This is a genomic window from Herbiconiux sp. A18JL235 (assembly GCF_040939305.1).
Lineage (GTDB): Bacteria > Actinomycetota > Actinomycetes > Actinomycetales > Microbacteriaceae > Herbiconiux.
In genome coordinates this window covers 2,991,225-3,047,161 of record NZ_CP162511.1, presented here as the reverse complement: position 1 = coordinate 3,047,161, position 55,937 = coordinate 2,991,225, and the positions used below count along the sequence as shown (strand labels likewise).

Sequence of the window (55,937 nt, the reverse complement as noted above, 5' to 3'; positions counted from 1 at the left end):
GCGCCGAGGAAGCCCTCATTCATTTGCTCTCCGACTGGGTAAACGATCCCGAACCAAAGTCTGAGTGGAAGGATCTGGCCAAGTCTCTCTACGAGTCCGAGCAATACCTCGCCAGCAGGGGCAATGCTGACTGCCACGTTCTGCTGATTGATCGGGGGTACACCGCAGGCCAACTTCGTCGATGCCGAAACTGTGGGATTCGCGTGCCGAAGGCACTTCGGATCATGCCGTGGAAGGCTTGCTCAGACGACTGCGCTGATGCGCTTTGGATTAGAGCAAACGGCTCTAATGTCGAAGACGCTTAGGGTGCAGTTGTGGTGTCATAGTCCTAGTTGCACGACGTTCTAGACGAGACCGATCTCGAAGTATTGACACCGATTCCTCACAGGCGGTCGCAACAAGACGTTTCAGTGGTGAAGCTCGCAAGTAGGACTGAAGGAAACGAGCTCACTCGGGCGAATTAGATGTTCACAGTCCGGGATCTGGCTGTCACTTTGTTGTGAGCTTCCCGATCAACGATTCGATCTCCGATACTCTCCGAGGCGACCATGACTTTGGCGCCTCACGTTCGGCTGCAACGCTGGCACCCCCCTTGGTCCGTAGTCGCGCTGTTACTCATCCCGGAGCGCGGTGGCCTCGAAGCAATCAAGCTTCGCGTACGCAGCTGCGTATCTCAAACCTCTCTCAGCGGAAGAACCTCGTCGTAGAGCTCCGCACAGTTTATTCGGGCTACGATGCCACTGCGACCTGCTGTCCAGTTCCGTACGAGGGCCGCGGGTACGCCGATCTCGCTATGGAAGTGAATGCGCTTCTCAGGAGCCCAGGCGCCCTGCTCCTGGTTCTGCTCGACCAGGAACTCGACGTCCGGCGAGCTGATCAGGTAATCGAATGCTTCTCGCTTCTCTGCTTCGCTTAGGAACTCCACTTGCCCGTTTTTGCCGTACACCAGTTTCGTCATCGAAACCTCCCCGAGTTCATTGATGGTGATTCCAATCAATTCTATTCGACTGGCGTCGCCCGGGGCTAAACACATGACACTTGCGGGCCCACCTCGGTTGCTCTTGGCTCGCCGGAATCAGTTTGAACTTGCCGAGGGATCTGTGGCGCGTGCGGAAATTGGTTTCAGGACATGTGCCGTTCAGGTTCGGCGGCGACGACGGTGTCGAACAGGCCGATTCGTCGGCGGCCGCCGTTCACGGCTATTCCTGTGTACGAGAGTGATGCGTCTTCGTAGCGCCTGAACGCGAATACTGCCTGGTTCATGTGCCCGGCGTTGAAGACACCCAGCGACACGAGCAGGTTGAAGTCGTCAACCGTCAGACCTGTTACCGCCTTGAAAAGCTCGGGCTCGATCTTCGTTACGACATCGTACAGTGTGTTCTCGCGGTAATCCGTCAGGTACATGAACGCCGGGATACGAGTCGCGAACTTGATCAGCTTTTCTTGGATCTGCTTTCGCTTGGACTTGTATTCCTTCTCCTCAGTTGACAGCTCGGCCTTATCGCCGGGAGTTAGATCATCGCCCTTTTCTTTCTTAGTCTTGTTGACGGCTTCGCTCTTGTTGACGACAGTTTCGAAGACGTTGGAGCCGAGCGCTCGAAATCCCTCGATGTTCATCACAGCATCCAGTGCCGCCTGAGAGTCCATGATTTTCCGAAGCGTAAAGTTGTCAACGTTGACGAGGACGGCCGACTCCCACTTGCGGGCAAGAAGCGTCGCAGAGGTCCCCGCCATAGCAATGTCGAGGATACCGGCGGCGTCAACCTGCGTCATGTGTGATCCGTCGTATGCAAGGACGGGCAGGAACTTCACCAGCTCTTCGACGGCATTCTCCGGGTTGCGTTCCTCAGGTGCGAGTCCGGTTCCGTAATCGCTCATCTGACGAAGGGCACGCGTCGGCGCGAAATCGAAGACGAAGCAGACAGGCTTGAGGACATCCTCGCGCGAAGGGTTATCGCCATCTGGATTGCGGATAGTCCAAGGCGACTGAACTCGGAACGCCGCCTGAAAATATGTCTCGGGTGCCTGCAGATTGCGGAGCATGAGGATCGAGGACCATTGCGGTATGGTCACCCCGGTCGTGAGCTTACCCACGGTGAGAGTGATCGTCTTGGTGTCGAACCCGCTACCGATCGCCTGGCGAACAGGCGGGAGAGCGTCGAGTCCGACTCCGATGCCAGGGGCAGAGACATTGACGACTTTATAGTCGTGCCAGAAGACGTTGTGCGGCTCGGCAAGCAGATTCGCCATTGCGCCACAGGCTGCGGTTCGCGGCAGCATCCAGAGTGAGTGCTGAAGGTATGGCAAAAGGCGAGTGTCGGAGTAAGGAAATGGCGGACGAGTGCCGGACTTTAGATAGTCAACCTGAGTGGGCGCATAGTTGCCGCGAATAATGTCGAGCCACTTCTGCACGTCGTCTTTGTGCACGAACTCTGCGACACCGTCGACTACCTTCGCCTCGAAAAACGCGTTGAGGTCGAACTCGTCGAATTCTCCTTGGCTCGCGACCGCAAGTAGCTCTTCGGGCATCTGGTATGTCAGCAAGCGCATTTCGGGGAGGGCGGCGTAAGGGCTCGGTTGGTCGGGAAACTCCTGCGCAAACGCCTGCTTTGCGCGTTGCTCATCGGTGTATGTCCAGTTAAAGATCTGTTCTTCGATGAACCGTCCTTCTTTGAGCACTTTGAACGGTGTCCCCGAGAGATAGAGGTAGGCGAGCGCTTTGATCGGAACGAAGGCGTCCTCGTCAAGGCCTGTCTCCTCGAGATTCTCAGCGAACGTCTCAAGATCCTTGCTGAACTCGTCCTCGGTCCCTTTCTTTTGCGACTTGTCGTCTTCGCCCTCGAACAATTCGCGGGCGGCATCACGCCATGCGCCGAAGTGGTATTCGTCGAAGACGACCAGATCCCAGGTGAGCTCGGAAAGCCAGGCGTGCTTAGCCTTGAAATTGCCGGCAGCGTCTCGTCCCAGAAGGTCCTGGAATGACCCGAAATACACCAAGGGCCGGTTGCGATCGACAGTCGCAGGGTCGCCGCCCGTCTTGCGGGACAGGTATTGCCACCCGTCGAAATCGACGTGCGTCTTTAGATCGATGTCCCACGCGTCTTCAACAGCGGGCTTGAATGTCATGACAAGCACGCGTTTGGCTTCCATGCGTTTCGCGAGCTGGTATGCGGCGAAAGTCTTACCGAAGCGCATCTTTGCATTCCAAAGGAATTCCGGCACGGCGCCCGAGTCTTCTGCCCAGCGGCTATCAAAGTACTCGAGCGTGCTTTCGACCGCAGATGATTGCTCGGCGCGCATCGCAAACGTAGCGTGGTGCGTGCCTTCATACTTCTTACCGGCTCGAAGCTCAGCGATCGCGGTCTTCACATCGTCGGCGGTACAACGCATCCACTCGGTGCTCGACTCGAAGACGACGTTCTCAAAGTTCTTCTCAATGAGACGCTGGCGCACCTCGACATCACTGATCAGTGACCCGTCAGAACGCTCCGCAGGCTCGGCGACCTCGACGGTGTAGCCGACGCGTGCTTGGCCCTGTGATTCGCGGATTCGCGTATTCACATCGCGCGTGGTCTGCCCAACCTTCAGGCAGCCGCGCCAGCGCGGCGCTACCTCATCGGATGACCATGCATAGAGCTGCGGACGCGACTCGGGTTTCGTGGGAAGGAGCTCGTCGGTGAGCCTAGGCATCCTTGTCCTCAGCGTCGACCGCGATGGGTTTAATCTGCGATTCGATGAACACGATCTCACTTTCGGTAAGTCCATACTGCTCATAGAGTTCGATGTCGCTCCATGCCCTCGTAAAGTCGCGGTCCGGGACGAAGTCGTACGACGCGCGAGTCATGTTCTGAGTGAGCAGAACGGCAGAAATGAGGAATCGCGCGAATCGGGTCCGCAGATAGTTCGCGGCATTGGATGCTTCCTTCTCAGAGTCAAAGGGTCCGACCACGAGGTACGAGCCTGTGGCGACCGACCCTGGTGGCATGACTTCCACTCGTGAGAGCACTCGGCGTCGCCCCTGTTTGTCTGTCTGCCCGGCATGCTCACTCGAGGTCTTAGAGACCAGCACCTTCCAGGAGTCAATGAGAGAGTGTCCCCGTGCCACATATGAGCGGTCTACGCGGCCGTCTGCGCCGCTTGCGTACAAATAGAGTTCGCCCTCCTTATCACGTTCATGACGGGCGTCGATGGTGAAAGGATTTCTCGCAGACACGCGCCGAGAAAATGCCGCCGCGCCGGGCGCACTTACTTTCTCCACTATTTCAAGCGCTCGATTGTCCCTCACGAAGACGGGGTGCTCGTCGAGTCGCCGTGTCGCGGTGATAGTTTCACCGCCGATCCGCGTCTCCACGACACAGTCCCCGGGGTTGTCACGATCCCACAGAAAAAAACAGACGCCACCCGCAATGTCTACCCCCTCGAAAGCTTGACGCGAATCGGGGAAATCTACTAATCGACGCAGGTGGCGATCACCGAGCATGGATGCGCGGAAACCATCGAGGCCCTTTCCGCCGGTGTACCAGTTGGCTTTGACCACCATTGAAAGAAGGCGCGGCTCTAGCAGTTGTGCCTGTTGAATGAACAGCTGGTAGATCGGACGCGCACTTGATCCTGTGCCGCCGCCATCGGCAAGTTGGTACGGCGGATTTCCGATAATCACATCGAATTGCATGTCGGCTCCAAACACTTTCGCAAGTAATTTTCGCGGGTTGGTCGTGTGGACGAAGGCGTAGGCGTGAGTCTCGAACTCGTCGCCGCGCCCGTAGCCCGCTTTCGATGCGCCGCAATAGGAGCACTTCTCACCTGCCCAAGTGTGCTGCGTGCGCTCAAACCAAATATTGCCCCAGTCACGATCGAAACTCTTCGCCACGGAGTACTCGCCCGTGGCATCCTTCGAACAATAGACGCTGCGCCTTGCCAGTAACGCAGTCAGTTGTGTGATCCCGATGCCGTAGACCTGCTTGGTCAGAATGTGATCGACTCGCTCCTGCAGGTCTGGGATTTGGTGAGCGAGACCGTCGATCAAGCGTGAGACAATTTCGCGTAGGAACACGCCCGACTTCGTGAAGGGATCGAGGAATTTGACGTCAGCGTTGTTCCAAATCTGACCGCCGTCGTGGGAATCGGCCCAGGCGCGAGCCACCATGTCGAGCATCTGGTTCGCGAGTGCGGGCGGTGTGAACACTTCGTCGTTGGAGAGGTTCGCGATGCACGTCAGAACATCCGGGTTGTGAGCTCGGAGCGAAAAGCTGGCTTTGGCCTCAAGTGCGGATGTGGTCATGTTGCGATCCTCGGGCGATCTGGTCGAAGGTCATGGCTGGGTATGCGCGTAGTGGAGTGAAGATCTCGTGCTCCTCGAATGCGTCGAAGAGCGTGCCCGATGCCGCGGAGCGTTGCGTCAGGGCGTCGAACCGGAAGTCGCGGCGTTGGTATTTTCCCCGACCTATATATGCCCACTCAGGGAACACAATGGCGGTACTGTGGGCATCGGTCATCGCAAGGGCATCTCCTTGCACGATGTTCACGGCCACCACCGCTCCGGCCGCAGCTACCAAGCCGTCATCGGCGTCGAGCTTCAGAACCCGAGCGAAAGTACTCACCAAGTTGTCGCGACATTCGGCCGCGTTGTCCGGTAGTAGCTCTATCCCGTAGATGCACATCAGTCCAAACAGCGCATAGTGGCGGCGCTCAAAGTTGCTTTGTCCATACCTGGACTGAACAACCGTCAACTTGCGTTCGAGGACCGGCACCAAGAAGTTTCCAGACCCGCAAGCTGGCTCAAGAAACCGCGAGTCGATGCGCTCAGTCTCGCTCTTGACCAAGTCGAGCATGTCCTCCACCATCCACCGCGGCGTGAACACTTCACCGTGATCGGCGACGCGCTGCCGCGATTTGACGAGCGGGCGCAGTTCGTCCTGCAATATGGCCTCCTGGAAATAACTCGATCCTATCCGCCGGCCCGCATACGCCGGGCGGGCTGATAGCACCTGAACGCGCCATCGGTCAGAGATAGGCGGTGTTGACTTCCACGATCCGAGCCATCTACCCGTCCTGGCTCCATACACTGACGCGTCTGTTGCGATGTTCGTACTCGATCGCTCAGCCAGTTCTACAGCGTCAGCTCCACTGATACCCAAATCGGTGGCGTTCTGCTTGACACTGACGCCCCTCTTGCGGCTACGAGGAACCGCAAAAACGTCTTCGCGGAACTCTCTGGGATAGGGGCAGGCATGATGACATCCTTCCCGCGAGCCGCTCCCAGCACTGACGATCAGTTGTCACTAGTTTCGTTCTTCACGCCCGCCCGCCACCGAACCCTACATGTAGTACGCGTAGCGTGGTGCGGGGATCTCGCCTTCAGGTAGGTGTTTCAGAATGTCCCCGATCGAATCCGCCGTGCGAAGGGTGATAGGCAGACGGCCATCCAGCTGCGTGGCGTTCCAGTTCATCTTCGTCAGCATGAGTAGCTCCGTCGCGATCTCATCCGCACTGGATTCGACGTCTGCGGGACGAAAGGGAAGCGCCGATGGGACATACATGCCGGGGTAGCTCTTGTAGAGCGGAACGCTCCCTCGTGTATATAACACGTGCCGGTTGTCATCAAGTGAGAGCAGAGTTCCCCGCAGGGGCGGCTGTTCCCCTTGGCGAAATAGACGGACTGAATCGTGGTGCGGTAGCCAGATCAGTTCCAGCAGGTCTATGTGCTCGGCATCCGCACCCGCGCGAAATCCCCTCAGCTCTGCGTCGGTGAATGACGAAGCTTTGTGCAACATGACTCGCGCTGGCATCGTTCGGTGCTCAGATCGATAGCGTGCTAGCGATTGCACGAGCAGGTCCTTGGCATTGGCTTCGCTCAGATGCGGCTGTCGGTCTCCCTTGGACTGCCGCGCAGGTGCTCCGCGTACTATGACGCCGTCGCCTCGTTGATTGAACACCTGGGCCACGCTGGTCTGAAGTGTCTCGCCGTCGGTGGTGCGGTAGAACGCAACTCCGATGTAGCAGCTCGTCAGGTCCTGCGGGGCGCGTGTCATGCGCCAGGGCATTCCACCCGCCTTGTAATAGAGCGCAGTGTGCAGATTCCATGCTTTCGTTGCGTCGTCCTGCTGGCCTCGACGCTCGTCTCGGTCTTTTGGTTTGAACGATGGGTCCCACGTGTCGCGCCTCAGGATCTGTATTGGGCGTGACGTCTTGAGTGATCGAGCCTTGAGAAGTGCTCGGAAGTCAGCTCCGACGGAAACAACCTTCGGGTCCTGCCATGGCTTGTCCGAGTTGCCGATGGTCGAGACTTGCTCGGGCAGGGAGTCAGGTCGACAGACAATGACGACGTCGCAGCCCGGCTCCTCGTTGAGCGCGGACAGCTCGGAATCGTAGAGCTCGACAGCTTGTTCGATAGCCCTCAGAGGGTTCATGCCGTCGAGTTTTCGCAGTTCGCTGGCGGATATGGTGCGCTCGAGCCGCGAGTCCCATACGATCGTCGAGTGAAACCCGGCGTTCGTTGCGAACCCTGGAAAGGCTACGAAGAGTCCTGTCAAATGGCTGCGCTTCGCGGCTATCGGGGTGCGGCAGCTGTCCAGCCAACGCTTCACTCCATCGATCGCTTCCTTGGTGCCAACGATGCCTACGCGGATCGTGCGTGATCCAGAACTGTTGAGATCCGCTGGCCCATAGAACGTGACACCGTGCCGTGGATCCGTGTGGCGGCTTCCGTTCGCGAACTCAAGATCGGGCTCATCGATGAATGCGAGCTTCACGCGGAATCACCGAAGAGGTCGAGTTCCGTGTCTCCACTGTTTACCGCCGGCTCCACCGGGCGCTTCCAGGCGCTGTCGTCGATGCCGCGGTCGATGACGAAGGACTGAAGCTCGCCGAACTCGAGGATGCGTGAGCGGGGAGTCTCGATCAAGTTGCCCTCGCGGCGAAGAATCGACGCCCACATCAGCGTTTCTTGACGGACCGCCGCATGACGATCCATCTGCTTCATCTTGGTGAGGAGGCTCGCTGCGAAGTTGGACTCATGTCGGCCGTCCCAGCTGAAGTAGTAGTCGGGCAAGAGCGCACAGAACCAATAGTCGTCGGCGCGTAGGAAACGCCAGCTGAGGGCGGCGTGTCGGTAATAGCTCATTCTTGAAGGGTCCTTCTTGCTCGGGTACCCCTTAAAAACCGTCCGTGAGTGTGATCCTCCCGTGTGCCACTTTCGCATGCTGAGGTCTTCAGGCGCTCGGAAGTACAGAATCCGTCGGTTGAGGTCCATGTCGCAGTCTTCCCGGAGATCGTCTCGCAGCGCTCCGCTGAGTAGCTGTACGACTAATCTCTCCCCGGAATCGCCGTCGCCTGCCAGAAAATCGATGTCGTGAGCCTCGGGGGAACCTTGAGTTGCGGCTTCTAGAGCTGTGCCGTCGGCTTGCGACCATGTCCAAATTCGCCCGTTAGCCACAGCGAAGTCGTGACGACGAGGCAGCTCCGTGGGGCGCTGGGCGCGGTAGACGTCACCGGGCTTTCGCGCTGTCGTTGCATACGAGAGCGCAACGCGTGGTGTAAGCACGCTGACCAAGTTCGAGGTCAGTTTCTCAGTCTTTAACACGGGCACCGGAGTGTGGGCGCGGCCTTCCGGATCGGCGATCGCGAAGAGGTGTTCCGAAATATCGCCGGCGAGTCGCATCGTGGATTTAGTGAAGTCAACACGTCGATCGGCGCGCCGCGCTGGTTCGGCAAAGTAGCTCTGGATGTGCACCCACCAGGCCTCACCGAGTTCCGGATGTGAACAGACCAGAAGCACCGGCTGAGACGCCTTCATCCAGTAATCGAGGTCGCGCTCGTCGCAGATGTAATGGAACCGATCATTGGTCTCCCCAGCGAACGGGTTGTTGCTCGCCTTGCTTTGAACCAAGACGTGCTGGTTACTCATCTCGCCCGTAGCCGGGTCACGCAGTTCGATGCTGCCATCGATACCGGCATCGAGGTTCTGAGCGCGCCACGCGTGTCCCATCTCGGCAACTCTGCCGTGGATGAGAGCTATGCCGGCGTCACCGATCAATTCGCTACGGCTGAGCTTCTTGCCTCCCGGCATCGCTGAACCTCCCCTCATGCTGGATGTAACCAGACTAGGGTGCGGGCCCGACATCTCGACGAAGGTGGCATTTTCGGAATGAAGAGTAACGGGTTGAAGATTGTGCGCACCGGATCCGAGCGATTCTTGGCCTCCAAATGGGTGAGATGGGACCAGCTTCGGGGAGCGTTTGGTGAGGAATTAGCTCGGTACGGATGGCTCCAGGACGCGAGCTAGAAGCGATACACCGACGAGCACGAGCCCGAGCGTCATGGCGATCTCTCTCGCCAGCGTCGCGATCGTGCCGGCGATCGCATGGGGGAAGGCGGCCGACTCGAAGAGCAAACCCAGCCATCCGTCGGTGACTAGCGCGAGGGTGGCACCGATGGCGGTGAGGATCACGCCCGCGATGAACATCTTGCGAGCGGTGAGGCGTGGGGGCATTAGTGGCTCCGGTCGGTCGGGGTGAAATTGCGACAGAATGCCTTCAACTCTGGGCCCAGGCGGGAGAACTCGGATTCGAAGGACATGTCGTCGGGGGACAGGCTGCGCAGTTCAGCCGTTTTCGGTTGCTGCACTAGCGACTCGATTTCGCTGGTTACGCCTGCGACCAGCTGGTCCAAAGGCGCTCTGTCGGCGTTGAACTGGGACGGTTCGGTGAGGAACGTGTTGGCCGTGCTGCTGACGAACTGGATGCACTACTCGTCGAGAGGGTTCGGCTGATAGTCCGAGGGGAGAGAGGGAAGGTCTTGCGTGGGCAGCGCTCGGGTCTGGGAGCTGGCGACGACGGCGTCGACCTGAACACGAGGGCCGATTGCGAACCAGTTGGCGTCGTACAGCAGCCACTGATCGGTGGGGTCGAGCGCCCAGTCCTGGAGCGCGACGGTGGCCGCGAGCGTGGAAGCGTATGCGCGCACTTGCGTGATGCCGCCATCGCTGTCGACGCAGATGAGACCCCGCATCGAAGGCTCGTGGTAAACGTCGTCGTCGAGAGGATACGTGCTCGCGCACTCAAGCGGTTCGGTCAATGACGCAAGCTGATCGGTCAGGGACGTTCCAGCGGTGATTGGTGTTTGGGATGTCGTGCATGAGGAGCAGGCGAGCGCCGCGAGCGAGAGGAATCCCGCCGCGGCGACTCGCCGACCGGCTGGCGTCAGTGCCAAGCGATCATGCCGCCCGCCAGCAGACCGGTCGCATACGCCTTGAGCTTCTGATAGCCGGCCACGTTGCCCCACGCGACATTCTTCGCGCCGCTCTTTCCGCATCCAACACCGAAGTACACGGGCGATCTGGCGGCGTTGTAGCCAAGTCCAGATACGCACGCCTCGGACCGAGAGAACGGAGCGATCGACCAGGTGTACCCGACCTGAGCACCCGGGGAACCCAAGAACGAGCACGTCGCCTGCGACTCTGGACCGTACGCGCCGAATTGCGGGAAGGAAGCTGTGCTGCCGCAGCGGTCGGTGCCGAACAGGTTGCTATCGCCGCCGGTGATGGTTCCATCGCTGTAGATGACGGGATCGTTCGGATCGATCGGCTCCACCTGGACCGGGGGCGTGACCTCGCTGTCGGTCAGCGTGCTCGCTGATGCGGCTCCCGGCGCGAAGAAAAGAGCGGCGCAGGCGATCGCCACTGCGGCTGCGACGCCCAGACTGCCCTGCGCGGTTCGGTTGATGGGGAATGTGATCATCGTTGACCCTTCGATCGGATAGCACTCAATGGATATCCGTTCCCCCGAACTCCGATCAGACTAGGGGAATGAGCAATTGTCAGCAAACGGGCCAATGAGTGCTTAATAAGCCGCGCGTCGAGAGCGACGGCGACTTCAAGGTGACCCGATGAGGCCGTCGTCCGGGGTCAGTAGCAGTCCGCCGACGCTGATCATCGTGAATCAGGTCTCGGTTCTGCCCGGTGGCTCGCCATTTGTCGGGTCGTTCGTCGAGGTGTGGGACTGGGGGGATCGTGGTGCGGATGGTCGGGCTGGCCGAGGGGTTCGTGCGTCAGGTGCTCGACTTGCAGCTGGAGCTTCGCGACGATCGGGGTGGGCCGTATGAGTGGAGGACAGCGACGTCGGGCGGGATGGTGCTTCCGGAGGAGGTGATGCTCGCCTTCGACGGAAGGCTGAGTGAAGGTGCCCGAGAGTTGCGGTTGGTGGTCGCCGCATCAGGTGACGTCGTGATGTCGGTCACCCTTTGAGCTCCCGCAGGACGACGCCGCGCTCTCGATCGAACGAGAGGGTGGGGATGGTGGCTCGTCCGATTGGAGCCATAGGCATCGGGTCTGGCGGGAGCCCGCGCAGCGGGCGGGGGACTATGGCTCCAACCGGACAAGACTCCGTCCTCACCCGGCAGCGGACACATTGGGCCGCCGCCGCGTTCGTAGAGGACTGGCCTCAGCTCGGGTTGATCGGCTGGATGATGCCGAGGGTTGTGCGCTCCAAGCGGGCGTTTTCGAGGCCCCACGTGAGGCCCGCATCGAGACGAGCGCTGATCGCGTCGGTCATTCGCTTGCCGCCGAAGATCGACAGGGCCTCGCGCTTGAGGTCGGGCTCTGCCAGACCTGCCGACGCCTCGGAGACGATCGACATCGCGTTCGCGATCTCCACTAGAGGGACCTGATCCAGTGCGCGGACGTCGCCCTGCTGCGTCGCGCGAGCCCGCCGCCAGGTCGACGGATCGAGCTCGGTTGGCCAAGCGAAGGGCTCGGTTGAGCGGGCCTTCATTTCCGCGGGGACGAAGTGGAGAATGGCCGTTGCTCGGGACTGCGCGACCTTATTCAGGTCGAACGCGGCTGCCACGAGCTTCGCGAGACGCACCAGATGGACGGGGCCCTCGGTTGCCACGATCTCGCGGATGACTGCCTCGACTGCTCGGGCGGCGTCTTGGCGAGGGAGGGCGTCGAGGACTGCGGTCGAGCCGACGCGGCGGGGCGTCCATGGGGTGTATGGCTCGATGAGGTCGACGGTGGTGGAGGGGGAGGTGGGAGACGTGGCGCCGAGCTTCAGGAAGAGGCCCGGCGGGTTCGTTGGCGTGAGGTCGCTTGGCGATTCGCCCTCGGTTTCGTAGACGTCGACAGCGGCTGCGGTGGTCGACGAAGTGGGGCTCTCGATCTCCGCGTCGTCTTCGAGGGCCTGCTCGACCAGCGAGTCGACTCGGGCGAGTTGCTCGGTGTTGGCGGCGGCCGCCTGGACGTCGGCGATCGCCAGTTCGAGGCGGTCGAGGACCGCCTCACGGGCGTGCAACCACTCCGGGAGCCAGACGCGCTCGACTGCGGGCCAGCGCATCAGGTTCTTCAGGACCTCGGTGGGGAGGCTGTCGCGGTCGGCGACCGTGCGGCGAGACTTCCAGGAGTCGCCGTCGAGCAGCACCGCCAACACCGGGCGGTCGGGCGCGTCCGCGGGGGCGATGCTCAGGTCGACGCGGAAGTCGGAAAGGCCGACGTCCGTCTTCACCGCGAGTCCGCGCATCCGGAGTTCTGCGGCGATGTCGTCTCGGTGGCGGTCGAAGATCGCTGTGCGGCGGGGGTCGGCCTCGAGGGCGTCGGAGCCGCCGGCCGCCATCTCGAGGTAGGACTTCAGGTGTTTCACGCCGATGGAGCTCGTCTGCTCGGCACGCAGCTCCGACGGGTCGAAACTTGCGAACAACAGGACCTGGCGGCGGGCTCGAGTGACCGCCACGTTCAGACGGCGCTCGCCGCCGGCGCGCTGCAGGGGGCCGAAGTTCAGGGGGAGGAAGCCCTTCTCGTTCACGCTGAAGGCGATCGAGAACAGGATCGCGTCGCGCTCGTCGCCCTGCACGTTCTCGAGGTTCTTCACGAACAAGCCCTCGCTGTCGTGGTCGAGGGCGTTCAGGATGCGCTCGTCACCCGTGTCGCGCAGCAGGTTCTCGATGAAGTCGCGCTGCTGGGCGTTGAACGTGACCACGCCGAGGGATGGGGCCTCGAAATCGGCGAGGGGAACATCCGGCCCGGCCAGAGCCACGGCCGCGTCGAAACGGCGACGGATCTCGGCCACGATCGCCTCCGCCTCGATGCGGTTCGTGCGCAGCTCCTTGCCCTTGCCCGCACGGTTGAAGGTGCCGTTCACCCGCACCAGCGAGACACCGTAGCCATCCAACGACGACCGCTCGGCCGCACGCAACGGCGCCGGGAACGACGACAGCCGGCTCTCGTAGTAGTGGTGGTTGCTGAACGAGATGAGCGACTCATCCTGACTGCGGTAGTGCCACGACAACCACTTGCTCGGCACCTGCGACTGCACGCACTCCGAGAGGATCGACTCCTCGTCTTGCACCACCTCGGCCGACAGCTCGACCTCGTCGTCGGCGTCGAGCGCCGTCTCGCCGAAACTGGAGGGCGGCATCTGCTTGCTGTCACCGACCACCACGACCGAACCGGCGCGGCCCATCGCACCCACCGCATCCGCCACCCGGATCTGCGAGGCCTCATCGAACACGACCACATCGAACAGGCCCGGCTTCGCGGGGAAGAACCTCGCCACCGACTCGGGCGACATGAGCGTGATCGGCAGGATCTGCGTGATCAGCTCGCCGAAGGTGTCGAGCAGGGTGCGCACGCTCATCCCGCCCCGCTGCCGTTCGAGCTGGCGGCGCAGGAGGCCCACCTGGCCGGCCGGTGCTGACGAGTCGAACCGGCGCAGCGCCAGTACGTGCGCCGGGATGGCGTTCGGCAGTTCGGCGCGGATCGCCAGCGCACTCGTGGTGAAGCGCTCGATCGAGCGGTTGTGGGCCGTCGGGTCGAAGTCGGCGAGGCCGGTGCTCTGTTCGCGTTCGTCGACGGATGCCGCGGCGAGACCCTTTTCGAACGACAGACGCGCGTCATCCGCACTGAGCTCGCCGCACTCGAGCGCCTTCACCGCCTCGGCCATACCTCGGCGGCGGAGCGGCTCGAGTGCGCGCGTGAAGGCCAGCCAGCGGTCGAGGGCGACGGGCGTGGGGGAGTCGAGGTTGCGGCCGGCGCGGGTGGCGGCCCAAGCGGCGAAGAAGGTTTGGCGCTGGGGCTCAGGAGACTGGCTGGTCGGGGCGGTCTGATCGGTCAAGGCAACGTGGCCCGTCCTGTCCGCCGGGCCGGAGGCCCACGCGCCGAGATCGCTTGCTGTGGTGTGGGCCGCCGTGATGAGGGCCGACCATGCTGTTGCCAGCGCTGCGATCGCGGCAGCTCTGGATGCGTCCGGCGGCGTCGTCTCGTAGAGGCGGCGGCACTCGCGCGTGAACGCATCCGGATCCTCACCGGGGCGGACGCCGATGGTCGTGCCGACCCAGCGGAGCCAGGCGATCTGCGCCGTGACGGAGTCCGCGTCGGCCGGACGGAACGGGTTCCAGTCAGCGCCGATGCGCACGCCGGCGAGTTGCTGCACGTGAGTGCGCAGGGACTGGAGGTAACCGGCCGACTCGGCGATCTGGCCGGTGAGGGTCGAGAGCTGCTTGAGGTCGACCGCGCCGGGGGAGCGCAAGGCCGGCCCGAGCCGCGCCGCGACCGCACGGCGGCGCTTCTTACGGCCGAAGAAACTGGACTGGTCGGCGGCGATCGCCTCGGCGTGAATGCCCGCGATGTCGAGGGCGACAGCCTCGGGCTGGGCCTGCTGCAACCAGGCTGGAGGTGACTGCGTCAGAGCGGTCAGCTGGTCGACGACCGCTTGCGCCGCCGTGTTCCAGGCGCTGGGTGTCGTCGTGTCGCGGGCCGCGTCGATGATGGCCAGCGGCTCACGCTGGTAGCCGTCGATGCGCGACCAGTCGGCGAGCTGCTCGGGGTCGTGGGCGGCGACGATGGTGTCGAAGGCCACGCCGGCGTCGAGGGCTGCGGCGATCGCTCGGTCGAGGTTCTGCGTGGCGGTGTGGGCGGCGGCCGAGTCGACGGGCGCATCCGGTCGGTCGATCACGAAACCCCACGGGTTCACCCGCTGCGGGCGCACATAGTCGGCCGTTTCGGGGAGGTCGCGGAGCGCCTCCCGGATCGCCTCGAAGTCGTCGGCCGAGCCGCCCGACACGAGGCCCGAGGGGACAGGCATCGCGGGCACGAACGCATCCGCCGACAGCTCGCTCGTGCGCGCCGAATAGAGGGAGAGGCCGGCCGAGTTCTTCTCGTGCAGGCGCTCGGCGTAGCGCGAGAGGGTGCGGCGGTTGGAGTTCGCGATCTCGAGGTTGGTGGCGAGGGCGGCGCCATCCATCGTGACCCGGTGTTCGAGAGCCGCCTTGATCTGCGCGCGCACCGCGGCGGGGCGCGCACCCTTGTCGTGGAGGTCGAGCGAGAACGGGCCGAGGCCGATCTCGTCGAGCCGGCGCTGCACCACCGACAGGGCGGCACGCTTCTCGGCCACGAAGAGCACGCGCTTGCCGTCGGCGAGGGCCTTCGCGAGCAGGTTCGTGATGGTCTGCGACTTGCCCGTGCCGGGAGGGCCCTCGAGCACGAAGGTGCGGCCATGCGCGGCTTCGGCCACCGCCTCGAGCTGCGAGGAGTCGGCGGGCACCGGGCACTGGGCGCTCAACGCGTCGAGATCGACGGCGTTCTCGTCCGTCGCCGGCGGCACCGGGTCGACGAACGGCAGCGTCGGCGTCTCGATGAGGTGCTTCACGAGCGGGTTGCCGGCGAGCGACTCCCAGTTCTCGTCGAGGTCTTTCCAGAGCCGGAACTTCGCGAACTGCAGGATGCCCAGATTCACCGAGTCCTCGACCCGGAACGGGAGATGCGCATCCAGCATCGCCTGCCGCACGGCGGTGAAGGCCGCCTGCAGGTCGATGCCCGCGCCATCCTGAGCCGGCTCGGCCAGACCCGGAATCGTCAGGTCGAAGGCCTGCGACAGCTTCTCGAGCAGACAGTAGTTGGGGGTGGATGCGCCGGACTCGTCGAGGGTGAGGCGGTAGAGCGACCCGCGATTCGCCGTGGTCAGGTTGACGGGGATGAGGATCAGGGGCGAGCGGAGTTCGCGGTCGTTGAACGACCAGTGCAGCATCCCGAACGCGAGGTAGAGGTTGTTCGCGCCGGTCTCCTCCACGATCGTCTTCGCCTTGTAGGCGAGGTAGCGGAGTTTGGTGGCGTACGACTCCTCGCTGATGTCGACGTACGCTTCCTTGCGGTCGGCGAGCAGCTGGGCGCGCGTGTCGTCGGGGAGGTCGCGGCCGAACTGGATCTTGCGCTCGCGATCCACGGCGCTGACCGCGTTCGACGGGCGGAGCGAGAGGTTGATGCCCGAGTTGATCTGGTCTTCGAGGAGGGCGAGGGAGGCGCTCGGCACGGCGAGGGAGTAACCGGCGCGGTCGGTGAAGTTGATCAGGCGGTTGCGGAGGCTGAGGTCGAGGAGGGAGTTCTTCCACTGGGCGACCCGCGGGGGCGCGGTTCGTTTCGTGCCGGCGCCGGCGCCGTCGGGGTTGGCCGGTGCGGCGTCCCGGCCGTCGCGCAGGGCTACTCGCGCGGCGACGCGGTACTCGGTGACGACGACGGTGCCGTCGGGCTCCACCGACCGCGACGGCAGCGGGAAGATACTCGCCGAGCGGGCGGCTCCGACGTCGATCGCGCCGATGAACGTGCTCGGCGCGCCCTCGATGCGAGCTCGTGCTGCCCTCTTCGCTTCGTCGAAGTCGCCGTTGCGGGAGTCGGTGACGGCCGTGGTCTCGATCAGCACGATGTGACCGAGCGCCGTGCGGTTGACGAGGTCGCCGGGTTCGAACTCGACCACGGAGCCGAGCTCGCTGTTCTGACGCCAGTAGCCGAGGAAGGCGTGGCCGTCGAAGATCCACAGGGTCGAGTTGATGCCCGCCTGTTCGAGTGCTGCGGCGAGCACGACCGTGGTGTCGAGGCAGGTGCCGACCTGGCCCTCGAGCACTTCGGCGGGGGTGCGCACCTTCTGGCCGGTGCTCGACCAGCTCGCAGGCGGTTCGGCGTAGCGGATGCGTCGGGAACGCATGGCCTCGTAGATCGCCTCGACCGTCGCATCCACCCGTTTCGGGTCTTCGAGCTGGTAGCCCGTCATGCTGCGGTCGCCGGTGCGCTGCTCGAGGAGTTCGCCCGCCTCGTGGAGGAGGGGCTGGATGGCGGCGGCGTTGGGCTGCACGTAGGCGGGCAGCAGCTCCATGCCGAGCTGCACCGGGTTGGTGCGCCACTGCGAGGCGGCGAGCACGTCGACGTCGGCGGATGCCTCGGCTCGTGTGGTGCCGTCGGTGTCAGTCAGGCGAGCGGTGATGCGCCCGGGGCGCTGTTCGTCGACGGCGAGCATGGTCGCCGGGTCGAGGTAGAGGGTGAGGTCGGAGAGGGTGACTGTCGCATGCTCGGCGAGGTCGATGAGGGTGGTGGTGGGAGTGCCGAGGGAGCCGAACGCATCCGTCGCCTCGATGGCGAGGGCGGCGGCGCGCAGCATCGGGCCCGGGTTCGTGATGGTGACGGACTCGAGGGCGGAGAGGCGGGCGTTCGCCTGGGCGTAGCTGACGACACCGGCGGTGGTGAGGAGGAGAGTTACCCTTTCGGGGGCGCTCGCGGGCGCGCTGGCCAGGTCTTCAGGGGTGATTTCGGACTCCATCGAGCTGCTCCCGGCGCTTCTCGGCGATCGAACTCGCAGCGCACGGGCACTCGTCACTGCGTGTGTCGAGTGTAGCTTCGGTCGCTCACGGTCCGGTGCTCTGAAGCGCGCACTCAGCCAGGCTGCGATCTCGTCGATGGAGTCGATCTCGTCGAACGCGACGGCGAGCATGAGGTCGTACTCGGCGTCGATGTGGGCGGTGTTCCAGAATCCGTTGCCGGTCGGCGATCGAACGCTTGGCTGCGCCGGTCGACGCGGTTGATCGCAGCCATAACTTTCTTAACGCCGCGCTGGCCGCATCCTCATCCGTAGACGACGGGCAGGCCTGCTGAGGCTGAGGGGAACCCTGTGGCGCTGAGCGTGATGGTGGCGACGGGTGGCGGAGTCTGGCCGATTCTCGCCTTGCCGAGGAGGATCTCCAGCGGGCCCGCGATCTCGCCCGCCGTCACGGTGGCGGTGTAGACGAGGGTGCTCGTGGCGCCGGAGCTGTCTGGGGGCCCGGCCGTCCAAGTGGATACACCGTCGTGACCCGCGAAGAAGAAGTCCGGCGCGAGGAGCACGGTTGCGGTGAGGCCGCCGGCGGGGATCTCTGTAGCGCTGTCGTTCGTCACCCGGATGATGTACTGGGTGAACACCGCGAACTGCTCTCCCGGAGGCCCGAACCGTTCCGGGGGCGAGACGTAGAGATCGAGCCGACGGGTGTCTTGACTCGCGGCGGCCGCAGGAGCAGCGGCCGCCGCGAGCACGACGGGCGCGGCCCAGACGGCTCCGACCACGGTTCGGCGGCTGAGGGTGTGGGGGGCGTCCTCGCTCATATCGGCAGAGTAGTGAAGAGGGCACGCCCTGAAGCGGCCATGTCCGCAAGAGGCAGCAGCGACTCAGGGGGCCGTGGATGGGGCGGTCGACTTGGACTGGGGGCGGAGCTTGGGAGGCGTGGGAGCGGCGGGGGCTTCCGGGACCGCGGGGGTGCCGTCGGCGACGGGGGCGAACGACGGTGCTCCCGGGGTGGCGCTGCGGGCGTTGGAGGAGGCGCCGCGCTCGGCGTCGGTCTTCTGCTCCTCGACGACGATCGGATGCTCGGTGGCGTAGGTGTCTTGGCGGATACCGGTGATCTGCCACGACACCTCGATGCCCGGCTTGTCGGTGGCGATGTCGAAGCTGCCCTTCGCCACCTTGCGGGAGACGATCGCTTGGGCGAACGTGCCGATGACGGTGAGCTGGTAGCGGAAATCGCGGTTCAGGGCCTCGAAGTAGGCGGGCAGGGTGACCGTGGCGAGGCCCTTCGCGTCGGTCGTGACGTTGCCGTTGTAGATGTTCATCATGTCGGGCGACTCCACGAAGGAGTGCGACAGCCACTTGTTCTGGGGGTCGAGCGGGTGGTCGATCTTGAACGAACCAGCGCTCTTCGAGAGGGTGCCGTTCACGTGCATCCGGCCCTGAGCCCAGATGGCGTAGCCCGCGGGGCTCGCCGTCTCGCCGAAGAGACCGTAGACCTGACCGCTGGTAGCGGTCGACTTGCCGTAGACGCCGTAGGTGGGCGCCTCGCCCCAGACCCCGACGTACCCGGAGTCGCCGCGCACGCCGGCCGTGCGGCCGTTGATGCCCTGTGCCCCGTACTGGCCGCCGTCGCCCAAGACCGACGCGCCGTTCTGGTTGCTCGTCTGACCGTAGACTCCCGTCGTCGACCCGAGAGCGAAGGCGCCGACGTTGCCGCTCGCGTAGATGCCGTAGTTGTCGCCGAACAAGATCGCCCCGTAGCTTCTGCCAGAGAAGTACCCGCCGTAGCTGCCGGTGCCGGTGCCGATGCCTGTCACGCCCATACTGCCGCCCTCGGCGTAGCATCCTGTGTAGCCACCCTTGCCGTACACGCCGATGTAGTTGGTCGACCGCCCCTCGACACCGTAGCCCTCGGGAGCGGAGCCCTGCACACCACGGCCGTCGGTTCCCGTCGAGGTGCTGGTGCCCTTCACGCCGATGCTGCTGCTGACCGCGTCGACCCGGGCGGCCGGGTCGGTGACTCCGAGTCCGAGCCGACCCTGCGCGGTGAGTCGCATCTTCTCCGACAAGGCTGAGGAGGTGTTCGACTTCGTCTTGAAGATGAGCGGGATGCCCGAGGTGGTCGGACCCAGGAAGTTGCTCGTCGTGACACCCGAGTTGCCGCCGAGCATCCAGGGGGTGTTGGCCGCGGCTGCGGCCGCCGGTTCGGCGGCTCCCGAGGTGGCGGCGACAGCGACGCCGGCGGCTGCAGTGGCGGCCCCGGCGAAGAGGAGGCGCCGCGGGAACCGCCGCTCCAGTTCGGGTGCGTCGAGATCGGCGGTGGGGTTCTTTGCGGACAAGGGAGACTCCGGGATGTCGGCGGTGCACGGATGGGGAGTGACGCGATGCCCGAGAGTGTAGACCCGGGCCGGTCGCCCGTACAGGGCCGAATGGAGTCGATCAGGCCTGCTTGCGCCTCGCGATGGCGTCGGTGAGGCGTTGCACGTCGGCGGGGTCGGCGTCGGGGGCGAGAGCGACGTAGTGATCCATGACGGAGGGCCGGTAGCGCACCGGGAAGATCTGGCCCGGAGCGAGCCGGGTGAGCGCCGTGATCGTGAGGCTCTGGTCTGCAATGCCACGGAACGTGACGCCCTCGGCGGTCTCCACGTCGAGCATGAGCACCACACGCGGGCTGCCGTCGCTGCTGACCTCCCGCCAGTCGACCAGAACGCCGAGCGCGAGCACGCCCGTGCGCAGCTCCGCGTTGCGACGGCGGGCGGCGCCGCTCAAGATCGGGTTCGGGGCGACACCCGGGAAGTCGGGGCCGACGCCGAGTGATTCGCGGCTCAGATCGGGCCTGAGCTGCGCCATCATGTCGGTGAGGCTCTGCCTCTTGCGGGAGCCGAACATCCTGGCCTCCTCCACGCTGCGGTGCCGACGTCGTGGCTTGGTCGTCGTCGCTCTCTCCGATCGTATCCGGCGCTTCTACTTCACCGACGCGTTCGCTTCCGCCTTCGGCTCCGTGCCCGCCTCTGCCGTCAGGAGCGACAGCGCCTCGAAGAGAGCCGCGCGCTGCGCCTCGTCGAGGGGAGCGAAGAGGGTGGGGAGTTCTGCCGACACCACCCGGTGCCCGGCGGCGAGGGCGTCGGCGCCGACGGGGGTGAGCGTGTACTCGAGGCGGCGGCCGCGGCCGGCGGTGCGCTCGACCCAGCCGCGGGCGATCAGGCGGGTCGCCAGGGTGCCGAACGACTGGTCGGTCTGGAACGTCGCCACGGCGAGGTCGTGACCGGATGCGCCGGGGAGGTTGTCGATGGCGCGCAGGGCGTCCCATTGCACGAGGCTGACGCCGGCGGTGCGGAGCGCGGCGTCCATCGTGCGGTGGTTGCGGTACTGCGCTCGCTTCAACGCCTGCCCGAGCAGTTCCAGATCGGTTGCCATGGTGCTACTGTATCAGCAACTTTATATAAGTATGTTGATTTGGAGTGATCATGATTGGACAATTTGCCTCCCACGCATCCGTCACCGAGGCAGGCGACCCGTCGCTGCCCGCGGCGCTCGTGCTCCACGGCGGTGGCGGGCCGCGCACCGTCGCGCCCCTCGTGGCGCGGCTCGGCGCGACGCGGCACGTGTTCGCGCCGACGCATCCGGGGTGGGATTGCACTGAGCGGCCCGCCGATCTGACCTCGGTCGCGCAGCTCGCTGACGACTACCTTGAGCTGCTCGCGGCCGACGATGCGCAGGTGCGCGCGCGGGGCGGGGTGGCGCTGGTGGGGTCGTCGATCGGCGGATGGATCGCACTCGAGATGGCCGTGCGGGCCGCCATCGACCCGCGATTCGAGGGGCTCGTCGACCGCGTCGTCGTCATCGACTCTGTGGGAGTGGAGGTGGCGGGGGAGCCGATCGCCGACTTCTTCTCGCTGAGCCCGCGGCAGCTCGCCAAGCGCGCGTGGCACGACGCCGAGCGCGGCTTCGTCGATCCGGCGGGGCTCTCCGACGCCGAGCGGGCCGTGCAGGCCGGGAATGCCAGGTCGCTGGCGGCGATCGCGGGGTCGGCGATGAGTGACCCCACGTTGCTCGCACGCCTCGCGGCCGTCACCGCGCCCACCCTCGTGGCGTGGGGTGCGAGCGACCGGATCGCGACTCCCGCCTACGGGCGTGCGCTCGCGGCGGCGATTCCGGATGCGCGGTTCGCCCAGATCGAAGGCGCGGGGCACCTTCCGCATCTCGAGGCGCCGGCTGAGACGTACGCGGTTCTCGAGGGGTTTCTGTCGGCGGGGCGGTGAGCGCGGGCGGCCGCTACGGCCGCTGGGAGGTGGAGTCGTCGCCGGGGGAGGCGGGCTCGATGTTCTTCACCGCCCAATCGGCGAGGGCGATCGCGTGGGGCAGGAGGGTGTGCGCCTTCGGGGTGAGCTCGTATTCGACGCGGGGAGGAACCTCGGGGTAGGAGGTGCGGGTGACGAGGCCGTCTTCGGCGAGGTGTCCGAGGGTGCGGGAGAGCATCCGTTGGGAGATGCCCGGCACGCTGCGCTGGAGGTCGGTGAAGCGCAGGCGGGTTTCGTGGAGGGTGGCGATGACGAGCAGGGTCCACTTGTCGGCGATGCGGTCGAGCAGCGTGCGGATGGCGCGGCCCTGGTCGCCGCGGATGAGGCAGACCTTCTCGTAGTCCGACATCCGCTCGCCCTTCGTTACACGCGTGTGCCTTTTGTAAGGCCTCTTCCGAGCGCCCATGCTGGCAATGCTTACTCATCGTAACCAAGGAAGAGGTTCGCCATGCTCATCGCCTACTGGATCGTCGCCGGGCTGCTCGCCGTGTTCTACGTCTACTCGGGCGCTCTGAAGAGCATCCGGTCGAAGGATGCGCTCAGGCCGATGATGGGATGGGTCGACGACCTGCCGCTCGCTGCCGTGCGGGCCATCGGCGTGCTCGAGGTGCTCGGCGCGGTCGGGCTCATCGTGCCGCAGCTCGTCGGCATCGCCCCGTGGCTCGCGTTCGCGGCGGCGGTCGGGCTCGTGCTCGTGCAGGTGGGGGCGGGGGTTGTGCACCTCCGGCGGGGCGAAGCGGTGTGGATGAACGCGGTGCTTCTCATCGTCGCGGGGGTGGCGGTGTGGTTGGCGACGGTGTGGTTGTGAGGTGCATGCTGACCTGTGGAGAAATCCGATGTGGGCGATCGACCGCGTAGTGTGACTGCCATCCCTACGCCGATGCTGTGTCAACGACCGCGGAAGTAGGAGCCATGCCATCCCCAGCGCTCACGCCCAACACCACTGCCGGGCGGGCTGCCGAGCAGATATTCTCGGTACACCATCTGCGACTGCGTGAGGGAGATGATGTGTCACTTTCGATCGAACTGAGCGACGACGAGCAGCAACGCATCGCTGCGGTGACCGCGCGCACCGGCCAACCAGCCGCGGAGTTCGTGCATGAGGCGATCGTGAGCCACCTGGACGAGGTCGACGATGCCGCGTGGGCAGAAGAGTCAGCAGCGGAGTGGGTCGGGTCTGAGCAGACCACCCGTCCGCTCGGCGAGCTTCGCCGCGAGTTGGGACTTTGACCCGCTGGACGGTTGAGACGAGCCCCGAGTTCGACAAGGCTGTCCGCAAACTCGATCGGGTAGTCGCTGCTCGCATCCTGACGTACCTGGACGGGCTTGCCGAACTCGACGACCCTCGTGCGCGAGGCAAGCGGCTGAGCGGCAATCTGTCGCACTTCTGGCGCTACCGCATCGGCGACTTCCGCCTCCTGGTCGAAGTGCGAGACGAAACGCTCGTGGTCGTCGCCGTGCGGCTCGGGCATAGGTCAAGCGTCTACTGATCGCACATCGAAGCCCCCGGGGTGGGCGGAAGGATGCGGACTCACAAGGGACCGCGGGCCGGCCGCACCAGGTGGGCGGCCGGCCGGCGGCGTGCGGTCGCGCCGGGTCAGGCGCGGGGGGCGAGGGCCTCGGCGTAGAAGGCGGAGGGGTCGTTCGCGAGGGAGGCCTTCACGAGGCGCGACCAGTCGTCGGCGAGCACCTCGATCGCGGCCGACTCGATGCCGTCGAGAGACGCTGCGGCCACGGCGCGCGGGGCGATCTTCGGGCCGTCGTAGCGGGCCATCATGTCGGTGTCGGCAGCGCCGAGGTGCAGGGCCTGCACGAGGGTGCCCTGGGCGGCGAGCTCGAGGCGCACGCCGTTGGTCATGGCCCACTCGGCGGCCTTCGCGACGGCATAGCCGTTGGCGCCGTTGGTCGAGAACCACGACAGGGCCGAGTTCACGTTCACGATTGCGCCGCCGCCGTTCGCCCTCAGCACGGGGGCGAAGGCGCGGATCACCCCGAGCGTTCCCCAGAAGTGCGTGTCGAGTTCGCGGCGCACGCCGGTGAGGTCGTCGGGTCCGAGCAGGTTCGCGGCGGTGGTGATGCCCGCGTTGTTCACAAGGAGGGTGACGTCGGTGGCGTGAGCCGCAGCATCCGTCACCGAGGCGTCGTCGAGCAGGTCGAGGCGCAGCACCTCCACGCGCGGGTCGACGAACTCACCCGATGGCACGGCGTCGGGGCGGCGCACGGCCGCGTAGACCTTGGCCGCGCCGCGCTCGAGCAGCTCGTCGACGAAGCTGCGGCCGATGCCGCGGTTGGCGCCGGTGACGAGGGCGACGGATCCTGCGATGTTCATGGTGTTCCTTTCACGTGGGGCGACCGCGGGTGGGGGCGCCATCCGTCGACTACGCTAAGACTTCACGTTGACGTCAAGGGCAAGTCGGGCGTCACGCCCACGGCGAACACGGCGTCGGCGACATGGAGAACGGATGCGCGATGAGCGACATGAGGATCGGCGAGCTCGCCGAACGGGCCGGCGTGAGCACGCGGGCACTGCGGTACTACGAGGAGCAGGGCATCCTGCACTCCGAGCGCACGCCGAGCGGCCAGCGGGTTTACGGCGAGGTCGCCGTCGACCGGGTGCGGCTCATCCAGCACCTGTTCTCGGCGGGTCTCGCGAGTCGCACGATCGCGCTCATCCTGCCGTGCGTCGACACCGGGCACGCCCCACCCGAGATGCTCGAGAGCCTGCACAGCGAGCGCGACCGCATCACGCGGGTGATCGCCGACCTCGAGGTGGCCAGGCGGCGGCTTGACGAGGTGATCGAGATCACCGAGCATTCGAGCCCGGAGGAGTGCGAGCGGGTGCGCGATGGGGCGGGGCGCACGTCGGCGATCCTGGGCGCGGTGGCGTAGGCGCGGCTGCGCGGCCCGGCGGGCGCAATTCGGATCGGGCCCTCGTGCGCTGTCAGAATCGAGGGATGCAGAGCGACGTGGACTCGGTGACGGTGCGTGAGGCGGATGTCGAGGGCGATGACGCGAGGGCGGTGAGTCACCTCGTCGAGGCGTACCTCGTTCAGACGGAGGCGGAGAAGGCGGAGCGCCTGGGGGCGTCTGCGTCTGCGTCCGCATCCGCATCCGTCGACGGTCGCGACCTGCCCGAGCGGTACCGCAGTGAGGTTGACGACCCGCGGCGGGCGTACGCCGACGCGATCGTGCTGCTGGCGGAGCTGGCGGGCGAGCCGGTGGGTGTAGCGGTCGTGCAGCCGAGCCCGGATGCGCGGGAGATCAAGCGCGTCTGGGTCGACCCTGCGGCGCGAGGCCGGCGGGTCGGCTCGGCGCTCCTCGACGCGGCACTCGACGGGCACGCGCTGCCGACCCGCCTGACTGTCTGGGACTGGCGCGAGGCCGCCGTGCAGCTCTACCGCTCGCGAGGTTTCGTCGAGGTCCCGTCGTGGGACGATCGACCCCGCCTCGTCTGTTTGGAGCGCCGACCCGCATCCGCATCCGAAGAATGACGCGAGGGCGGGTGCTCGGTAACCACTCAGTTCACCGAGCACCTGGTCATCGCGGACGGTCGGATGCTACGCCTGCAGCTCCGCACGCAGGAGGGCGGCGCCCGCGCCGAGGGCGGCGAGTTTGCCGCGGGCGACGCTGCGGGGAAGCGGCGCCATGCCGCAGTTCGTGGAGGGGTAGAGCTTGTCGGCATCCACGAACTGCAGGGCCTCGCGGAGGGTCTCCGCCACTTCCTCGGGCGTCTCGACGGTGCTCGTGGCCACGTCGATGGCCCCGACCATCACCTTCTTGCCGCGGATGAGCTCGATGAGGTCGATCGGCACGTGCGAGTTGCGCGATTCCAGCGACACGATGTCGATGTCAGACGCCTGGATCTTCGGGAAGATCGCCTCGTACTGGCGCCATTCCGAGCCGAGGGTCTCCTTCCAGTCGGTGTTGGCCTTGATGCCGTAGCCGTAGCAGACGTGCACCGCCGTCTCGACGGTCAGCCCTTCGATCGCCCGCTCGAGCGCCGCGACGCCCCAGTCGTTCACCTCGTCGAAGAAGACGTTGAACGCGGGCTCGTCGAACTGGATGATGTCGACCCCCGCATCCTGCAGCTCCCTCGCCTCCTCGTTCAAGATGCCCGCGAACTCCCACGCGAGCTTCTCGCGGCTCCTGTAGTGGGCGTCGTAGAGGGTGTCGACCATGGTGAGCGGTCCGGGGAGCGCCCACTTGATGGGCTGGTCGGTCTGCGACCGGAGAAAACGCGCATCATCGACGAACACCGGCTTCTCACGGGTGACGGCCCCGACCACGGTGGGAACGGATGCGTCGTACCGGTCACGGATGCGCACGGTCTCCCGCTTGGTGAAGTCGACGCCGTCGAGGTGCTCGATGAACGTGGTGACGAAGTGCTGGCGGGTCTGCTCGCCGTCGCTCACGATGTCGATGCCGGCCTGCTGCTGGTCGGAGAGGGAGAGGCGGAGCGCGTCGCGGCGGCCCTCGTCGAGCACCTCGACGTCGAGCTTCCAGGGCGACCAGAGCTTCTCGGGCTCGGCGAGCCAGGCGGGCTTGGGTAGGCTGCCGGCGGTGGAGGTGGGGAGGAGGGTGGTCATGAGCGGGCTCCCTGCGGGGCGAGAAGGCGGGCGGGGGCGTCGTGGGCGGGGGAGCCGTCGGGGAAGGGATCGACGTTGCGCTCGCGCGCCGCGAACCCCGCCGACCATTCCTCCAACGCCTCCTTGTGCGGATCGATGAAGTGCTCCTCGGCGAACCGCCCCTGCTCGATCGCGAGGCGGCTGCGCTCCTCGCGGTCGTAGACGATGCCCGTCGGCTCGAAGTCGGGGTTCGAGAGGCTCGGCCGGTACTCCTGCCCCGCGGCATCCGTGGCGCTGTAGATCTCGGGCCGGTAGATCTTCTGGAACGTCTCCATCGTGCTGATGGTCGCTATCAGTTCGAGGTCGCTGTAGTCGCCCGTGAGGTCGCCGTCGAAGTAGAAGGCGAGGGGTGCGCGGCTGCCCGGCGGCATGAAGAATCGCACGCCGAGCCCCATCTTGGCGAAGTAGGCGTCGGTCGACGAGTACGCGCTCTGCCGGTACTCGACCCCCAGAACCGGATGCTCGGTGTCGGTGCGGTGGTACGTCTTGCTGCTCGAGACGCTCAGGCAGATGACGGGGGGCTTCGCGAAGCGCTCGGCGAACGCGTCGGAGCGCACGAAGGCCTTGAAGAGGGTGCCGTGGAGGTCGCCGAAGTCGGCGGGGAGGGGCTCGCCGGCCGCGGCACTCGCCGCGTGCTGGGGCAGCCGGATGCTGAAGTCGTAGTCGCGCACGTACGACGAGAAGTTGTTTCCCACGATGCCGGGGAGGCACTCGCCGGAGGCGCGGTCGAGGATCGTGGTCTGCAGCACCTCGATGAGGGGGACGGCGTCGTGGGTGCTGCGGCCGTCCGCATCCTGGAAATCGAGGCTCACCGAGACGATGTCGAGCTCGAGCCCGTAGCGGGTGCCGTCGACGCCGATGCGGGCGGCGAGGTCGTCGAAACGCTCGTCGATCATGCCGAACGCCCTGCGCAGGTTCTCCTTGCGCTTCTCGCCGCGGGCGAGGTTGGCGAAGTTGGTGGTGATGCGGGAGCTGGCGAGGGGGCGGTAGCCGTCGTCGAAGCGGGTGAAGTCGAGGGAGAAGCCGAGGTTCGTCATCGACAGCACCCCGCACAGTCGCGAGCGGCGCGGAACATGCGCGAGGCGCGGGTGCTCCGGGCGTCGGCGAGGCGGGTGCTCATCATGCTGGTCATGTCAGTGCTCCTTGACGGGGAAGAGCCACGACGGCGCGACTCCACGGATTCGGATGTCGCAGGCGTGTCCAGATCGGACGCGAGGCTTCGTTTCGCACTGCCCTAGCAGGTTACGACGCGGGCGGGGGTCGTGGTGGGAGATGACTTTGCGTTACGTGATTCGGTGCGCCCGCCTGCTCGATGCGGCGCGGGCTCGTCAGGGGCGTTCGAGCTCGCGAGCGAACGAGACCGTCGTCCCGGTGCGCTCGATTTCGCTGAGGCCCGCCTTCTCGAGCACGCGCTGCGACGCGCTGTTCGCGACATCCGTGTCGGCCCGTGCCCGCAAGGCCCCGTGCTGTGCGGCGTGCTCGAGGGCTCCGATGACCGCCTCCGTCGCGAGCCCCTTGCCGCGCGCCGACGGAACGAGACCGTAGCCGAACTCGACGGTGCCGGTGTGATCGGGCGGACCGAAGAAGCCGAACCCTCCGACCGCGACACCGTGTGCGTCGCGGACGAGGTAGAGGGTGAAGACGGGATCGGTCGTGGGCGACGCGGCGAGCGCTCGGAGTGGACCGAGCTCGTCGGCGAAGGGATACTCCGGGTGCCACGCGTCACCGTCTCGCTCGTCGCGATCGATGATGCGTTGCGCGAGCGCCCCGGAGATGGGTTCGAGGGTCGTTCGTGCCGTGCGGATGGTCATCGGGGTCAGTCTCTCACGGACGCACCTCCTCCGGCCCGAGCGGATCGCGGCGAGCGCTCGAGCGGGTGCGGAGTGGGACGAGCAGACTGGGAGGCATGCTGACTGCCGGAGTGGATCTCGCCGCTGAAGCCGCAGGGACGGCTCTCGCGGTGGTGGAGTGGGCAGGGAGGGGCGCCGATGGCGCTGGGGCTCGCGCGCGGCTGGTCGAGGTGACGGTGGGGGTCGACGACACGGCGATCGTGGGGGTGGCCGGCGGGGTGGAGAAGCTCGGGATCGACTGTGCGCTGGGTTGGCCGGACGCATTCGTCGACTTCGTATCAGCGCACGCGGCGGGGCGGGCGGTCGCAGGGGAGGTGGACGGGGGAATGGAGTGGCGGCGGAGACTCGCCTACCGGGAGACGGACCGGCGGGCGCGAGAGGTGACGGGGCGGTGGCCGCTGAGTGTGTCGACCGATCGGCTCGGGCTGACGGCGATGCGGTGCGCGGGGCTGCTCGCTCGGCTCGGCGAGAGCGGGGTGGAGGTCGATCGGTCGGGGAGCGGGCTCGTGGTGGAGGTGTACCCGGGGGCGTCGTTGCGGCTGTGGGGGATCGACACGAGGAACTATCGGGTCGATGCGGATGCGCGCCGGCGCGTGCTGGCCGAGCTGAAGCAGGCCGCGCCGTGGATCGAGCTGGGCGGATTCGAGGAGCGGATGGTCGCCTCCGGTGACGCGCTCGATGCCCTGGTCGCGGCTCTCGCGGCGCGGAGCGCGGCGATCGGGTCGAGCGCGCAGCCCTGGCCCGAGGTCAGGTCCCAGGCCGAGCGGGAGGGGTGGATCGCGTTGCCGACCGGTGCGCTCCGCGACCTTGCGCATCCGCTCGACTAGTCGGCCTGCCGCTGCGGGCGCGCGCCGGCCATCGCCGCGAGCGTGCGGTCGATGTCGTCGTCGTCGTTGAAGTAGTGCACGCCGACGCGCACGCGGGAGCCGGAGACCTGGGCCTTGACGCCGGCCTCGAGGAGGTGCCGGGCGATCGCCTCTCCGTCGAACGCGCCCGCGTCGACGACGGCGATGTGCGTGCGCTGGAAGGGGGTGACCGGCGTGAAGCCGAGCTCCTGTGCACCCTCCCACCAGCGCGCCGCCAGCCGGGTGACGTGCTGCTCGACGGCGGTGCGGTCGAGGCGGGAGAGGAGGTCGATCGCGGCGAGGGCGCCGATGAAGGAGAACCAGGCGGGGGAGGTGTCGATGCGTGACGCATCCGAGGGGAGGTCGAGCTCGCCGCCGAAGTAGCCGAACGGCGGCGCGGTGCTCTTCCAGCTGGGGAGGAGGGGCGTGAGCTCGGCGAGGCGGTCGGGGCGCGTGATCATCCAGGCGGCCCCGCGCGGGCACAGCATCCATTTGTAGCCGTGCACCGCGACGAAGTCGGGGGCGATGGCGTCGATGTCGAACGGCAAGACGCCGTACGACTGCGTGAGGTCGACGAACAGGCGCGCGCCGACAGCATCCGTCGCCTCCCGCAGCGCCGCGAAGTCGGGGCGCACGCCGTTCGAGGTGAGGGTGTCGCTCACCGCGACGAGAGCCGTGCCCTCGCGCACCGCGGCGACGAGATCGTCGGTCGGCGTGAATCCGCCGCGCGACGGCACCCGCACGACGGGGTTGCGTTCCGGGTCGAGCGCGAGCCACGGGAAGAGGGTGCTGCGGAACTCGTCGTCGGCCACCACCACCGGCCCCGGCGGGAGGGAGGCGGCGACCGTCGCCGCGCCCTCGGCGACCGAGCCGAGCACCGCGACGCGACTGCTCTCGACGCCGGCGTAGCCTGCGAAGGCCTCGCGGGCATCCTCGGCGGCCCAGTCCCAGTCGCGCCACGAGAACTCGCCGCGCTGCCAGTCGCCGAGGGTCGAGGTGAGCGCCTGCAGCACCGGGGTCGCACCGGGAGGGGAACCCGGGGTGTCGAGCCAGGCCCAGGTGCGGAGGGCGTCGAACTGTGCGCGGAAGCCCGCCTGGTCTAGCGGATGCGCGGCCGAGGGCGCGAGCGGCGAATCGGGCTCCGTCACGGCCGCGCGTCCACGGCCGCCCAGCCCTCGAGTTCGATGTGGATCTCGGGCTTGATGAGCGCCGCCACCACCGCGAGCGAGTGCCCCGGGTAGTCGCCTTCGGGGAACCATTCAGCGAACACCCGGTCGCGCCCCGCGACGAATCCGGGAATCGACTCGGTGCCCGACACGAAGGTGAGCAGCCGCACGAGATCGGCCGGGGTCGCCCCCATCGAGGCGAGCAGCCGCTCGATGTTGCGCAGCGCCAGCACCGTCTGCTCCTCGGCCGACTCGGCGATCACGCCGTCGGTGTCGTTGCCCACCTGCCCGGCGATGAAGACGAGCTGCTTGCCCTCGGGCACCGACGTCAGGTGACTGTACTTGCCGATGGGCGGAGCGACGGTGTCGGGGTTCCAGCGCGTGGGAGTGGTCATGTCGCTCTCCTGAGGAGTCGGATGCGCGGGTCGCGCGAGTGGGAAACGAGTGGGGAAGAGGATCGGAGGGAAAGGAGGATCGGAGGTAAAGAAGGAGGACCGCGGCGGCTCAGCGGTGCGCGAGCACTCCGCCGTCGGCGGTGAGGATCGACCCGGTGATGAAGCCGGCCCCGTCTCCGGCGAGGAAGACCACGGCGGCTGCGATCTCGGCGGGATCGGCGAGACGCTTCAGCAGCATCCGGCCCACCATCCTCTCGGCGTAGACGGGGTCGGCGACGGCCGCGAGACCCTGGGGTGTGGCGATCGGGCCAGGCTGCACCCCGTTCACCCTGATGCCGTGCTCGGCGAAGGAGACGGCCAGCGCTCGGGTCAGCGCGGTCACCCCTCCCTTGCTCGCGGCATAGGCTCCGTTCTCCTCGGTGGCCTCGCTCGCCGCCACCGAGGTGATGTTCACGATCGAGCCCGGCACGCCCGCCGCGACCATCGCCCGCGCGACGATCTGCGAGGGGAGGAAGGTGCCCTTCAGGTTCACGTTCACCACCGCGTCGAAGTCGGCGTCGGTGGTGTCGAGCAGGTTCGAGGCGCGGTAGATGCCCGCGCAGTTCACGAGCACGCCCGGCACGCCGAACCGGGCGACCGCCTCGTCCACGGCAGCGGTGACGGCGGCGCGATCGGTGACGTCGGCGGCGAGACGGATGACGCCCGGCTCGTCGCTCCAGGCCGCCTCGAGGGCGTCGGCGCTCAGGTCGAGGGCCGCGACGGTGTGGCCGGCATCCAGCAGGGCCCGCACGACGGCGGCCCCGATGCCGCTCGCGCCGCCGGTGACGATCGCGGTCTTCGGCTGGTCGGTCATGCCTCGTCCTTCTCGATCGGGAGCTCGGAGCTCAGCGCGTCGAGCCGGCTCATCTCCTCGGGGGTCAACTCCATCGTCGTCGAATCGAGCAGGCCCTGCACCTGGTCGACCCGGCTCGCGCTGGCGACGGGGGCGACGACGCCCGGCTGAACGCGCAGCCAGGCCAGGGCGGCCGTGGCGGGCGACACCGAGTGCGCGTCGGCCACCTCGACCAGGGCCGAGACGACCTCGAGCGCCTCGGGGCTGAAGTAGACCTCGAGCATGGATGCGCGCGGGCTGGCGTCGATGTCGTCGCGGGTGCGGTACTTGCCGGTGAGGAGTCCGCTGGCGAGGCCGAAGTAGGGGACGACGGCGAGGTCGAAGCGTTCGATCGCCGGGCGGAGATCGGTCTCGAACTCGCGGCGGAACAGGAGGTTGAGGTGCGGCTGCAGGGCGACGGGGCGGGCGAATCCGTTCTCGTCGGCGATGCGCATCCATTCGGCGATGCGGTCGCCGGAGTAGTTCGACAGGCCGACGGCCTTGATCTTGCCGGCCACGCGCAATTCGTCGAACGCGGCGACGGTCTCCTCGAGGGGGTACGCGGGGTCGTCGCGGTGCGAGTACAGGATGTCGATGTAGTCGGTGCCGAGTCGCCCGAGCGAGGCCTCGGCGGCGCGGTGGATGCTGGAGCGCGACAGCCCGGCGAACTCGGGATGGCGGCCGCACTTGGTGGCGATGACGACGTTCTCGCGGGCCGAGCGGTCGCGCATCCAGTGCCCGATGATGGTCTCCGACTCGCCGCCCTTGTTGCCCTCGACCCACCACGAGTAGTTGTCGGCGGTGTCGATGAAGGTGCCGCCGCCCTCGACGTAGGCGTCGATCACGGCGTACGACTCGGCCTCCTCCGATGTCCAGCCGAAGGTGTTGCTGCCGAGGCACAGGGGGTAGATGTCGGCGTCGAGCGCGGTGAAGTTCTGCATGATGATCGCAACGATAGGTCAGCGGTGGGGTCGCTCCAAGCGTGCGTCATACTCTTGGGATGTTGACCGTCACAGGCATCGACGCCTGGCTCTGTCCCCTGCCTCTCGCCCGCCCCGTGCGCCTCGGCGCGATGCTCTACACCACCCGCGACTACGTCGTCGTGCGGGTGCGCACCGACGGCGGGCGGGTCGGGCGGGCCATCGGGTACTCGCGCGGAACGCCGCTGCTCGAGGCGCTCCGCACCCTCGCCACGGCGCTCGACCGCGGGCTCGGGGTCGACCCGCGGGCCGTGCAGGGAGACCTCCGCGCGAGGTTCATGCCGGGGTGGGCGTCGTTCGTGCGCGCCGCGTCGCTCATCGACATCGCGCTCTGGGACGTCGTGGCGCAGGAGGCGGGCGTTCCGGTGCAACGGATGCTCGGTGAGCGTGCGGTGACCGAGCCCGGAAGCCTCGTGGTGGCCGGCTACTTCGCCGACACGCGCACCCGCGGCGAGTTGCTCGACGAGGTGACCGCACTGGTCGAGGGAGGGGCGACGACGGTGAAGGTGATGGTGCCCGGACTCGACGTCGACGACGACGTCGAGCTCGTCGCGGGCATCGGGCGGCACGTGGGGAAGCTCGCGCTGAGTGGCAGGGCGGGCTCGGCTGCGGGTGCCGCGCGCGGCTCGGGCGGTGACGGCCACGTCGAGATCGCCGTCGACCTGCACGGTGGGCTGCGCCCCTTCGACCCCGCGGCGGTCGAGACCGCCCGCCGCTTCTGGGACCTCGGCGTCTCGTTCATCGAAGACCCGTTCCCCGGCCCCGACTGGCGGCCCCTCGAGCACCTTGTCGAGCGGGCACCCGAGCTGCGGCTCGCCGTGGGGGAAGACCTCGTGGGGCTCGGTGGCGCCCTCGACCTGCTGCCGTTCGCGCACCTGTTGCGCGTCGACGCCACCGCGAGCGGTGGCTACACCTTCGCCCTCGACGCCGTCGACGCGGCGGAGAGTGCTGGGGTGGGGGTCGCGCCGCATGTGTTCGCGCCTGTCCACGCACCGCTCGCCGCCCGCTCGTCGGCCGTGCGGCTCGTCGAGACCATCCCGGCGCGCATCGGAGCCGAGCCGGTCCAGCCGCTGCTCGACCCCGCGCATCCGCTCGTCGACGGTGTGGTGTGGCCCTCGACGCCCCGAGAGGGGGTGACCGGCATCGACCTGCCGCTCGACTTCGAACGGGTCGCCCGGCACGCTTCGGCGAGCTGGTCGGTCAGCTAGGCGGGGGCGGGGCGGGCGTCTGCTGCCGCGCCGCCGGATCGTTCGGATGCTCGGCGAGCGCCTGCACCTCGAACTCGGCATGGGCAGCGAGCGGCAGAGACATCAGTGCCGCGTGCAGCTCCGTGGCGTCGGGGGCGCGCCACAGACCCCAGTTCGCCGTGGTGCCGGGGATGCGCCAGAGCCGCACGATCACGCCCTCATCGGCGAGTTCGCGAGCGCGGGCTCCCTCGGCCCGGCGAAGCTCCTCGGCGAGCTCGCGTTCGAGGGGCCAGTGCACCGACATGCGTACGAGGAATTCCATGGTGCGACTCTTCCATCCGGCACCCCGTCTCCGCAGGGCTTTGTTACGTTCTCGCGTCATCGCTTCAAATACTGCAAAAGCGATTTCATTTACTAGCATTCCGTGCCGCCATGGCTCTTTACTGAGTCATCGCCAAAACTGGAGGCCCCTTCGTGACAATCGCACCCACCCACCCCACCGCACTCGCGGCGAGTGTCGCCGCCCGTCGTGAGGAGTCGCTCGAGTTCCTGAGCGACGTGGTGAAGCTCGAGACGGTCAGCGGGTACGAAGACCGCGCAGCCCGGGCGTTCACGTCGTGGTTCGAGCAGCGCGGGTGGCCGGTCGAGCAGCAGGTACTCGCCCACACCGCGGTGGGCGCCACCGAGCGCGGCCTCGCCGAGCCGCGCATGACCGAACGCGCCAACATCACGGGTTGGTTCGGGCCCCGCACGGGCAAGCCGGTCGTGACCGTCAACGCCCACTACGACGTGGTGCCGGTGATGTACGAGGAGGACTGGAGCGACGCGCCCTTCGGTGGCGTGCGCCGCGACGGCGCCGTCTTCGGCCGCGGTTCGGTCGACAACAAGGGCGGATGCGTCAGCGCGATGTACGCGCTCCAGGCACTCGCCGACGCCGGCGTCGAACTCGCCTTCGACCTCGCCGTCGAGCTCATCGCCGGCGAGGAGACCACCGGTCTCGGCACGATCGCCTCGCTCGAGGCCCTCCCCGAGCGCCTCGCCACCATCGTGATGGAGCCCACCGACGGCGCCGTCGTGCCCGCCAACTCCGGAGTGCTGTTCTTCACCATCGAGGTGGCCGGCCGCGATGTGCACACCTCGCAGCCGTGGCGCGGCGAAGACGCCCTCGCCAAGCTCGTCTCGCTCTACCAGGCGGTGAACGCCCTCGGCGCCCGTCGCGCCGAGAGCCACCGCCACCCGCTCATGGACCACGTGCCCACTTCCGTTCCGCTCGTCATCGGCGTGCTCAACGGCGGCGGATGGCGTGCCGCTGTCCCGGCTCACGCCTCCATGTCGGGCCGCATCGGGGTGCTTCCCGGCGAGTCGCTGCAGGAGGTGCGCGACGCCCTCACCGCCGCCGTCTCGGAGGCCGCCGCCGGCGATCCTTGGCTGGTCGAGCATCCGCCCACCCTGCGCTGGGACAACGACGGATCGATCGGGTGGGAGCTGCCGCTCGAGAACGCCCTCGTCAGCTCGTTCACCGCAGCCCAGCGGGCGCTGGGGGAGGAACCGCTCGTGCGCGGGCTCACCGCGGGCTGCGACGCGGGCGTGCTGAGGGGCGCGGGCATCCCCGCCGTGGTGTTCGGCCCCGGCGACCTCAGCCGCGCCCACAGCGTCGACGAGTACGTGCTCGACGACGAGGTCGAGCGGGCAACGGCGGTGCTCGCGACCACGCTCGTGGAGTTGTCGGCTGCCGTCGAACGAGGAGAGCTGTCATGACCGATCACGACCGGATGCCCGCCCGGGGCGCGCAGAGCTCCGAAGCGACCCTGCTGCAGACGCTCACCCGCGGGCTCGACGTGCTCGAACTGGTGGCGACCAGCAACGGCCAGGCCACGGCGAAGATGATCGCCAGCACCATCGGGCTGCGCTCGAGCACCTGCTACCACCTGCTGCGCACGCTCAAGCAGGCGGGCTACGTGGTGCGCGTCGAGGGCGGCACGTACGACGTCGGGCCTCGCGCGGGCGCCCTCGGCCACCACCTCGACACCCGGTTCGGCCCGTCGCCCGAGATCTCGGCGCTGCTCAGCCGCCTGCACAACAAGACCCGCGAGACCGCCTACGTCTGCGGGTGGTACCACGGCAGCATCGTGATGCAGCAGTTCATCGGGGGCACGCATCCGCTCGTCGTGAAGCAGCTCGAGGTGGGGTACAGCGGCAACATGCATGCGAGGGCCTCGTGCAAGAGCGTGCTCGCGCACCTGCCCGAAGACATCGTCGCCGCCATGTTCTCGGGGGTCGAGCTCGCCGCGCTCACGCCGAAGACCACCACCTCGTACCCGGCACTCGTGGCGCAGCTCGTCGAGGTGCGCGGCCGTGGCTACGCCATCGACGACGAGGAGTTCCACGAGGGCGTGTGCTGCGTGTCGTCGGCCTTCTTCGACGCCCAGAACAACCCGGTGGGCTCCTTCACCGTCTCGGTGCCCTCGAACCGCTCCGAGTCGCTGTTCTCCAGCGTGGCCGCCGAGGTGCACGAGGCGGCATCCCTCGCCACGACCATGCTGCGCTCCGGCCGGCTGGTCGTGAACGAGCAGGCGACACCGGCCAGCCGGGAGCGCGGATGGCGCCCGCGCCAGACCCCGTCGATGCGTCTGGTGGACCCCTCATGATGGAACTGCGCGACATCGGCAAGCGCTACGGCAGCAACCAGGTGCTGCAGGGCATCGATCTCGAACTCGTGCCCGGGCGCTGCATCGGCCTCGTGGGCGAGAATGGAGCCGGCAAGTCGACACTGCTGTCGATCATCTCGGGCAAGACACCGCAGAGCGACGGAACCCTGTGCCTCGACGGCACGGAGGTGGCCTTCAAGTCCCCCCGCGAGGCGCGCGCCCAGGGCATCGAGATCATTCCGCAGGAGCTCGCCTACGTGCCCCACCTCTCGGTCGCCGAGAACCTCATGATGCCGAACTGGCCGCGCGGTCGGTGGGGTGTGACGCAGCGTTGGCTGCGCAAGGCGGGAGCCGAGGCCGTCGATCGGCTCGGCCTCTCGATCGATGTGCGGCGCGACATGATCGACCTCTCGCTCGCCGAGCGTCAGCTGGTCGAGATCGCGAAGGCACTGCTCGGCGACGCGCGCGTGCTCATCCTCGACGAACCGACCGCGTCGCTGCACGCCCGCGAGACCGAGTTCCTGCTCGAGCGTCTTCGCGCACTGAAGGCCGCCGGGGTGTCGCTGGTGTACGTCAGCCACCACCTCGACGAGTCGTTCGAGATCAGCGACGAGATCGTCGTGCTGCGGAACGGCAGGATGGAGGACCGCGCGGCCACCGCGGACACCACCCTCGGGCGCACGGTGAACCTCATGCTGGGCGCCGAGTACGAGGCGCCCGCGACCCAGCAGGCCACGTCCTCGATGTCGCACGAGGTCGCGCTGCGGCTCGACGGCTGGACCTCGGAGCAGCAGCCCGCCATCGACGACGTGTCGCTCGAGATCCGGACGGGGGAGATCGTCGGGATCTTCGGGCTCGTGGGTTCGGGGGCGGAGACGGTCGCCCGCGCGCTGGGCGGGCACGAGCGGCGGGTGACCGGCACGGTGTCGGCCGGCGCGGCTCCCGGCGCGGGTGCCTCGACGACCACGCCCGTGCCTTCGACGCCCATCAGGTCGCGCGCCCTCGGCATCGCCTACGTTCCCGCCGAGCGCAAGACCGACGGGCTCGCCCTCAACCAGACCATCAGCGAGAACATCACCGTGATGGAGCTCGGGCGCTACGCCACCCCGATCGGCGTCATGAAGGGCAAGGCTCAGCTCGACGGCGCACGACGACTCGCCTCGGAGACGGATGTGCGGTGCACCTCGGTGAGGCAGGAGGTCGGTGAGCTGAGCGGCGGCAACCAGCAGAAGGTGCTGCTCGCCAGCCGCCTCGCCGCCGCCCCGCGAGTGCTCGTGCTGCACGAACCCACACGAGGCGTCGACATCGGTTCGCGCACCCAGATCCATCAGCAGCTCGCCGAGTTCGCCCGGCAGGGAGCCGCGGTGGTGCTCGTCACCTCAGACGTGCAGGAGGCCATCGACGCCACCGACCGGCTCGTCGTCATGCGCGACGGCCGTGTCGTCGACGAGCTCACCCACGACCGCAAGACCAAGAGCATCGCACTCGAAACGGCCGCTGGAGGTGCCGTCTCCCATGACTGATACCCGTTCGTTCTCCCTGTCACGGCTGCCCGCCCTGGCCACGGTCGGCATCTTCCTCGTGGTGGTCGTCGTCGGCTTCGCGATCTTCGCGCCGAACTTCCTCACGCTGAACAACGCCTCGACCATCGTCATCACCGCGAGCGTCATCATGCTCGCCTCGCTCGGGCAGCTGCTCGTCGTGATCTCGGGCGGCTTCGACCTCTCCATCGGCGGCGTGCTGCCGCTGTCGGCGGTGACCTTCGCGAACCTCACCACCGCGGGGGTGCCCATGATCGCCGCGATGGCCGTGTGTCTCGCGGTGGGCATCCTGGTCGGGCTCGTGCACACGTACTTCATCGTGCATCTGAAGATCAACCCGCTCATCACGACCCTCGCGACGATGTCGATCACCGCGGGGCTCGCGTTCACGCTGGCCAACGGGCAGACGCTCACGGTTCCCGCCGAGGCCGGCGTGCTCGGCGACCGCGCCATCGGCACGGTGCCGTGGCACGTGTTCCTCATGATCGCCCTGGTGATCGTCATGCACCTGCTGCTCTCGCACACCGTGCTCGGCCGCCGCATCTACATGGTCGGCGGCAACCCCGAAGCGGCTCGGCTCGCCGGCGTGCGGGTGACCGTCATCGGCGGCAGCGTCTACGTGTTCTCCGGATTCTTCGCGGCGATGGCGGGGATCGTCACGGCCAGCCAGCTGCTCGCCGCCTCGGGTGCGATGGGCGCGACCACCACCATGCAGAGCCTTGCCGCCGTCGTGCTGGGCGGCGCGGCGCTGACAGGAGGCCGCGGCTCCGTGCCGGGCGCCGTGATCGGTGTGCTGCTGCTCGGCGTCATCGCGAACGGCATGAGCATCCTGCACGTGCCGAGCTTCTACCAGCAGGTCGTCACCGGGCTCGTGCTGCTCGCCGCCGTGACGCTGAGCCGCATCCAGGAACGGGCGCGACGCGCAGCCTGATTTCCCTCTTTCGTCACCATCGCATCCCGCACCACCTGTCTCACTCCACCCTTCCCTCCTCACCTGCATCACCCTCATCACTCCCATCACCCTCATCACCCGAAAGGCGCACCATGAAACGTCACGCATTCCGTCTCACCGCCGTCTCCGTCATCGCCGTCGCCGGCCTCGTCACGGCAGGCTGCAGCAGCGGCACCGGAGGAGACTCCGCAGCCACCGACTCGGCACTCGCGAGCGGTGACCTCACCGGACTCACCTTCGCCTTCGCCATCCCCACCTCGGCCGCCGAGGTCTACGTCAACCAGGCCGACACCTTCGTGAAGCAGGCCGAGGAACTCGGCGCGACCGTCGAGGTCTACGACAACGCCGGCGACGCCACCACCATGCTGAGCAACGCCGACCTCATGGTGGCCTCCGACCCCGACGTCATCATCGAGTTCCCCTCGGTCGCCGACGCCACCACCCGCGTGGGCCAGAAGTTCACCGACGCCGGCATCCCGTGCATCGCCGTGAACGTGCCCGTCGAGGGCTGCCCGCTGTTCAACTTCGACCAGCCCTACCTCTCCGGCCTCGGGGCCGAGGCGATGGCCGCGCAGATGGCCGACCGGGGCTGGGATGCGTCGAACACGACTGTCGTCATCGGCCAGGCCTCGGAGCTCGGTGCCTCGGTGAACATCGCCGCCACCGCGTTCTACGCGAAGCTCTCGGAGCTCGTGCCCGGCATGACCAAGGTGTCGAGCGACGACATCCAGCCCACCACCACCGTCATCACCCCCGACGAAGGCCTGCAGGGCGACCTCGGTCTCACCATCGACTCGGGCTACGACGCCACGCTCCAGGCGCTGCAGACCATTCCGAAAGACCGCAACGTCGTCATCTACACCGTGAGCGACGACACCACCGTCGGGGTGCTGCGCGCCCTCGACAACCAGGGCCGCACCGAGCAGGCCATGGTCTCGGGCTACGGCGGCAGCACGGATGCGCTCAAGAACATCCGCGAGGGTGACGTCTGGGTGACCGAGCAGATGGGCTTCTTCGCCTACTGGGGCGAGTTCCTGCTCTCGATGGCCGCCGCGACCGCGGCCGGAGCCGACATTCCCGAGCTCACCAGCCCGCCGATGGTCATCCTCGAGAAAGACAACGTCGACACCTTCTTCGAGGCCGGCACCGACACGCTCATCGAGATGCCCGAGCTCCCGGAGAGCTCGACCTACCTCTACGACACCGGCATCCTGCAGAAGTTCGGCAACGTCGCGGGCGCCGAGTGACGATGCCCGAGATCACCACCCATCTGGAGGGCCTCGGCTTTCCCGAAGGACCGGTCGAGCTGGTCGACGGGCGCATCGCGTTCGTCGACCTGCGCGACCGCACCCTCCGCTACTACGACCCGGTCGGCGGGGGAGTGGAGACCGTCGCGGAGTTCCCCGGCTCGCCCAACGGGCTGCGGCTCGGGCCCGACGGGGCACTCTACGTCGCCAACAACGGGGGCGTGTGGCCGATGCCCGACGGAACGCTGCGGTTCGCCGAGCCGCAGCATCCGGGAGCCGTGCACCGTGTCGAGCCCGTCACCGGCGAGTGGGCGGAGTACCTCGTCGAGCTCGACCTCGCCGACTTCGCCGAGTTCGCCGACGGGCCGCTGCGGCCGAACGACCTCGTCTTCGACACCGACGGGACGCTCTACTTCACCGACCCTCGTAACTGGGAGGTCATCCCCGACTTCGAGCGGTTCGAGACGGGTCGCCTCTACGCGGTGACTCCGGATGGGCGCGCCCGGGTCGTCGCCACCGTCGACGGGTTCTGCAACGGTCTGGCCTTCCACCCCGACGGGTCGTTGCTCGTCGGGCTCTCCTACGCGAACCGGATCGTGCGCTTCCCGCGACGGCCCGACGGCGGCTTCGACCCCGCGGAGGACTGGTCGGTGCTCGACGAGCACATGGCGCCCGACGGGATGATCCTCGCCGGCGACCGGCTGATCGTCACAGGCAGTCGCGGTGACGAGGTTCAGGTGCTCGATCTCTCCGGGCGGGTGCTCGAGCGGGTGCCGCTCGGAGCGGGGAGCGACCCCACGAACGTGTGCGTCGCTCACGGGCGGGTGTGGGTGACCCTGGGGTACCCCGGCACGCTCGTGTCGTGGGCGTGGGAGGGGTGACCGTGACGGCCGACGTCGTCGTGGTGACCGGTGCGGGCAGAGGGCTCGGACGGCACATCGCGCACGCGCTCGCCGCCGACGGTCTGCGCCTCGCCGTCGTCGACCTCGATCTGCGCTCCTACCGGGCCTTCGACGGCGAGGCGGCGGCGATGACCGCCGAGACCACCGACGAGGAGCTGCGGCAGGCCGGGCACGACAGCCGCGGGTACGAGGTCGACCTCACCGACGCCGAGGCGGTGCGGGAAACCTTCGCGCGGATCGCCGCCGACTTCGGGGCTCCCGTGCGCGGACTCGTCTGCAACGCAGGCGGTGGATCGGGGGCGTTGCACGACAACAAGGCGGGTGCTCTCGAGGCGGCCTCGTTGCTCACTGCGCTCGAGCGCAACCTCGTCACCACGGTGAACTCCTGCACCGCGGCGGTGCCCGGCATGCGGGAGGCCGGGGGCGGGTCGATCGTGACGATGTCGTCGATCAACGGGATCGCACCCACGGCCGACGGTGCGTACGCGCACTACGGCGTGAGCAAGGCGGCGGTGATCATGTACACGAAGTACCTGGCACGCGACGTGGGCCCGGCGGGCATCAGGGCGAACGTCGTCGCGCCGGGAACGGTGCCGACCGAGCGCATCCGGCAGCTCTGGGCAGAGGCGGGTGGCGGGGGTGCCGACGAGGCGCGGGACGTCGAGCAGATAGCGCTGCGCAGGCGGCCGTCGCTCGACGAGATCGTCGAGGTCGTGCGGTTCCTGCTCACGCCGGGCTCGGCGTTCATGACGGGGCAGGTGCTGACCGTGGACGGCGGACGTACTCTCTAAGGCTGCGGCGCGCCTGGCCTCGGGGAGGTGGGGACGCGAGGAGGTGGGGTGCGCCGCGACGGTGCAGTAGCCGCCTCGGCGCGGCGCCGCGCCGCGACGGTGCAGTAGCCGCCTCGGCGCGGCCGTTACGCCCCGATGAGGTCGGCCTGCGCGTCGAGAACGGTGTCGAGGGCTTCTTCGAACTCGGCGGCCTCGTCGGCGGTGAGGCTGCTGGAGATGTAGGCCTCCACCCACGCCCACGAGGTGTCGCCGGCGACCCACCAGCTCAGTACCTCGCCGTCGTCGCCCGACGCAGGGCCGCGCACTCCCCGCCAGGGGCCGTGCTCCTGGACGGTCTGCTCGGAGCCCGGGAGGCAGGCGGCGACCTCGGCGTCGATGAGGGCGACGGCGTCGGCCGGGGTCGCCGGTGGCACGATGGCGTCGGGGTCGGCGGCGTCGGTCGGCCGGTCGATCTCGTCGGGGTCGGGCACGGGCATCACGGCGACGCCCACGAGACCGAGCGACGTCGCGGCGTCGCTCGCATCCGACTCCAGATCGATCGTGGCGAGGGTCTCCTGCACACGTTCGCGGTTGTACCAGTACGCATCGACGCGCGCTGCGTCGCACTCGGGGGTCTGCGCGTCGCCCCAGTCGGTGGAGTTGGTGATGAAGGTGAAGCCCGTGGAACGCCACGCTCGACCGTCGATCTCGCACAGGGAGGCGGGCGTGACGAACTCGGCCCCGCCCGCAGCCGGCTCGGCGGACGGAGTGGCCTCCGTTTCGCAGGCGGCGGCGGGGGAGGCCGACGCGTTCGGCGCGGGCGTCGCGTCGGTGGTGGGTGTGCCCGCGCCCGTACAGCCCGTGATGACGAGTACCGAGGCGGTGACGGCCACGACGGTCGCCCGGGTCGATAGAGATGTGCGTTGCTGTTGACTCCCCATGAGACCCACAATCCCACCGAGCGGTACGCGGCGGAGATCGCTAAGATGATTAGCGAAATCGAACAGGGCGATCGAGAGAAGGTCGACGGCATGTCAGCACGCACCCGGTGGTTCGGACTGGTCTTCATCAGCTTGGCGGTGGCTCTCATCATCGTCGACTCCACCATCGTCAATGTCGCGATCCCCTCGATCATCGACGATCTGGGGATCGATTCCACTCAGGTGCAGTGGGTGCAGGAGTCGTACACCCTCGTCTTCGCTGCGTTGCTCCTCGTCTTCGGTACGCTCGCCGACCGCTTCGGGCGACGCCGCATGCTGATCCTCGGTGTCATCGTGTTCGCCGGGGCGAGCATCCTGGCCGCCACCGCACCGAGCGGTGACCTGCTCATCGGCGCCCGGGTCGTGCAGGGTGTCGGCGGCGCGATGGTGCTGCCCACCACGCTCTCGCTCATCAACGCGACGTTCAGGGGTCGTGAGCGCGCGCTCGCGTTCGCCATCTGGGGCTCCACCATCGGGGGCATGACTGCCGTCGGCCCGCTGCTCGGCGGCTGGCTGACGACGTACTTCTCGTGGCGGTGGGCGTTCGGCATCAACATACCGCTCGGCGTGATCATCGTGGTGGGCGCACTGCTGTTCGTGCGCGAGTCGCGTGAGGCGGACGCTCGTGCCGCAGCGCCCGGCGCAGTCCCCGGCGCGCCCGTCGGCGCCCCAGGCGCACCGAGCCGCATCGACGTCGTCGGCGCCCTCCTCTCCGTCGTGGCCAGCGCGAGCCTCGTGTTCGCACTCATCGAGGGCCGCATCTACGGCTGGTGGTTCACCGACACCGCCCCGGCCATCGGCGACTGGACCTGGCCCTTCGACATCTCGCCCATCCCCTTCGCCTTCGCGCTCGCCGTCGTGGCGGGGGTCGTCTTCGTGCTCTGGGGCCGCCGCCGCATGCGCCGCGGCGAGAGCACGATGCTGCCGTTCGCGCTGTTCGGCATCCCGAGCTTTCGCAACGGCAACATCGCCGCCATGATCGTGTCGCTCGGCGAGTTCGGCATCATCCTCTCGTTGCCGCTGTGGCTGCAGAACGTGCTCGGCTTCGACGCCCTGCAGACGGGTTTCATCCTGCTGGCCCTCGCCGTCGGGTCGTTCGTCGCCTCCGGCTTCGCCGGCGCGTTCGGCAACCGCATCCGCCCTGTCGTCATCGTGCGGGTGGGCCTCGCCGCCGAGATCGTGGGCGTCGCGGGCCTCGGCGTGGTGATCGGGCCCGACACCGCGTGGGGGCTCCTCATCCCCTTCCTGTTCGTCTACGGCTTCGGGGTGGGTCTCGCCACAGCGCAGCTCACCGGCGTCGTGTTGAAGGATGTTCCGCTCGAGCAGAGCGGGCAGGGCTCCGGCACGCAGAGCACGGCGCGGCAGATCGGTTCGGCGCTCGGCATCGCCATCCTCGGCACGGTGCTGTTCACCACGGCGGGCGCGCAGCTCGACGCGCGCCTGTCCGACCGCGGAGTTCCGGATGCGACGCGGGAGCAAGTGGTGTCGCAGGTCGTCGACAGCTCGGGAGCCGCCATCGCGGGGCTCGAGAAAGACCCGACGATGGCCGACACCGTCGAGGATGCGAAGATCGCGTTCTCCGACGGCACGAAGTACTCGGCGTTCGCCGCCGCCGCCTTCCTCGCGATCGGCTTCGCCGCCACGCTGTCGCTCGGTGGGGGCTCCGCCACGGGTGCCGCCGGTGGGGTCGAGGCGGCTCCTCGCGGCCGCAAGACCCCCGAAAAAGGGGCTGTCTGAGCACTGGTCGACAGTCGTAGCCTTCGGTAGGTCGCCCGTGGTGGCGACCCCGACCCGAATGCGAAGACCCGATGACGACTCCTCCCGCTGCCCCCGGCTGGTACGCCGACCCGAAAGACCCCCGCCAGCAGCGCTGGTGGGACGGCACCCGATGGACCGAGTTCACGACCGCCTGGGCGCAGACCACCGACACGCCCTTCCCGCCGCTGCCGACGCCGACACCGGATGCTCGCGGCGGGCAGGCGACGAAGCGCTGGCGCCCGAGCCTCACCACCTGGATCGTCGCGGCGATCGCCGTGCTCCTCGCACTCATCGGTGCGACCCGCACCGGCTTCGGCGGCTTCCTCATCGTCGTGGCGTTGTTCGGCGTGGGCGCCGGCGTCTACACGCTCGCCACCCGTCGGGCGGGATGGCTGAACCTGCCGCGCACGAAGGGAGCCGGCGGTGCCGCCCTCGGGATCTCCGTCGCCGTTCTCCTGCTCGGTGCGCTGGTGGCGCCGCGCCCGGTCGCCACCGAGCTCGCCGGCGGGCAGAGTGACGGCGCGGCCATCAGCGCCCAGAGCGGAACGGGCCAGGAGTCGGTGGCGGACCCCACCCGCGCATCCGAACCCACCGCGACCCCGAAGCCGACGGCGACCTCCAAGCCGACCTCCACCCCCAGGCCCGCCCCGTCGCTCGTCATGGTCGACGTGCCCGAGGCCATCGCCTTCGGGGCATCGACCTACGAAGACCCGAACGTCGACGTCGGAACGAACGTGGTCGTGACCGCCGGAGTCGCCGGCCAGAAGGTGACCCGCTGGGAGCTCACGGTCGTCGACGGCGTCGAGACCGCCCGCCGCCTCGTGTCGGAGACCGTCACCGTCGCGCCCGTCGACGAGGTCACCGCCATCGGCACCCGGCAGCCGCCACCCCCGCCCGCCCCGGAGCCCGAGCCGCAGCCCGAAGCCGCCGCACCCGGTGGCGGATGCGACCCGAACTACGCCGGCGCCTGCGTCCCCATCGACTCCGACGTCGACTGCGCCGGCGGCAGCGGCAACGGCCCCTCCTACGTGCGCGGCCCGGTGCAGGTCATCGGCTCCGACATCTACGACCTCGACCGCGACGGCGACGGCATCGCCTGCGACTGAGGCCGCGCGCTCACGCAGGACTGCTCAGCCCAGGTTCCAGGGATTGACGAGGTCGATGTCGAGGTCTTCGAAGTCGGAGACGTTTCTCGTGGCGAGGGTCGCGCCCGTGCTGGCGCAGATGGCTGCGATCATGCCGTCCTCGACGCTCAGTGGTCGGCCGGCACGAGTGCGGGCCTCATCCATGCGCGCGTAGGTTCGCGCAGCATTCCCCTCGAAGGGGAGCAGGTCTCGGCGGAAAGCCCGCGCCACGTTCTCGATACCTTCCTCGAGTCGCTGGCGGCGGCGACCGCGGGGGAGTGCGCCCGCCCCACGACAGAGCTCGGCCAAAGAGACAGAGGTGATGGCCACCGGCTCGTGCAGCCCGGCAAGCCAGTCGACGACCCCCGGAGACGGATTCGGCCGAAGTGGCTCCGAGAGCACATTCGTGTCGAGCACGATCACGAGAAGTCGATCTTCCGCGGAAGAGACCGAGCTGGGAGCACGAGCTCGTCCTCGTCGCCGCTCACGCGGCCGACGGAGCGGACCTCGGACGCGAGCTCCAGCCACGCCTGCGCGAGTCCCGGCTCGGCGACCGCCTCGGTCAAGATCGCGCGGACTTCTGACTCCATCGAGCGTTGGTGGCTGGCAGCGCGCTCGCGCAGGCGGTTCCGCACATCGTCGTCGAGGTTTCTCACTATGATCGCCGCCATCTTGGCCTCCCAGCACCGATGATAGCGGTGATAGCATCACCCGTCCAAGCCGTAGAGCGGCCTCCTCAGCGGATGGGCACGCCGGTGAGCTGCAGGGAGAGGTCCCAGATGCGAGCGGCGTCGGCGGGGGAGGTGAGGCGTGAGTAGAGGGGCTGCTCGGCGGGGGCGCCACCGACGTGGCCGGGGCCGCGGGGGCCGTAGAGGTGGCCGCCCACCGCATCCGGGCTGGCGGCGGCGTAGAGGGCGGGAAGGGCTGCCGACTCGACCGTACCCACCAAAATGCCCCGCGACGACAGGAAGCGGATGAGCCGGCGCCCTGCCGTGTCGGAAGACCGCCCGAGCTCGGGGCGCGCCGCGAGCAGGCTCGTCGGAGCGACGCCCGGGTGGGCGAGGTTGCTGGTGATGCCCCAGTCTTCGGCGTGACTGCGCCGATCGAGTTCCAGGGCGAAGAGGCCGAAGGCGATCTTCGAGCTGCTGTAGGCGCGCATGCCGTTGTAGGCATGCATCCAGTTCGGGTCGTCCCAGTTCACGGCTCCTGAGTTGGCGGCGACGCTGATCTGCGAGGTCACCCGGGCGTTCCCGGCCCTGAGGAGGGGCAGCAGTTCGCCGACGAGCGCGACGTGGCCGAGGTGGTTGGTGCCGAACTGCAGCTCGAAGCCGTCGGCGGTCTCCTGGCGGTCGGGCGGGGTCATCACGCCCGCGTTGTTGACGAGCAGATGGATCGGGTCTCCGGATGCGCGGAGCGCCTCCCCGAGGGCGGCGACCGACCCGAGCGACGACAGATCGAGGTCGTGCAGGGTGACCGCCGCATCCGGAACCGAGTCGCGGATGGTCGCCACAGCACGCTCGCCCTTGGCGCGATTGCGCACCGGCAGGAGGAGCGACGCGCCTGCGACGGCGAGGCGGGTGGCGATGACGAGTCCGATGCCGTCGCTCGCCCCCGTGACGAGGGCGCGGCGGCCGGTGAGGTCGGGGAGGGAGATGTCGGGGTGGGGGCGAGGCATGTCGGGCTCCTTCGAGGGGGTTGCGGCGGTGGCGAGGTGCGATGAACCCATGCTCCCGTCGCGGCGAGCCCGCGTTCAGGACCTCCGCATCCTGGGATCGCTGGTCCGTGGATGCGCATCGCGCGGTCGTATAGAAAGGAGGGCGACGAGAGGGCATCGCATGGAGATCGACCGAGCCGGCCTCGCGGAGTTCCTCCGCCGACGCCGCGAGTCGCTGCAGCCGAGCGACGTCGGGTTGCCCCAGGGAGTGCGTCGCCGCACGAGCGGGCTCCGCCGCGAGGAGGTCGCGGTGCTCTGCAACATGTCGGCCGACTACTACTCGAGGCTCGAACGCGAACGCGGCCCGCAGCCGTCGGAGCAGATGGTCACCGCGATCGCCCAGGGCCTCCACCTCTCGCTCGCCGAGCGCGACCACCTGTTCCGGCTCGCCGGGCACAACCCGCCCGCCAGGGGCGGGGCCGCCGAGTACATCAGCCCGGGTATGCTGCGCATCCTCGACCGGCTCGACGACACCCCCGCCGAGATCGTCACCGAACTGGGCGAGACGTTGCGGCAGACCCGACTCGGCGTCGCACTCACAGGCGACCTCACGCGGTTCAGCGGGCCCGAACGCAGCCTCGGGTTCCGCTGGTTCACCGACCCGTCGACCCGCGCGCTCTACGCGACGGAGGAGCACGAGTTCCTCACCCGCCTGTTCGCCGCGGGCCTCCGCGAGCTCGCCACGAAACGCGGCTCCGGTTCGCGGGCCGCGCAGTTCGTCGAGCTGCTGCAGGAGCGGAGCGCCGAGTTCCGCGACACGTGGGCGCTGCACGAGGTGGGGTTACGCCCCCGCGACACGAAGCACTTCGTGCACCCCGAACTCGGAGAGCTCGAGCTCAGCTGCCAGAGCCTCCTCGACGCCGAGAGCTCGCAGATGCTCCTCGTCTACACCGCTGTTCCGGGCAGCGAGAGCTACGAGAAGCTGCAGCTGCTCTCGGTGATCGGGCCGCAGGCGCTGCGCGGCTGAGGCATCGGGCGCGATAGAACGCCGCACACGCGATCGAACGCCCGCACCCCAGAGCGAACGCCCGCCCCTCAGTTGCGCTCGTCGGGGTCGACCCCCGTACGCTCTCCCGTCTCGAGCGCGGCGAGAGCGCCGAGGTCGTCGGAGTCGAGCACGAAGTCGAACACGTCGATGTTCTCCCGGATGCGCGCCGACGTCACCGACTTCGGAATCACCGCGATGCCGCTCTGCACGTGCCAGCGCAGCACGATCTGCGCGGGACTCTTCCCGTGCTTCTCGCCCAACTGCGCGAGCACCGAACCGCCGTGCGCGGGCTCGAGCACGTGGCCGCGGGCAAGGGGCGACCACGCCTGCGTGACGATGTCGAGCTCGGCGTCGAAGGCGCGCAGCGCGTGCTGGGGAAGCCACGGATGCAGCTCCACCTGGTTCACCGCCGGCACCACCCCGGTCTCGTCGATGAGCCTCGAGACGTGCTTCGGGTGGAAGTTCGCGACGCCGATCGACCTCGCCCGCCCCTCCGCCTTCAACGTCGTGAGCGCTCGCCAGGTGTCGACGTAGCGGTCGCGCAGCGGTGCAGGCCAGTGGATGAGGTAGGCGTCGACGTAGTCGAGCCCGAGGGCCGCGAGCGACTCGTCGAAGGAGCGCAGCGTCGAGTCGTAGCCGTTGTCGGTGTGCCACACCTTGGTGGTGACGAACACCTCCTGTCGCGGCACCCCGCTGCGCCGCACTCCCTCGCCGACGCCGCGTTCGTTGAGATACATCGACGCGGTGTCGACGAGACGGTAGCCGTTCTGCAGGGCGAAGGCCACAGCATCCGCCGCCTCGTCGTCGCCCGTCTTGTACACGCCGAGACCGAGCTGCGGCATGCGGGCGCCGTCGTTCAGGGTGAGCAGCGGTGAGAGCGCGTCGACCATGAGCCCAGTCAAGCAGACACCGGCTCGCGAGGAGCCGGGACGGCGGAGGTCAGTTGACCATGCCCACGGGCTCGGTGTCGGGGATGGGGCTCGCGTCACGCCCGCGCAGGTCGGGGTGGAACCGCTTGCCGACGAACGGCACGATGAACCCGAGCAGCGCCAGCCCCGCCGCCACCAGGAACGCGCCCACCGACCCGATGCCGTCGATGAGGAAGCCGGCGAGCGACGACCCGAGGGCCGCGCCGATGAGCTGGCCGGTGCCGACCCATCCGTAGGCCTCCGCCGTGTCGCTGAAGCGCACACTCGCCGAGACGATGGCGAACATCACCGCGAGGGCGGGTGCGATGCCGATTCCCGCGATGAAGAGCGTGACGGCGAGCCACCACACATTCAGCCACGCGGCGGCGATGGCGGTGCCGATGAACACGATCGCCATGCGGCGCGCCAGCGCCCAGGGCCCGATCGGTTTGTGACCGAGCGCGAGGCCGCCGACCAGTGAGCCGATGGCGAAGACTGCGAGCACGAAGCCCGCCTCCGCGCCCCCTTCGCCGAAGGTCGAGACGACCCCGGCCTCGATGGCCGCGCATGCCGCCACGAGCAGGAAGCCCACGATCGTCGCGAGCAGCACGGGCGGCTTCTTCAGCACCACACCGAGCTTGCGCTTCGACCTCGGGATGCGCACCCGGCCGAGCTCGGGGCTCGTCACGAACCAGATTCCCCCGCCGATGAGGAACGCCACCGCGAGCAGGATCCCCCAGGCGGTGCCGATCTGCAGGGAGACGAAGGTGGTGACGACGGGGCCGAGGATCCAGATGATCTCCTGCGCCGAGGCGTCGAGGGAGAACAGCGGAGTGAGCTGCTGCGAGTTGACCATCTTGGGGTAGATGGTGCGCACCGCCGGCTGGATGGGCGGCATCGTGAGTCCTGCGATGAACGCCACGACCATGTCGGCGGCGATGCCGATGGGGAACAGGGCGATGGTCGTGATGGCGAGGGCGCAGATGATCATCGTGGTGATGATGACCGGTCGCATCCCCCAGACGCCCATCAACCGGCTCGTCAACGGCCCCGCGATCGCTTGCCCGATGCTGAGCGCCGCGAGCACGAGACCCGCCACACCGTACGACTCGTAGGTGTGCTCGATGTGCAGCAGGAACGCCAACGACAGCATGCCGAACGGGAAACGCGCGGTGAGCTGAGCAGCGATGATACGCGCGACTCCGCGTGTCTTCAGGAGGGTGGCGTAGCTGCTCATAACCGAACGAGTCTAGTCGCCGCCTCGGGCGTCGAAGCCGCTCCGGCGCCTCTGGACACCCGAAGGATGCTTCACCGTCTCGTCAGCGCGGCTAACGGATGCGCGGGGCGAGTGAGACGACCGCGCGGCGCGGGGACACCCCCTAGACGAGGAGCTTCGTGATGCGCTGCAGGGAGGCGGGTTCGGCGGTGCCGAGGGGCTGGGCGAACAGGCTGATGCGGAGCTCCTCGAGCAGCCAGCGGGCCCGCACCAGGTTCTCGGGCGAATGCGGGGCGACGGGAAGGCGGCCGCCCGCATCCGTGTACCGGGCGGTCGCGGTCTGCACCTCGGTCATCCAGGCGCGGTCGCGCGCAGGGTTGTCGGGTAGCTTCTCGAGCCGGTAGACGATGCCCGCGAGATACCGCGGCAGGTGGCCGAGGCGGGCGAGACCCGTGTGGGAGACGAACCCGGGGAAGGCGAGCGCGGCGAGCTGCTCACGTGCGTCGGTGACCGCAGGCACGAGCGCCATGCTGGTCACCGATTTGATGGCGCGTTCGACGTCGCGGACACCGCTCAGGATGCGCACCACTGTCGCGATGGTCTGATCGAGCAGCGGGAGAACCGCCTTCGAGAGGCGGTCGCGCACGGCCTCGAACTCGGCTGCGGACCAGACGAGCCCGTCGGGATGCAGGGCTCGGAGAGCCTCCTCGGCACAAGCGAGCATCGCGTCGTCGAAGAGGGCGTTCACGTTCTGGTACGGGCTCGTGGCGAGCAGGAGCTTCTCGTTCTGCGTGAGGTGGTCGCGCACGTACGACGCGGGGCTCGGCACCGCGAGCTCGAGCAGGCGGAGGACGCCGGCCGGGGTGGTGCGCTGCTGCTCGTCGGCGGTGGCGAGCAGGCGCAGCGCGACGGAGGTCTTCTGGTCGACGAGGGCGGGGTAGGCGCGGATGACGCCGCCGTGCTGGGCGGTGTCGACGTGACGGGGGAGGTCGCCGAAGGTCCAGGCGGTGAGGCCGGTGCGTTCGGCGAAGCGGGGGCCGGAGGCGGGGGTGCCGGGCGTGCCGGGGGCACCCGGGGTGCCCGGGCCTCCGCGGCTGCTCCCGGCGCTGCCTCCTCCACGGCGGGGCGCGGCGGAGGCGACCCTCGAGGCTGGGTCGTCGCCGACGCCGCGCCCGGCGCCCGCGCCCGACGCGCGCGCGATGCTCGCCCGGGCGGCGTCGGCGAGCTTCGACTGCAGGGCCGTGAGATCCTTCCCGGCGCCGACCGTGCGCCCCCGCTCGTCGACCACCCGGAACGTCACTCGCAGATGCTCGGGCAGACGGTCGCGCTCGAAGTCGGCAGCCGTCACCTGCACGTGGGCGAGACGCGTCATCGTCTTCGCCAGCGCGTCGAGGAAGGCGGGGGAGTCTGCGCCCGACGTGCCCTGCGCATCCGGAATCTCGTCGAGCAGACGACCGGCCCAGTCGGTGGCCGGCACGAAGTTCACGCGCAGCCGCTTCGGCAGCACCTTGATGAGCGCCACCACGAGCTCGCGCCGGAACCCGGGCACCTGCGACTCGAAGGCGCGCTCCTCGAGTCGCGGCAGAAGAGCGAGCGGCACCGTCGCCGTCACGCCGTCGTCGTCGGCGCCCGGCTCGAAGCGGTAGCTCAGCGCGAGGCGCTGGTCGCCCTGCTGCCACATCGCGGGGAACTCGGTCTCGTCGACCTCGGGAGCGCCCTCGGGCAGCAGGGTCTCGAGGGTCATGCTGAGGAGGTCGGGGTCGTCGTGCCGAGCCTTCTTCCACCACCCCTCGAAGGTGCGCTGCGACAGCACGTCGCGCGGGATGCGCGCCTGGTAGAACTCGAACACGGCCTCGTCGTCGAGCAGGATGTCGCGGCGCCGCGAGCGCTCCTCGAGCTGTTCGAGCTCGCGCCGGAACTGCCGGTTGGCGCGGTCGAAGGCCTGCTGCGACTCCCACTCGCCCTCGACGAGCGCGTGACGGATGAACAGCTCGCGTGCGTACTCCGGGTCGACCCGGGCGAACTGGATGCGCCGGCGTGCCACGATCGGCACCCCGAACAGCGTCACCCGCTCGTAGGCGACGGCGGCACCCTGCTTCTTCTCCCAGTGCGGTTCGGAGTAGTTGCGCTTCACCAGGTCGCCCGCGAGCGACTCGGCCCAGGCCGGGTCGATCGCCGCGTTCATGCGGGCGAACAGACGGCTGGTCTCGACGAGCTCGGCGCTCATCACGGCGCTCGGCTGCTTCTTGGCGAGGGTCGAGCCGGGGAAGATCATGAAGCGGGTCTGGCGGGCTCCGAGGTAGTCGCGCTTGGCCTGGTCGCGCAGGCCGATCTGCGAGAGGAGCCCGGAGAGCAGAGAACGGTGGATGCCGTCGGGGTTCACGCTCGGCTCGCCGAGGGTGAGTCCGAGAGGCTTGGCGAGCTGACGCAGCTGCCGGTAGACGTCTTGCCACTCGCGGATGCGCAGATAGTTGAGGAACTCGGCCTTGCACAGGCGGCGGAAGGCGCTCGAACTCAGCTCGCGCTGCTTCTCCTCCAGGTAGTTCCAGAGGTTCAGCAGGGTGAGGAAGTCGCTCGTGGGGTCGGCGAAGCGGGCGTGCAGCTCGTCGGCGCGCCCGCGCTTGTCGAGCGGGCGCTCGCGCGGGTCTTGGATGGTGAGACCGGCCACGATGGCGAGCACCTCGCGGCTGGTGTTCGTGCGCTTCGACTCCACCACCATGCGGGCGAAGCGGGGTTCGATGGGGAGACGGGCGAGGTCGCGGCCGATGCGGGTGAGTTGGGGTGCGTTCGAGGCCGTCGCTGGTTGCGTTTTCGAGGCTGCTGCGGCGCCGTCGGCCTGACGGCCGGCGGGGCTGCCGCCTTTCGCGACGCTGCGCGTCGCGCCAAGCTCGGCGAGAAGATCGAGACCATCCTTGATGCCCCGGGAGTCGGGCGGCTGGAGGAAGGGGAACGAGGCGATGTCGCCGAGGTCGAGCGAGATCATCTGCAGGATGACCGCGGCGAGGTTCGTGCGCAGGATCTCGGGGTCGGTGAACTCGGGCCGCCGCTCGAAGTCCTCCTGCGAGTAGAGGCGGATCGCGATGCCGTCGCTGGTGCGCCCAGAGCGGCCCGAGCGCTGGTTCGCGCTCGCCTGCGAGATCGCCTCGATCGGCAGGCGCTGCACCTTCGACCGCACCGAGTACCGGCTGATGCGCGCGGTGCCGGCATCGATCACGTACTTGATGCCCGGCACCGTGAGGCTGGTCTCGGCGACGTTCGTGGCGAGGACGACCCGGCGACGGACGCCCGGGGTCGAGCTGCGCTGGAAGACTTTGTGCTGGTCGGCGGCGCTCAACCGCCCGTAGAGCGGCAGCACCTCGGTGTCGGCGATGCGCCCGCTCGACGCGAGGCGGCCTCGGAGGGCCTCCTCCGCATCCCGGATCTCGGTCTCGCCCGAGAGGAACACGAGCACGTCGCCCGGGGCCTCGCGGGCGAGCTCGTCGAGGGCGTCACCGATGGCCTCGACGAGGTCTTTGGGCTCGGGGGCGGAGGCGCCGGGTGCGCCGGATGGGCGTGGTGCGCGGGCGGGGCGCTGGTCGATGGCGTCGGCGTCGGCGTCGTCGTCGTCTGGGTCGTCGGTGGGCGCTTCGGGTGCGAGCGGACGGTACCTGATCTCGACCGGGAAGGTGCGACCCGAGACCTCGACGATGGGAGCGGGGCGACCCTCCGCATCCGCGAAGTGACGGGCGAAGCTCTCGGGGTCGATGGTCGCACTCGTGATGACGACCTTGAGGTCGGGGCGGCGGGGGAGGAGCTGCTTGAGGTAGCCGAGGAGGAAGTCGATGTTGAGGCTGCGCTCGTGCGCCTCGTCGATGATGATCGTGTCGTAGCGCGAGAGCATCCGGTCGTGGTTCATCTCATTGAGCAGGATGCCGTCGGTCATCAGCTTGATGCGCGTCGCCTTCGAGGCGCGGTCGGTGAAGCGCACCTGGTAGCCGACGAGCCCGCCGACCTCCTGACCGAGCTCCTCGGCGATGCGCTCGGCGATGGTGCGTGCGGCGAGCCGCCGCGGCTGCGTGTGGCCGATCGACTCTCGGCCGAGCTCGAGGCAGATCTTCGGCAGCTGCGTCGTCTTGCCCGACCCCGTCTCGCCCGCCACGATCACGACCTGGTGGTCACGGATGGCGCGCGCGATCTCGTCCTTCTTCTGGCTGACCGGCAGCTCGGGAGGAAAGACGATGCGGAGGGGGGAGTCGGCAGACATGAGCCTTCCATCCTACGACGGGAGGCCCGTGGGTGCGGCGGGTGGCTCGTAGTGGGGCGCGCGGCGGAAGGCTTCTCGGGTGCTGCCTGCTCGCTGTCGGAGGCCGGGCGTACGCTCTGACCATGAGCGACAGCGAGTTCGAGAAGGCCTGGGGGAGCTGGCACGAGGCCAGGCTGCGCACCGTCACCGCCCCGCACGGCACGGCTTCGCTGGTGGCAACCCACTGGCTGACGGCCGAGCCGCAGCGACTGCACGGGCTCGAAGGGTCGTGGCACCTCGACGACGGGGCGGTCGTGGGCGACGACTTCACCATCGAGGAGGGCGGTGAGACCCTCGTCGGGCGGCTGCTTCTGCGGCACTTCCGGCGCGACGACGACGTCGCCGTGCGGGTGCTCGACCCCGAAGCGACGAGCCGCGCATCCGTCGACGGCATCAGCGCCTACTCTCCCGACGAGGCGTGGGTGCTGAAGGGGCGGTTCACGCCGGCCCCCGTCGACGCCACCGTCGAACTGCACCTCGTCGACGGCTACGTCGAGAGCTCGCGGCTGGCCGGCACCATCGCGCTCGAGGTTGACGGGCGCGAGGTCGAGCTGGTGGCCACGGGCGATGCGAGCGGGATGCTCGTGGTGTTCGGCGACACCACGAACGGCGACGAGACCTACCGCTTCCGCTTCCTCAAGCTGCGGGCCGATGCGGGCGGCGGCGAGATCGAGGTCGACTTCAATCGGGCGTACCTTCCGCCCTGCGCCTTCGCCGACTTCTACGTCTGCCCCTTCCCGCCGCCCCAGAACCGGCTCGACGTGCCGGTTCGGGCGGGCGAGAAGTCCGTGGTGAGAAGTACTGAGGGGAGCGCCGTCGCATGACGAATCGCCTCGCCTCCGCCATCAGCCCGTATCTGAGGTCGCACGCCGAGAATCCGGTCGACTGGTGGGCGTGGGGCGAGGAGGCGTTCGCCGAGGCCCGGCGCCGCGATGTCCCGGTGCTGGTGTCGATCGGCTACTCCACCTGCCACTGGTGCCACGTCATGGCGCGCGAGAGCTTCAGCGACCCTGCGCTCGCCGCCGTGCTGAACGAGCGGTTCGTGGCGGTGAAGGTCGACCGGGAGGAGCATCCTGAGGTCGACTCCGCCTACCTCGCCGCGGCGGGGGCGTTCACG

General features: G+C 68.0%; 52 protein-coding genes (1 of these 52 only partly in view). 21 read left to right on the top strand and 31 right to left on the bottom strand.

The features are described from left to right. Positions 1-673: 673 nt before the first annotated feature. From ABFY20_RS14240 to ABFY20_RS14200, 9 genes are all read right to left on the bottom strand, one after another. Positions 674-958 (bottom strand): hypothetical protein, encoded by a 285-nt coding sequence (locus ABFY20_RS14240; protein ID WP_368496885.1) that lies wholly within the window; start codon positions 956-958, stop codon positions 674-676. A 164-nt stretch (positions 959-1,122) separates the two neighbouring features. After that, positions 1,123-3,690 (bottom strand): GIY-YIG nuclease family protein, encoded by a 2,568-nt coding sequence (locus ABFY20_RS14235; protein WP_368496884.1) that lies wholly within the window; start codon positions 3,688-3,690, stop codon positions 1,123-1,125. Further along, on the bottom strand, positions 3,683-5,281 hold the full coding sequence (locus ABFY20_RS14230) for an Eco57I restriction-modification methylase domain-containing protein (protein ID WP_368496882.1): 1,599 nt from the start codon (positions 5,279-5,281) through the stop codon (positions 3,683-3,685). Before ABFY20_RS14230 ends, ABFY20_RS14235 begins: the two co-directional genes overlap by 8 nt. Then, positions 5,262-5,921: an N-6 DNA methylase gene (locus ABFY20_RS14225; protein WP_368496881.1), complete on the bottom strand. Its 660-nt coding sequence runs from the start codon at positions 5,919-5,921 to the stop codon at positions 5,262-5,264. The genes ABFY20_RS14230 and ABFY20_RS14225 overlap by 20 nt, the downstream gene beginning before the upstream one ends. A 396-nt stretch (positions 5,922-6,317) precedes the next feature. Next, positions 6,318-7,751, bottom strand: a complete 1,434-nt coding sequence (locus ABFY20_RS14220) for a hypothetical protein (RefSeq protein ID WP_368496879.1) — start codon at positions 7,749-7,751, stop codon at positions 6,318-6,320. Continuing rightward, positions 7,748-9,067 carry a DUF4365 domain-containing protein gene (locus ABFY20_RS14215; protein WP_368496878.1) on the bottom strand — a complete coding sequence of 440 codons (1,320 nt, stop codon included), beginning with the start codon at positions 9,065-9,067 and terminating at the stop codon, positions 7,748-7,750. The genes ABFY20_RS14220 and ABFY20_RS14215 overlap by 4 nt, the downstream gene beginning before the upstream one ends. Positions 9,068-9,247: 180 nt before the next feature. Beyond that, the gene (locus ABFY20_RS14210; RefSeq protein ID WP_368496877.1) at positions 9,248-9,463 is read right to left on the bottom strand and encodes a hypothetical protein; all 216 of its coding nucleotides are present in this window, start codon (positions 9,461-9,463) and stop codon (positions 9,248-9,250) included. A 281-nt stretch (positions 9,464-9,744) separates the two neighbouring features. After that, positions 9,745-10,008, bottom strand: coding sequence for a hypothetical protein (locus ABFY20_RS14205; RefSeq protein ID WP_368496876.1), 264 nt, complete (start codon positions 10,006-10,008; stop codon positions 9,745-9,747). A gap of 191 nt (positions 10,009-10,199) precedes the next feature. After that, positions 10,200-10,736 (bottom strand): hypothetical protein, encoded by a 537-nt coding sequence (locus ABFY20_RS14200; protein ID WP_368496875.1) that lies wholly within the window; start codon positions 10,734-10,736, stop codon positions 10,200-10,202. Positions 10,737-11,017: 281 nt separating this feature from the next. Here ABFY20_RS14200 and ABFY20_RS14195 point away from each other — a divergent pair, with 281 nt between their 5' ends. Then, entirely contained in the window at positions 11,018-11,242 is a 225-nt protein-coding gene (locus tag ABFY20_RS14195) for a hypothetical protein (protein WP_368496874.1), read from the top strand. 196 nt (positions 11,243-11,438) lie between these two features. Here the strand turns inward: ABFY20_RS14195 and ABFY20_RS14190 are convergent, their stop codons facing one another. From ABFY20_RS14190 to ABFY20_RS14170, 5 genes are all read right to left on the bottom strand, one after another. Then, a complete protein-coding gene (locus ABFY20_RS14190) occupies positions 11,439-17,573 on the bottom strand; it encodes a DUF4011 domain-containing protein (RefSeq protein WP_368496873.1) in 6,135 nt (2,044 codons plus the stop codon). Between the two features lie 302 nt (positions 17,574-17,875). Next, positions 17,876-18,388, bottom strand: a complete 513-nt coding sequence (locus ABFY20_RS14185; RefSeq protein ID WP_368496872.1) for a hypothetical protein — start codon at positions 18,386-18,388, stop codon at positions 17,876-17,878. A gap of 63 nt (positions 18,389-18,451) precedes the next feature. Beyond that, entirely contained in the window at positions 18,452-19,909 is a 1,458-nt protein-coding gene (locus ABFY20_RS14180) for a hypothetical protein (RefSeq protein ID WP_368496871.1), read from the bottom strand. Positions 19,910-20,009: 100 nt separating this feature from the next. Then, positions 20,010-20,459: a hypothetical protein gene (locus ABFY20_RS14175; RefSeq protein WP_368496870.1), complete on the bottom strand. Its 450-nt coding sequence runs from the start codon at positions 20,457-20,459 to the stop codon at positions 20,010-20,012. 75 nt (positions 20,460-20,534) lie between these two features. Then, entirely contained in the window at positions 20,535-20,987 is a 453-nt protein-coding gene (locus tag ABFY20_RS14170; protein WP_368496869.1) for a MarR family winged helix-turn-helix transcriptional regulator, read from the bottom strand. A 50-nt stretch (positions 20,988-21,037) separates the two neighbouring features. On the opposite strand from ABFY20_RS14170, the gene ABFY20_RS14165 reads away from it, so the two are divergent. Beyond that, the gene (locus ABFY20_RS14165; protein ID WP_368496868.1) at positions 21,038-21,832 is read left to right on the top strand and encodes an alpha/beta fold hydrolase; all 795 of its coding nucleotides are present in this window, start codon (positions 21,038-21,040) and stop codon (positions 21,830-21,832) included. Positions 21,833-21,845: 13 nt separating this feature from the next. On the opposite strand, the gene ABFY20_RS14160 is transcribed toward ABFY20_RS14165, so the two are convergent. Then, positions 21,846-22,220 (bottom strand): winged helix-turn-helix transcriptional regulator, encoded by a 375-nt coding sequence (locus ABFY20_RS14160; protein ID WP_368496867.1) that lies wholly within the window; start codon positions 22,218-22,220, stop codon positions 21,846-21,848. A gap of 99 nt (positions 22,221-22,319) precedes the next feature. Between ABFY20_RS14160 and ABFY20_RS14155 the strand changes: the two genes are divergently transcribed. The 3 genes from ABFY20_RS14155 (at position 22,320) to ABFY20_RS14145 (ending at position 23,361) form a co-directional block, all read left to right on the top strand. Beyond that, complete coding sequence (locus ABFY20_RS14155; protein ID WP_368496866.1) at positions 22,320-22,679, top strand: DoxX family protein; 360 nt, start codon at positions 22,320-22,322, stop codon at positions 22,677-22,679. Between the two features lie 104 nt (positions 22,680-22,783). Next, positions 22,784-23,101 (top strand): hypothetical protein, encoded by a 318-nt coding sequence (locus ABFY20_RS14150; RefSeq protein ID WP_368496865.1) that lies wholly within the window; start codon positions 22,784-22,786, stop codon positions 23,099-23,101. Continuing rightward, positions 23,098-23,361, top strand: a complete 264-nt coding sequence (locus ABFY20_RS14145; RefSeq protein ID WP_368496864.1) for a type II toxin-antitoxin system RelE/ParE family toxin — start codon at positions 23,098-23,100, stop codon at positions 23,359-23,361. Before ABFY20_RS14150 ends, ABFY20_RS14145 begins: the two co-directional genes overlap by 4 nt. Before the next feature lie 107 nt (positions 23,362-23,468). Here ABFY20_RS14145 and ABFY20_RS14140 read toward each other — a convergent pair whose 3' ends face one another. Beyond that, positions 23,469-24,200 (bottom strand): SDR family oxidoreductase, encoded by a 732-nt coding sequence (locus ABFY20_RS14140; RefSeq protein ID WP_368496863.1) that lies wholly within the window; start codon positions 24,198-24,200, stop codon positions 23,469-23,471. Positions 24,201-24,340: 140 nt separating this feature from the next. Between ABFY20_RS14140 and ABFY20_RS14135 the strand changes: the two genes are divergently transcribed. Beyond that, positions 24,341-24,760: a MerR family transcriptional regulator gene (locus ABFY20_RS14135; RefSeq protein WP_368496862.1), complete on the top strand. Its 420-nt coding sequence runs from the start codon at positions 24,341-24,343 to the stop codon at positions 24,758-24,760. A 65-nt stretch (positions 24,761-24,825) separates the two neighbouring features. Continuing rightward, entirely contained in the window at positions 24,826-25,362 is a 537-nt protein-coding gene (locus ABFY20_RS14130) for a GNAT family N-acetyltransferase (protein ID WP_368496861.1), read from the top strand. 66 nt (positions 25,363-25,428) lie between these two features. Here the strand turns inward: ABFY20_RS14130 and ABFY20_RS14125 are convergent, their stop codons facing one another. The 3 genes from ABFY20_RS14125 to ABFY20_RS14115 form a co-directional block, all read right to left on the bottom strand. Beyond that, positions 25,429-26,457, bottom strand: a complete 1,029-nt coding sequence (locus ABFY20_RS14125) for a methionine synthase (protein ID WP_368496860.1) — start codon at positions 26,455-26,457, stop codon at positions 25,429-25,431. After that, complete coding sequence (locus ABFY20_RS14120; protein WP_368496859.1) at positions 26,454-27,533, bottom strand: putative oxygenase MesX; 1,080 nt, start codon at positions 27,531-27,533, stop codon at positions 26,454-26,456. The genes ABFY20_RS14125 and ABFY20_RS14120 overlap by 4 nt, the downstream gene beginning before the upstream one ends. A gap of 291 nt (positions 27,534-27,824) precedes the next feature. Continuing rightward, positions 27,825-28,307: a GNAT family N-acetyltransferase gene (locus ABFY20_RS14115; protein ID WP_368496858.1), complete on the bottom strand. Its 483-nt coding sequence runs from the start codon at positions 28,305-28,307 to the stop codon at positions 27,825-27,827. Positions 28,308-28,402: 95 nt separating this feature from the next. Here ABFY20_RS14115 and ABFY20_RS14110 point away from each other — a divergent pair, with 95 nt between their 5' ends. Then, the gene (locus tag ABFY20_RS14110; protein WP_368496857.1) at positions 28,403-29,173 is read left to right on the top strand and encodes a DUF429 domain-containing protein; all 771 of its coding nucleotides are present in this window, start codon (positions 28,403-28,405) and stop codon (positions 29,171-29,173) included. Here the strand turns inward: ABFY20_RS14110 and ABFY20_RS14105 are convergent. From ABFY20_RS14105 to ABFY20_RS14090, 4 genes are all read right to left on the bottom strand, one after another. After that, entirely contained in the window at positions 29,170-30,339 is a 1,170-nt protein-coding gene (locus ABFY20_RS14105) for an aminotransferase class V-fold PLP-dependent enzyme (RefSeq protein ID WP_368496856.1), read from the bottom strand. The two genes, ABFY20_RS14110 and ABFY20_RS14105, sit on opposite strands and share 4 nt — an antisense overlap. After that, positions 30,336-30,752: a RidA family protein gene (locus ABFY20_RS14100; RefSeq protein WP_368496855.1), complete on the bottom strand. Its 417-nt coding sequence runs from the start codon at positions 30,750-30,752 to the stop codon at positions 30,336-30,338. Before ABFY20_RS14100 ends, ABFY20_RS14105 begins: the two co-directional genes overlap by 4 nt. A gap of 109 nt (positions 30,753-30,861) precedes the next feature. Then, positions 30,862-31,605, bottom strand: coding sequence for an SDR family NAD(P)-dependent oxidoreductase (locus ABFY20_RS14095; protein WP_368496854.1), 744 nt, complete (start codon positions 31,603-31,605; stop codon positions 30,862-30,864). Next, a complete protein-coding gene (locus tag ABFY20_RS14090) occupies positions 31,602-32,564 on the bottom strand; it encodes an aldo/keto reductase (protein ID WP_368496853.1) in 963 nt (320 codons plus the stop codon). Before ABFY20_RS14090 ends, ABFY20_RS14095 begins: the two co-directional genes overlap by 4 nt. Before the next feature lie 59 nt (positions 32,565-32,623). On the opposite strand from ABFY20_RS14090, the gene ABFY20_RS14085 reads away from it, so the two are divergent. Beyond that, on the top strand, positions 32,624-33,811 hold the full coding sequence (locus ABFY20_RS14085) for a mandelate racemase/muconate lactonizing enzyme family protein (RefSeq protein ID WP_368496852.1): 1,188 nt from the start codon (positions 32,624-32,626) through the stop codon (positions 33,809-33,811). On the opposite strand, the gene ABFY20_RS14080 is transcribed toward ABFY20_RS14085, so the two are convergent. Then, on the bottom strand, positions 33,804-34,112 hold the full coding sequence (locus ABFY20_RS14080) for a muconolactone Delta-isomerase (protein WP_368496851.1): 309 nt from the start codon (positions 34,110-34,112) through the stop codon (positions 33,804-33,806). The genes ABFY20_RS14085 and ABFY20_RS14080 overlap by 8 nt on opposite strands. Positions 34,113-34,264: 152 nt before the next feature. Between ABFY20_RS14080 and ABFY20_RS14075 the strand changes: the two genes are divergently transcribed. From ABFY20_RS14075 to ABFY20_RS14045, 7 genes are all read left to right on the top strand, one after another. Continuing rightward, positions 34,265-35,548 carry a M20 family metallopeptidase gene (locus ABFY20_RS14075; RefSeq protein WP_368496850.1) on the top strand — a complete coding sequence of 428 codons (1,284 nt, stop codon included), beginning with the start codon at positions 34,265-34,267 and terminating at the stop codon, positions 35,546-35,548. Then, on the top strand, positions 35,545-36,438 hold the full coding sequence (locus ABFY20_RS14070) for an IclR family transcriptional regulator (RefSeq protein WP_368496849.1): 894 nt from the start codon (positions 35,545-35,547) through the stop codon (positions 36,436-36,438). The genes ABFY20_RS14075 and ABFY20_RS14070 overlap by 4 nt, the downstream gene beginning before the upstream one ends. After that, a complete protein-coding gene (locus tag ABFY20_RS14065) occupies positions 36,435-37,961 on the top strand; it encodes a sugar ABC transporter ATP-binding protein (protein WP_368496848.1) in 1,527 nt (508 codons plus the stop codon). The genes ABFY20_RS14070 and ABFY20_RS14065 overlap by 4 nt, the downstream gene beginning before the upstream one ends. After that, positions 37,954-38,910, top strand: a complete 957-nt coding sequence (locus ABFY20_RS14060) for an ABC transporter permease (protein WP_368496847.1) — start codon at positions 37,954-37,956, stop codon at positions 38,908-38,910. The genes ABFY20_RS14065 and ABFY20_RS14060 overlap by 8 nt, the downstream gene beginning before the upstream one ends. 113 nt (positions 38,911-39,023) lie before the next feature. Further along, complete coding sequence (locus ABFY20_RS14055; protein WP_368496846.1) at positions 39,024-40,178, top strand: sugar ABC transporter substrate-binding protein; 1,155 nt, start codon at positions 39,024-39,026, stop codon at positions 40,176-40,178. A 2-nt stretch (positions 40,179-40,180) separates the two neighbouring features. Further along, entirely contained in the window at positions 40,181-41,059 is an 879-nt protein-coding gene (locus ABFY20_RS14050; protein ID WP_368496845.1) for an SMP-30/gluconolactonase/LRE family protein, read from the top strand. A gap of 2 nt (positions 41,060-41,061) precedes the next feature. After that, a complete protein-coding gene (locus ABFY20_RS14045; RefSeq protein ID WP_368496844.1) occupies positions 41,062-41,871 on the top strand; it encodes an SDR family NAD(P)-dependent oxidoreductase in 810 nt (269 codons plus the stop codon). Between the two features lie 125 nt (positions 41,872-41,996). Here ABFY20_RS14045 and ABFY20_RS14040 read toward each other — a convergent pair whose 3' ends face one another. Beyond that, positions 41,997-42,743, bottom strand: a complete 747-nt coding sequence (locus ABFY20_RS14040; RefSeq protein WP_368496843.1) for a hypothetical protein — start codon at positions 42,741-42,743, stop codon at positions 41,997-41,999. Positions 42,744-42,881: 138 nt separating this feature from the next. On the opposite strand from ABFY20_RS14040, the gene ABFY20_RS14035 reads away from it, so the two are divergent. Further along, positions 42,882-44,567, top strand: coding sequence for an MFS transporter (locus ABFY20_RS14035; RefSeq protein ID WP_368496842.1), 1,686 nt, complete (start codon positions 42,882-42,884; stop codon positions 44,565-44,567). A 71-nt stretch (positions 44,568-44,638) separates the two neighbouring features. Next, positions 44,639-45,694, top strand: coding sequence for a G5 domain-containing protein (locus tag ABFY20_RS14030; protein WP_368496841.1), 1,056 nt, complete (start codon positions 44,639-44,641; stop codon positions 45,692-45,694). A 24-nt stretch (positions 45,695-45,718) separates the two neighbouring features. On the opposite strand, the gene ABFY20_RS14025 is transcribed toward ABFY20_RS14030, so the two are convergent. From ABFY20_RS14025 to ABFY20_RS14015, 3 genes are all read right to left on the bottom strand, one after another. Beyond that, entirely contained in the window at positions 45,719-46,135 is a 417-nt protein-coding gene (locus ABFY20_RS14025; protein WP_368496840.1) for a type II toxin-antitoxin system VapC family toxin, read from the bottom strand. Continuing rightward, positions 46,132-46,383 (bottom strand): Arc family DNA-binding protein, encoded by a 252-nt coding sequence (locus ABFY20_RS14020; protein WP_368496839.1) that lies wholly within the window; start codon positions 46,381-46,383, stop codon positions 46,132-46,134. Before ABFY20_RS14020 ends, ABFY20_RS14025 begins: the two co-directional genes overlap by 4 nt. A 65-nt stretch (positions 46,384-46,448) precedes the next feature. Then, the gene (locus tag ABFY20_RS14015) at positions 46,449-47,387 is read right to left on the bottom strand and encodes an SDR family oxidoreductase (protein WP_368496838.1); all 939 of its coding nucleotides are present in this window, start codon (positions 47,385-47,387) and stop codon (positions 46,449-46,451) included. A gap of 160 nt (positions 47,388-47,547) precedes the next feature. Between ABFY20_RS14015 and ABFY20_RS14010 the strand changes: the two genes are divergently transcribed. Beyond that, positions 47,548-48,393, top strand: coding sequence for a helix-turn-helix transcriptional regulator (locus tag ABFY20_RS14010; RefSeq protein WP_368496837.1), 846 nt, complete (start codon positions 47,548-47,550; stop codon positions 48,391-48,393). Positions 48,394-48,461: 68 nt separating this feature from the next. On the opposite strand, the gene ABFY20_RS14005 is transcribed toward ABFY20_RS14010, so the two are convergent. The 3 genes from ABFY20_RS14005 to hrpA form a co-directional block, all read right to left on the bottom strand. Further along, the gene (locus tag ABFY20_RS14005) at positions 48,462-49,304 is read right to left on the bottom strand and encodes an aldo/keto reductase (protein ID WP_368496836.1); all 843 of its coding nucleotides are present in this window, start codon (positions 49,302-49,304) and stop codon (positions 48,462-48,464) included. Positions 49,305-49,353: 49 nt separating this feature from the next. Further along, entirely contained in the window at positions 49,354-50,559 is a 1,206-nt protein-coding gene (locus tag ABFY20_RS14000; protein WP_368496835.1) for an MFS transporter, read from the bottom strand. A gap of 142 nt (positions 50,560-50,701) precedes the next feature. Further along, positions 50,702-54,781 (bottom strand): ATP-dependent RNA helicase HrpA, encoded by a 4,080-nt coding sequence (gene hrpA, locus ABFY20_RS13995; protein WP_368496834.1) that lies wholly within the window; start codon positions 54,779-54,781, stop codon positions 50,702-50,704. Between the two features lie 122 nt (positions 54,782-54,903). Here hrpA and ABFY20_RS13990 point away from each other — a divergent pair, with 122 nt between their 5' ends. Together ABFY20_RS13990 and ABFY20_RS13985 are read left to right on the top strand one after the other, a co-directional pair. Next, the gene (locus ABFY20_RS13990; protein ID WP_368496833.1) at positions 54,904-55,644 is read left to right on the top strand and encodes a DUF1684 domain-containing protein; all 741 of its coding nucleotides are present in this window, start codon (positions 54,904-54,906) and stop codon (positions 55,642-55,644) included. Further along, a protein-coding gene (locus ABFY20_RS13985) for a thioredoxin domain-containing protein (RefSeq protein ID WP_368496832.1) crosses the window boundary here: on the top strand, positions 55,641-55,937 show its 5' end (the start). The gene runs 1,656 nt beyond the window's last position; the window shows 297 of its 1,953 coding nt (coding positions 1-297); it begins with the start codon at positions 55,641-55,643; the stop codon falls past the right edge of the window. Before ABFY20_RS13990 ends, ABFY20_RS13985 begins: the two co-directional genes overlap by 4 nt.

Bases quoted from the DNA above. Each gene is read 5' to 3' on its own strand.
- ABFY20_RS14240 (WP_368496885.1), bottom strand. From the start codon at position 958: ATGACGAAACTGGTGTACGGCAAAAACGGGCAAGTGGAGTTCCTAAGC.
- ABFY20_RS14235 (WP_368496884.1), bottom strand. From the start codon at position 3,690: ATGCCTAGGCTCACCGACGAGCTCCTTCCCACGAAACCCGAGTCGCGT.
- ABFY20_RS14230 (WP_368496882.1), bottom strand. From the start codon at position 5,281: ATGACCACATCCGCACTTGAGGCCAAAGCCAGCTTTTCGCTCCGAGCT.
- ABFY20_RS14215 (WP_368496878.1), bottom strand. From the start codon at position 9,067: ATGCCGGGAGGCAAGAAGCTCAGCCGTAGCGAATTGATCGGTGACGCC.
- ABFY20_RS14210 (WP_368496877.1), bottom strand. From the start codon at position 9,463: ATGTTCATCGCGGGCGTGATCCTCACCGCCATCGGTGCCACCCTCGCG.
- ABFY20_RS14205 (WP_368496876.1), bottom strand. From the start codon at position 10,008: ATGCGGGGTCTCATCTGCGTCGACAGCGATGGCGGCATCACGCAAGTG.
- ABFY20_RS14200 (WP_368496875.1), bottom strand. From the start codon at position 10,736: ATGATCACATTCCCCATCAACCGAACCGCGCAGGGCAGTCTGGGCGTC.
- ABFY20_RS14195 (WP_368496874.1), top strand. From the start codon at position 11,018: ATGGTCGGGCTGGCCGAGGGGTTCGTGCGTCAGGTGCTCGACTTGCAG.
- ABFY20_RS14190 (WP_368496873.1), bottom strand. From the start codon at position 17,573: ATGGAGTCCGAAATCACCCCTGAAGACCTGGCCAGCGCGCCCGCGAGC.
- ABFY20_RS14185 (WP_368496872.1), bottom strand. From the start codon at position 18,388: ATGAGCGAGGACGCCCCCCACACCCTCAGCCGCCGAACCGTGGTCGGA.
- ABFY20_RS14175 (WP_368496870.1), bottom strand. From the start codon at position 20,459: ATGTTCGGCTCCCGCAAGAGGCAGAGCCTCACCGACATGATGGCGCAG.
- ABFY20_RS14170 (WP_368496869.1), bottom strand. From the start codon at position 20,987: ATGGCAACCGATCTGGAACTGCTCGGGCAGGCGTTGAAGCGAGCGCAG.
- ABFY20_RS14165 (WP_368496868.1), top strand. From the start codon at position 21,038: ATGATTGGACAATTTGCCTCCCACGCATCCGTCACCGAGGCAGGCGAC.
- ABFY20_RS14160 (WP_368496867.1), bottom strand. From the start codon at position 22,220: ATGTCGGACTACGAGAAGGTCTGCCTCATCCGCGGCGACCAGGGCCGC.
- ABFY20_RS14155 (WP_368496866.1), top strand. From the start codon at position 22,320: ATGCTCATCGCCTACTGGATCGTCGCCGGGCTGCTCGCCGTGTTCTAC.
- ABFY20_RS14150 (WP_368496865.1), top strand. From the start codon at position 22,784: ATGCCATCCCCAGCGCTCACGCCCAACACCACTGCCGGGCGGGCTGCC.
- ABFY20_RS14140 (WP_368496863.1), bottom strand. From the start codon at position 24,200: ATGAACATCGCAGGATCCGTCGCCCTCGTCACCGGCGCCAACCGCGGC.
- ABFY20_RS14135 (WP_368496862.1), top strand. From the start codon at position 24,341: ATGAGCGACATGAGGATCGGCGAGCTCGCCGAACGGGCCGGCGTGAGC.
- ABFY20_RS14130 (WP_368496861.1), top strand. From the start codon at position 24,826: ATGCAGAGCGACGTGGACTCGGTGACGGTGCGTGAGGCGGATGTCGAG.
- ABFY20_RS14125 (WP_368496860.1), bottom strand. From the start codon at position 26,457: ATGACCACCCTCCTCCCCACCTCCACCGCCGGCAGCCTACCCAAGCCC.
- ABFY20_RS14120 (WP_368496859.1), bottom strand. From the start codon at position 27,533: ATGACGAACCTCGGCTTCTCCCTCGACTTCACCCGCTTCGACGACGGC.
- ABFY20_RS14115 (WP_368496858.1), bottom strand. From the start codon at position 28,307: ATGACCATCCGCACGGCACGAACGACCCTCGAACCCATCTCCGGGGCG.
- ABFY20_RS14110 (WP_368496857.1), top strand. From the start codon at position 28,403: ATGCTGACTGCCGGAGTGGATCTCGCCGCTGAAGCCGCAGGGACGGCT.
- ABFY20_RS14100 (WP_368496855.1), bottom strand. From the start codon at position 30,752: ATGACCACTCCCACGCGCTGGAACCCCGACACCGTCGCTCCGCCCATC.
- ABFY20_RS14095 (WP_368496854.1), bottom strand. From the start codon at position 31,605: ATGACCGACCAGCCGAAGACCGCGATCGTCACCGGCGGCGCGAGCGGC.
- ABFY20_RS14090 (WP_368496853.1), bottom strand. From the start codon at position 32,564: ATGCAGAACTTCACCGCGCTCGACGCCGACATCTACCCCCTGTGCCTC.
- ABFY20_RS14085 (WP_368496852.1), top strand. From the start codon at position 32,624: ATGTTGACCGTCACAGGCATCGACGCCTGGCTCTGTCCCCTGCCTCTC.
- ABFY20_RS14080 (WP_368496851.1), bottom strand. From the start codon at position 34,112: ATGGAATTCCTCGTACGCATGTCGGTGCACTGGCCCCTCGAACGCGAG.
- ABFY20_RS14070 (WP_368496849.1), top strand. From the start codon at position 35,545: ATGACCGATCACGACCGGATGCCCGCCCGGGGCGCGCAGAGCTCCGAA.
- ABFY20_RS14065 (WP_368496848.1), top strand. From the start codon at position 36,435: ATGATGGAACTGCGCGACATCGGCAAGCGCTACGGCAGCAACCAGGTG.
- ABFY20_RS14060 (WP_368496847.1), top strand. From the start codon at position 37,954: ATGACTGATACCCGTTCGTTCTCCCTGTCACGGCTGCCCGCCCTGGCC.
- ABFY20_RS14055 (WP_368496846.1), top strand. From the start codon at position 39,024: ATGAAACGTCACGCATTCCGTCTCACCGCCGTCTCCGTCATCGCCGTC.
- ABFY20_RS14050 (WP_368496845.1), top strand. From the start codon at position 40,181: ATGCCCGAGATCACCACCCATCTGGAGGGCCTCGGCTTTCCCGAAGGA.
- ABFY20_RS14035 (WP_368496842.1), top strand. From the start codon at position 42,882: ATGTCAGCACGCACCCGGTGGTTCGGACTGGTCTTCATCAGCTTGGCG.
- ABFY20_RS14030 (WP_368496841.1), top strand. From the start codon at position 44,639: ATGACGACTCCTCCCGCTGCCCCCGGCTGGTACGCCGACCCGAAAGAC.
- ABFY20_RS14020 (WP_368496839.1), bottom strand. From the start codon at position 46,383: ATGGCGGCGATCATAGTGAGAAACCTCGACGACGATGTGCGGAACCGC.
- ABFY20_RS14015 (WP_368496838.1), bottom strand. From the start codon at position 47,387: ATGCCTCGCCCCCACCCCGACATCTCCCTCCCCGACCTCACCGGCCGC.
- ABFY20_RS14010 (WP_368496837.1), top strand. From the start codon at position 47,548: ATGGAGATCGACCGAGCCGGCCTCGCGGAGTTCCTCCGCCGACGCCGC.
- ABFY20_RS14005 (WP_368496836.1), bottom strand. From the start codon at position 49,304: ATGGTCGACGCGCTCTCACCGCTGCTCACCCTGAACGACGGCGCCCGC.
- ABFY20_RS14000 (WP_368496835.1), bottom strand. From the start codon at position 50,559: ATGAGCAGCTACGCCACCCTCCTGAAGACACGCGGAGTCGCGCGTATC.
- hrpA (WP_368496834.1), bottom strand. From the start codon at position 54,781: ATGTCTGCCGACTCCCCCCTCCGCATCGTCTTTCCTCCCGAGCTGCCG.
- ABFY20_RS13990 (WP_368496833.1), top strand. From the start codon at position 54,904: ATGAGCGACAGCGAGTTCGAGAAGGCCTGGGGGAGCTGGCACGAGGCC.